The organism is Rhodococcus koreensis, from assembly GCF_017068375.1.
Classification (GTDB): Bacteria; Actinomycetota; Actinomycetes; order Mycobacteriales; family Mycobacteriaceae; genus Rhodococcus_F; species Rhodococcus_F koreensis.
Genome location: NZ_CP070609.1, coordinates 7,745,512 through 7,803,182, shown reverse-complemented (window position 1 = coordinate 7,803,182; position 57,671 = coordinate 7,745,512). Strand labels below are relative to the sequence as shown.

The 57,671-nt window shown below is 68.5% G+C and carries 52 protein-coding genes and 2 tRNA genes (2 of these 54 only partly in view); 18 read left to right on the top strand and 36 right to left on the bottom strand.

Annotated elements, in window-relative coordinates; all coding sequences use genetic code 11:
• The 3 genes from JWS14_RS35330 to JWS14_RS35320 all read right to left on the bottom strand — a co-directional run.
• On the bottom strand, positions 1-2,394 hold the 5' portion of the coding sequence (locus JWS14_RS35330) for a pyruvate carboxylase (RefSeq protein WP_072937774.1). The gene continues 1,011 nt to the left of window position 1, outside the view; only the first 2,394 of its 3,405 coding nucleotides appear in the window; the start codon lies at positions 2,392-2,394; its stop codon lies beyond the left edge, outside the window.
• Between the two features lie 134 nt (positions 2,395-2,528).
• On the bottom strand, positions 2,529-4,787 hold the full coding sequence (gene recG, locus JWS14_RS35325) for an ATP-dependent DNA helicase RecG (protein WP_206015268.1): 2,259 nt from the start codon (positions 4,785-4,787) through the stop codon (positions 2,529-2,531).
• 8 nt (positions 4,788-4,795) lie between these two features.
• Positions 4,796-6,481, bottom strand: a complete 1,686-nt coding sequence (locus tag JWS14_RS35320; RefSeq protein ID WP_206016251.1) for a DAK2 domain-containing protein — start codon at positions 6,479-6,481, stop codon at positions 4,796-4,798.
• 236 nt (positions 6,482-6,717) lie between these two features.
• Between JWS14_RS35320 and rpmB the strand changes: the two genes are divergently transcribed.
• Together rpmB and JWS14_RS35310 are read left to right on the top strand one after the other, a co-directional pair.
• Positions 6,718-6,909, top strand: a complete 192-nt coding sequence (gene rpmB / locus JWS14_RS35315) for a 50S ribosomal protein L28 (protein WP_005240429.1) — start codon at positions 6,718-6,720, stop codon at positions 6,907-6,909.
• Positions 6,910-7,057: 148 nt separating this feature from the next.
• The gene (locus JWS14_RS35310) at positions 7,058-7,846 is read left to right on the top strand and encodes an enoyl-CoA hydratase/isomerase family protein (protein WP_072937771.1); all 789 of its coding nucleotides are present in this window, start codon (positions 7,058-7,060) and stop codon (positions 7,844-7,846) included.
• An 87-nt stretch (positions 7,847-7,933) separates the two neighbouring features.
• On the opposite strand, the gene JWS14_RS35305 is transcribed toward JWS14_RS35310, so the two are convergent.
• Genes JWS14_RS35305 through JWS14_RS35295 form a run of 3 tightly spaced genes read right to left on the bottom strand, consistent with a single transcriptional unit; the run spans position 7,934 to position 10,116 of the window.
• Positions 7,934-8,611 (bottom strand): uracil-DNA glycosylase, encoded by a 678-nt coding sequence (locus JWS14_RS35305; RefSeq protein WP_206016250.1) that lies wholly within the window; start codon positions 8,609-8,611, stop codon positions 7,934-7,936.
• Entirely contained in the window at positions 8,608-9,129 is a 522-nt protein-coding gene (locus JWS14_RS35300; RefSeq protein WP_072937770.1) for a gamma carbonic anhydrase family protein, read from the bottom strand. Before JWS14_RS35300 ends, JWS14_RS35305 begins: the two co-directional genes overlap by 4 nt.
• Positions 9,130-9,138: 9 nt before the next feature.
• Positions 9,139-10,116 carry a thiamine-phosphate kinase gene (locus JWS14_RS35295; protein WP_206016249.1) on the bottom strand — a complete coding sequence of 326 codons (978 nt, stop codon included), beginning with the start codon at positions 10,114-10,116 and terminating at the stop codon, positions 9,139-9,141.
• Positions 10,117-10,308: 192 nt separating this feature from the next.
• On the opposite strand from JWS14_RS35295, the gene JWS14_RS35290 reads away from it, so the two are divergent.
• Entirely contained in the window at positions 10,309-10,542 is a 234-nt protein-coding gene (locus JWS14_RS35290; RefSeq protein ID WP_072937768.1) for an Lrp/AsnC ligand binding domain-containing protein, read from the top strand.
• A 2-nt stretch (positions 10,543-10,544) separates the two neighbouring features.
• A complete protein-coding gene (locus JWS14_RS35285) occupies positions 10,545-11,141 on the top strand; it encodes a DUF3515 domain-containing protein (protein WP_206015267.1) in 597 nt (198 codons plus the stop codon).
• Between the two features lie 19 nt (positions 11,142-11,160).
• On the opposite strand, the gene JWS14_RS35280 is transcribed toward JWS14_RS35285, so the two are convergent.
• From JWS14_RS35280 to JWS14_RS35270, 3 genes are all read right to left on the bottom strand, one after another.
• Complete coding sequence (locus JWS14_RS35280) at positions 11,161-12,267, bottom strand: D-alanine--D-alanine ligase family protein (RefSeq protein WP_095860784.1); 1,107 nt, start codon at positions 12,265-12,267, stop codon at positions 11,161-11,163.
• A gap of 95 nt (positions 12,268-12,362) precedes the next feature.
• Entirely contained in the window at positions 12,363-13,487 is a 1,125-nt protein-coding gene (locus JWS14_RS35275) for a cystathionine gamma-lyase (protein WP_095860785.1), read from the bottom strand.
• A 4-nt stretch (positions 13,488-13,491) separates the two neighbouring features.
• Entirely contained in the window at positions 13,492-14,490 is a 999-nt protein-coding gene (locus JWS14_RS35270) for an NAD(P)H-dependent glycerol-3-phosphate dehydrogenase (protein WP_072937764.1), read from the bottom strand.
• 170 nt (positions 14,491-14,660) lie between these two features.
• On the opposite strand from JWS14_RS35270, the gene cofC reads away from it, so the two are divergent.
• From cofC to JWS14_RS35255, 3 genes are all read left to right on the top strand, one after another.
• Complete coding sequence (gene cofC, locus JWS14_RS35265; RefSeq protein WP_306454235.1) at positions 14,661-15,362, top strand: 2-phospho-L-lactate guanylyltransferase; 702 nt, start codon at positions 14,661-14,663, stop codon at positions 15,360-15,362.
• A gap of 68 nt (positions 15,363-15,430) precedes the next feature.
• Complete coding sequence (locus JWS14_RS35260; protein ID WP_072937762.1) at positions 15,431-17,635, top strand: RNA degradosome polyphosphate kinase; 2,205 nt, start codon at positions 15,431-15,433, stop codon at positions 17,633-17,635.
• Positions 17,636-17,670: 35 nt separating this feature from the next.
• A complete protein-coding gene (locus tag JWS14_RS35255) occupies positions 17,671-18,606 on the top strand; it encodes an NUDIX hydrolase (protein ID WP_072937761.1) in 936 nt (311 codons plus the stop codon).
• A 103-nt stretch (positions 18,607-18,709) separates the two neighbouring features.
• Here the strand turns inward: JWS14_RS35255 and JWS14_RS35250 are convergent, their stop codons facing one another.
• From JWS14_RS35250 to leuC, 3 genes are all read right to left on the bottom strand, one after another.
• On the bottom strand, positions 18,710-19,408 hold the full coding sequence (locus tag JWS14_RS35250; protein WP_072937760.1) for an HU family DNA-binding protein: 699 nt from the start codon (positions 19,406-19,408) through the stop codon (positions 18,710-18,712).
• Between the two features lie 158 nt (positions 19,409-19,566).
• Positions 19,567-20,175, bottom strand: coding sequence for a 3-isopropylmalate dehydratase small subunit (gene leuD / locus JWS14_RS35245; protein WP_072937759.1), 609 nt, complete (start codon positions 20,173-20,175; stop codon positions 19,567-19,569).
• A 27-nt stretch (positions 20,176-20,202) separates the two neighbouring features.
• Positions 20,203-21,624, bottom strand: a complete 1,422-nt coding sequence (gene leuC / locus JWS14_RS35240) for a 3-isopropylmalate dehydratase large subunit (RefSeq protein WP_072937758.1) — start codon at positions 21,622-21,624, stop codon at positions 20,203-20,205.
• A 138-nt stretch (positions 21,625-21,762) separates the two neighbouring features.
• On the opposite strand from leuC, the gene JWS14_RS35235 reads away from it, so the two are divergent.
• From JWS14_RS35235 to JWS14_RS35225, 3 genes are all read left to right on the top strand, one after another.
• Positions 21,763-22,464, top strand: a complete 702-nt coding sequence (locus tag JWS14_RS35235; RefSeq protein ID WP_015890242.1) for an IclR family transcriptional regulator — start codon at positions 21,763-21,765, stop codon at positions 22,462-22,464.
• Positions 22,465-22,502: 38 nt separating this feature from the next.
• Positions 22,503-23,021 (top strand): pyridoxamine 5'-phosphate oxidase family protein, encoded by a 519-nt coding sequence (locus JWS14_RS35230; protein WP_072937757.1) that lies wholly within the window; start codon positions 22,503-22,505, stop codon positions 23,019-23,021.
• 86 nt (positions 23,022-23,107) lie between these two features.
• Positions 23,108-23,275: a DUF5302 domain-containing protein gene (locus tag JWS14_RS35225; RefSeq protein ID WP_015890240.1), complete on the top strand. Its 168-nt coding sequence runs from the start codon at positions 23,108-23,110 to the stop codon at positions 23,273-23,275.
• A 63-nt stretch (positions 23,276-23,338) separates the two neighbouring features.
• Here the strand turns inward: JWS14_RS35225 and JWS14_RS35220 are convergent.
• From JWS14_RS35220 to JWS14_RS35205, 4 genes are all read right to left on the bottom strand, one after another.
• Positions 23,339-23,411: transfer RNA gene (locus JWS14_RS35220), tRNA-Glu, on the bottom strand.
• Positions 23,412-23,487: 76 nt separating this feature from the next.
• Positions 23,488-23,559 (bottom strand) — tRNA-Gln (locus tag JWS14_RS35215).
• 143 nt (positions 23,560-23,702) lie between these two features.
• On the bottom strand, positions 23,703-25,178 hold the full coding sequence (gltX, locus tag JWS14_RS35210) for a glutamate--tRNA ligase (RefSeq protein ID WP_095860788.1): 1,476 nt from the start codon (positions 25,176-25,178) through the stop codon (positions 23,703-23,705).
• Between the two features lie 73 nt (positions 25,179-25,251).
• A complete protein-coding gene (locus JWS14_RS35205) occupies positions 25,252-26,025 on the bottom strand; it encodes a fumarylacetoacetate hydrolase family protein (protein WP_072937755.1) in 774 nt (257 codons plus the stop codon).
• Between the two features lie 115 nt (positions 26,026-26,140).
• Here JWS14_RS35205 and JWS14_RS35200 point away from each other — a divergent pair, with 115 nt between their 5' ends.
• A complete protein-coding gene (locus tag JWS14_RS35200; protein WP_072937754.1) occupies positions 26,141-27,385 on the top strand; it encodes an MFS transporter in 1,245 nt (414 codons plus the stop codon).
• Here JWS14_RS35200 and JWS14_RS35195 read toward each other — a convergent pair.
• The 5 genes from JWS14_RS35195 to JWS14_RS35175 all read right to left on the bottom strand — a co-directional run bounded on the left by JWS14_RS35195 (position 27,382) and on the right by JWS14_RS35175 (position 33,774).
• Entirely contained in the window at positions 27,382-28,392 is a 1,011-nt protein-coding gene (locus JWS14_RS35195) for a 3-isopropylmalate dehydrogenase (RefSeq protein ID WP_095860790.1), read from the bottom strand. The genes JWS14_RS35200 and JWS14_RS35195 overlap by 4 nt on opposite strands.
• 67 nt (positions 28,393-28,459) lie before the next feature.
• On the bottom strand, positions 28,460-30,055 hold the full coding sequence (serA, locus tag JWS14_RS35190; RefSeq protein ID WP_072937752.1) for a phosphoglycerate dehydrogenase: 1,596 nt from the start codon (positions 30,053-30,055) through the stop codon (positions 28,460-28,462).
• Positions 30,056-30,279: 224 nt separating this feature from the next.
• Entirely contained in the window at positions 30,280-31,281 is a 1,002-nt protein-coding gene (gene ilvC / locus JWS14_RS35185; RefSeq protein ID WP_174705454.1) for a ketol-acid reductoisomerase, read from the bottom strand.
• Positions 31,282-31,330: 49 nt separating this feature from the next.
• Positions 31,331-31,834, bottom strand: a complete 504-nt coding sequence (gene ilvN, locus JWS14_RS35180) for an acetolactate synthase small subunit (protein ID WP_005240383.1) — start codon at positions 31,832-31,834, stop codon at positions 31,331-31,333.
• Complete coding sequence (locus JWS14_RS35175) at positions 31,831-33,774, bottom strand: acetolactate synthase large subunit (protein ID WP_072937750.1); 1,944 nt, start codon at positions 33,772-33,774, stop codon at positions 31,831-31,833. Before JWS14_RS35175 ends, ilvN begins: the two co-directional genes overlap by 4 nt.
• Before the next feature lie 267 nt (positions 33,775-34,041).
• Here JWS14_RS35175 and JWS14_RS35170 point away from each other — a divergent pair, with 267 nt between their 5' ends.
• The 3 genes from JWS14_RS35170 to JWS14_RS35160 all read left to right on the top strand — a co-directional run bounded on the left by JWS14_RS35170 (position 34,042) and on the right by JWS14_RS35160 (position 38,300).
• Positions 34,042-34,539, top strand: a complete 498-nt coding sequence (locus tag JWS14_RS35170; protein WP_072937749.1) for a PH domain-containing protein — start codon at positions 34,042-34,044, stop codon at positions 34,537-34,539.
• A 52-nt stretch (positions 34,540-34,591) separates the two neighbouring features.
• Positions 34,592-36,436, top strand: a complete 1,845-nt coding sequence (gene ilvD, locus JWS14_RS35165) for a dihydroxy-acid dehydratase (protein ID WP_072937748.1) — start codon at positions 34,592-34,594, stop codon at positions 36,434-36,436.
• A 322-nt stretch (positions 36,437-36,758) separates the two neighbouring features.
• A complete protein-coding gene (locus JWS14_RS35160; RefSeq protein WP_072937747.1) occupies positions 36,759-38,300 on the top strand; it encodes an amino acid permease in 1,542 nt (513 codons plus the stop codon).
• Between the two features lie 84 nt (positions 38,301-38,384).
• On the opposite strand, the gene JWS14_RS35155 is transcribed toward JWS14_RS35160, so the two are convergent.
• Entirely contained in the window at positions 38,385-39,251 is an 867-nt protein-coding gene (locus JWS14_RS35155) for a DoxX family protein (protein ID WP_072937746.1), read from the bottom strand.
• 98 nt (positions 39,252-39,349) lie between these two features.
• On the opposite strand from JWS14_RS35155, the gene JWS14_RS35150 reads away from it, so the two are divergent.
• Entirely contained in the window at positions 39,350-40,498 is a 1,149-nt protein-coding gene (locus tag JWS14_RS35150; RefSeq protein WP_072937745.1) for a PQQ-dependent sugar dehydrogenase, read from the top strand.
• 91 nt (positions 40,499-40,589) lie between these two features.
• Here the strand turns inward: JWS14_RS35150 and gatB are convergent, their stop codons facing one another.
• The 4 genes from gatB to JWS14_RS35130 form a co-directional block, all read right to left on the bottom strand.
• Entirely contained in the window at positions 40,590-42,104 is a 1,515-nt protein-coding gene (gene gatB, locus JWS14_RS35145; protein WP_072937744.1) for an Asp-tRNA(Asn)/Glu-tRNA(Gln) amidotransferase subunit GatB, read from the bottom strand.
• A 42-nt stretch (positions 42,105-42,146) separates the two neighbouring features.
• Positions 42,147-43,178: an ATP-dependent 6-phosphofructokinase gene (locus JWS14_RS35140; RefSeq protein ID WP_072937743.1), complete on the bottom strand. Its 1,032-nt coding sequence runs from the start codon at positions 43,176-43,178 to the stop codon at positions 42,147-42,149.
• A 95-nt stretch (positions 43,179-43,273) separates the two neighbouring features.
• Positions 43,274-43,936 (bottom strand): response regulator, encoded by a 663-nt coding sequence (locus JWS14_RS35135; RefSeq protein ID WP_015890224.1) that lies wholly within the window; start codon positions 43,934-43,936, stop codon positions 43,274-43,276.
• Positions 43,937-43,945: 9 nt separating this feature from the next.
• On the bottom strand, positions 43,946-45,142 hold the full coding sequence (locus JWS14_RS35130; RefSeq protein WP_072937742.1) for a sensor histidine kinase: 1,197 nt from the start codon (positions 45,140-45,142) through the stop codon (positions 43,946-43,948).
• A 140-nt stretch (positions 45,143-45,282) separates the two neighbouring features.
• Between JWS14_RS35130 and JWS14_RS35125 the strand changes: the two genes are divergently transcribed.
• Positions 45,283-45,924 carry a hypothetical protein gene (locus JWS14_RS35125; protein WP_206015266.1) on the top strand — a complete coding sequence of 214 codons (642 nt, stop codon included), beginning with the start codon at positions 45,283-45,285 and terminating at the stop codon, positions 45,922-45,924.
• Positions 45,921-47,372 (top strand): alpha/beta-hydrolase family protein, encoded by a 1,452-nt coding sequence (locus JWS14_RS35120; protein WP_072937740.1) that lies wholly within the window; start codon positions 45,921-45,923, stop codon positions 47,370-47,372. The genes JWS14_RS35125 and JWS14_RS35120 overlap by 4 nt, the downstream gene beginning before the upstream one ends.
• Here the strand turns inward: JWS14_RS35120 and gatA are convergent.
• The 3 genes from gatA to JWS14_RS35105 form a co-directional block, all read right to left on the bottom strand.
• A complete protein-coding gene (gene gatA, locus JWS14_RS35115) occupies positions 47,369-48,850 on the bottom strand; it encodes an Asp-tRNA(Asn)/Glu-tRNA(Gln) amidotransferase subunit GatA (RefSeq protein ID WP_072937739.1) in 1,482 nt (493 codons plus the stop codon). The two genes, JWS14_RS35120 and gatA, sit on opposite strands and share 4 nt — an antisense overlap.
• Entirely contained in the window at positions 48,847-49,146 is a 300-nt protein-coding gene (gatC, locus tag JWS14_RS35110) for an Asp-tRNA(Asn)/Glu-tRNA(Gln) amidotransferase subunit GatC (protein WP_095860794.1), read from the bottom strand. Before gatC ends, gatA begins: the two co-directional genes overlap by 4 nt.
• A 75-nt stretch (positions 49,147-49,221) precedes the next feature.
• On the bottom strand, positions 49,222-49,779 hold the full coding sequence (locus JWS14_RS35105) for an antibiotic biosynthesis monooxygenase (RefSeq protein WP_072937737.1): 558 nt from the start codon (positions 49,777-49,779) through the stop codon (positions 49,222-49,224).
• Between the two features lie 204 nt (positions 49,780-49,983).
• Between JWS14_RS35105 and JWS14_RS35100 the strand changes: the two genes are divergently transcribed.
• Positions 49,984-50,634, top strand: coding sequence for an ACT domain-containing protein (locus JWS14_RS35100; RefSeq protein WP_025432327.1), 651 nt, complete (start codon positions 49,984-49,986; stop codon positions 50,632-50,634).
• 39 nt (positions 50,635-50,673) lie between these two features.
• Here the strand turns inward: JWS14_RS35100 and JWS14_RS35095 are convergent, their stop codons facing one another.
• The 7 genes in view from JWS14_RS35095 to JWS14_RS35065 are tightly spaced (at most 57 nt apart) and all read right to left on the bottom strand, a layout consistent with a single transcriptional unit that may run on beyond the window.
• Positions 50,674-51,162, bottom strand: a complete 489-nt coding sequence (locus tag JWS14_RS35095; RefSeq protein WP_072937736.1) for a GNAT family N-acetyltransferase — start codon at positions 51,160-51,162, stop codon at positions 50,674-50,676.
• Between the two features lie 57 nt (positions 51,163-51,219).
• The gene (gene ligA, locus JWS14_RS35090) at positions 51,220-53,310 is read right to left on the bottom strand and encodes an NAD-dependent DNA ligase LigA (protein ID WP_072937800.1); all 2,091 of its coding nucleotides are present in this window, start codon (positions 53,308-53,310) and stop codon (positions 51,220-51,222) included.
• A 41-nt stretch (positions 53,311-53,351) separates the two neighbouring features.
• Positions 53,352-54,374 carry a methionine synthase gene (locus JWS14_RS35085; RefSeq protein ID WP_072937735.1) on the bottom strand — a complete coding sequence of 341 codons (1,023 nt, stop codon included), beginning with the start codon at positions 54,372-54,374 and terminating at the stop codon, positions 53,352-53,354.
• Positions 54,371-55,465, bottom strand: a complete 1,095-nt coding sequence (gene mnmA / locus JWS14_RS35080) for a tRNA 2-thiouridine(34) synthase MnmA (protein ID WP_072937734.1) — start codon at positions 55,463-55,465, stop codon at positions 54,371-54,373. Before mnmA ends, JWS14_RS35085 begins: the two co-directional genes overlap by 4 nt.
• Entirely contained in the window at positions 55,465-56,685 is a 1,221-nt protein-coding gene (locus JWS14_RS35075; RefSeq protein WP_072937733.1) for a cysteine desulfurase family protein, read from the bottom strand. Before JWS14_RS35075 ends, mnmA begins: the two co-directional genes overlap by 1 nt.
• 17 nt (positions 56,686-56,702) lie before the next feature.
• Positions 56,703-57,626 (bottom strand): lysophospholipid acyltransferase family protein, encoded by a 924-nt coding sequence (locus JWS14_RS35070; protein ID WP_072937732.1) that lies wholly within the window; start codon positions 57,624-57,626, stop codon positions 56,703-56,705.
• Positions 57,623-57,671, bottom strand: the final stretch of a protein-coding gene (locus tag JWS14_RS35065) for a GNAT family N-acetyltransferase (protein WP_072937731.1). It continues 785 nt past the right edge of the window; 49 of the gene's 834 nt are visible here — the last part of the coding sequence; its start codon lies beyond the right edge, outside the window; it ends in the stop codon at positions 57,623-57,625. The genes JWS14_RS35070 and JWS14_RS35065 overlap by 4 nt, the downstream gene beginning before the upstream one ends.

Genomic DNA, 57,671 nt, shown 5'->3' with positions numbered 1-57,671 from the left:
GTACGGCTCGAGGTCGCACACGGCCTGCAGGTCCAGGCCGGTGTCGTGCTCCGAGTGCGCCGCCGCGGCCACGATGGCCGACAACGCCGGCTGGCTGGTGGTGCCCGCCAGTGCGGCCGACGCGCCGTCGACGGCGTCCGCGCCCGCCTGCCACGCGGCCAGGTACGTCGCGAGCTGTCCGCCCGGGGTGTCGTGGGTGTGCACGTGCACGGGCAGGTCGAAGTTCTTCCGCAGCGCGGTCACCAGCGTGGTGGCGGCCGGGGCGCGGAGCAGTCCGGCCATGTCCTTGATCGCGATGATGTGCGCACCGGCCTCGACGATCTCCTCCGCCAGGCGCAGGTAGTAGTCGAGGGTGTACAGCTTCTCGTTCGGGTTCGACAGGTCGCCGGTGTAGGACAGGGCGACCTCGGCGACCGAGGTGCCGGTCTCGCGGACGGCGTCGATGGCCGGCCGCATCTGGTCGACGTTGTTGAGGGCGTCGAAGATGCGGAAGATGTCGATGCCGCTGTTCGTGGCCTCCTCGACGAACGCCCGCGTCACCTTCTCCGGGTACGGGGTGTACCCGACGGTGTTCCGGCCGCGCAGCAGCATCTGCAGGCAGATGTTGGGCACGGCCTCACGCAGCGCCGACAGCCGGTACCAGGGGTCCTCGTGCAGGAACCGCAGCGCCACATCGTAGGTGGCACCGCCCCACGCCTCGATCGAGAGCAGTTCCGGGGTCATCCGGGCGACGTGCCCGGCGACGTCGAGCAGACCGCTGGTGCGCACACGGGTCGCGAGCAGCGACTGGTGGGCGTCGCGGAACGTGGTCTCGGTGACCGCGAGTGCCTTCTGCTCCCGCAGTGCCTTGGCGAATCCCTCCGGCCCGAGGGCGAGGAGCTTCTGGCGGCTGCCGTCCTGCGGCGGGGCGGACAGGTCGATCTGGGGCAGCTTGTCGCGCGGGTACACCGCCGACGGCCGCTCGCCGTGCGGCTTGTTGACCGTCACGTCGGCGAGGTAGGACAGGATCTTGGTGCCACGGTCGGCGGAGCTGCGCAGCGTGAGCAGCTCGGGGCGTTCCTCGATGAACGAGGTGGTGACCCGGCCCGCCTTGAAATCGGGGTCGTCGAGCACGGCCTGCAGGAACGGGATGTTCGTCGACACGCCGCGGATGCGGAACTCGGTGACCGCGCGGCGGGCCCGGGCGACCGCGGTTTCGAGGTCGCGGCCGCGGCAGGTGAGCTTGACGAGCATCGAGTCGAAGTACGCGCCCACCTCGGCGCCGAGGGTGGCACCGCCGTCGAGACGGATGCCGGCGCCGCCCGGTGTGCGGTACGCGGTGATCCGGCCGGTGTCCGGACGGAACCCGTTGGCCGGGTCCTCGGTGGTGATGCGGCACTGCAACGCCGCACCGCGCAGCGTGATCTTGTCCTGACTCAGGCCCAGATCGGCGAGGGTCTCCCCCGACGCGATCCGCAGCTGGGACTGCACGAGGTCGACGTCGGTGACCTCTTCGGTGACGGTGTGCTCGACCTGGATGCGCGGGTTCATTTCGATGAACACGTGGTTGCCGCGGGTGTCGAGGAGGAATTCGACGGTGCCCGCACAGGAGTAGTTGATCTCCTTCGCGAACGCGACGGCGTCGGCGCAGATCTTCGCCCGCAGCTCTTCCGGAAGGTTCGGGGCCGGCGCGAGTTCGATGACCTTCTGGTGCCTGCGCTGCAGCGAGCAGTCCCGCTCGAACAGGTGGATGACGTTGCCCTGACCGTCGGCCAGGATCTGGACCTCGATGTGCCGCGGGTCGACGACCGCCTGCTCGAGGAACACCGTCGGGTCACCGAACGCCGACTCGGCCTCGCGGGCGGCCGCCTCGATGGACTCCTTGAGCTGTGCCCGCTCGGCGACCCGGCGCATGCCGCGGCCACCGCCGCCTGCGACGGCCTTCACGAACAGCGGGAACTGCATGGTCTCGGCCGCGGCCAGCAACTCGTTCACATCGGCGGACGGCTCCGACGACGCCAGCACCGGCAGACCGGCCGCCTTCGCCGCGGCGATCGCGCGCGCCTTGTTTCCGGTGAGCTCGAGCACCTCGGCGGAGGGACCGACGAACGTGATGCCCGCCTCGGCGCACGCGGCGGCGAGATCCGGGTTCTCGGAAAGGAAGCCGTAGCCGGGGTAGATGGCATCGGCGCCTGCCTGCTTGGCCGCGGAGACGATCTCGTCGACGGAGAGGTACGCCCGAACCGGGTGTCCCTCCTCGCCGATCTGATAACTCTCGTCGGCCTTCAGACGGTGGATCGAGTTCCGATCCTCGTACGGGAACACCGCAACCGTTCCAGCACCTAGTTCGTAGGCGGCACGGAAAGCGCGGATCGCAATTTCGCCACGGTTGGCGACCAGGACTTTGGAGAACATTGGAGCAAACTACCCCGTCGAAGACGGCCGTGGAGAACAGGCATCCCACATTGCAAGATTCTCCACAAACTTCACAAAGACCCCCCTGACGTGTGCGAATTCTGCAACAGACCCGAAACAGACGTGCGAAGTTCTCACGTTTTCTCCAAATATTCGATGCGGTCGGCGTCGAGCGCCGACGTCACCATCGCCGACAGCCCCGGGTGATTCTCGAGCCGCGGATCGTCCGCGATCACCGACCGCGCGAACTCGGACGCCGCCGCGATGACGTCCTCGTGGCCGAGCAGCGACAACAGCCGCAGCGTCGACGTCGTGCCCGACTGCGCCGCACCGAGGATGTCGCCCTCGCGACGGGTGGCGAGGTCGAGCTGCGCGAGTTCGAAGCCGTCGTTGGTCGACGCCACGTTCGACAGTCGCTCGTAGGCGGGGCCGCCCGGGTTCATTTCCGTGACGAGAATGCACAGCCCCTGGTGTTTGCCACGGCCGACGCGTCCGCGCAGCTGGTGCAGCTGGCTGACGCCGAAACGGTCCGCGTCGACGATCACCATGATCGTCGCGTTCGGGACGTCGACTCCGACCTCGACCACCGTGGTGCACACGAGGACGTCGATGTCGCCGGCCGTGAAGTCGCGCATCACCGCGTCCTTCTCGTCCGCGGGCAGCCTGCCGTGCAGCAGTCCCACCCGCAGGTCGGGCATGATGTCGCCGCTCAGTTCCTCGAACACGTCGACGGCGGACTTCGTCTCGGGCGCCTTCTCGTCGAACGCGTCCTCGCCGTCGCCCTTCTCGCCGTCGCCGATCCGTGAACACACGACGTACGCCTGCCGCCCGTCGGCCACGTCCTCGCGGATCCGTTCCCACGCCCGCGCGACCCACTGCGGCTTCTGGGACGCGGGTACCACACTGCTCTTGATCGGGGAACGCCCCTTCGGCAGCTGGCGCAGCGTCGACACCTCCAGATCGCCGAGCACGGTCATCGCGATGGTGCGGGGAATCGGCGTCGCCGTCATCACCAGCAGGTGCGGGCTCAGGCCCTCCCGCGCCCTCGACCGCAGCCGGTCGCGCTGCTCGACACCGAACCGGTGCTGCTCGTCGACGACCACCATCCCGAGGTTGAAGAATTCGACGTTGTCCTGGATCAGGGCGTGCGTGCCGATGACGATTCCGGCGTCGCCGGTGATCGCCTCGTTCATGGCCGTTCGTTTGGCGGCGACGCCCATCGACCCCATCAGCAGCGCCACCCGTGTCGCCTTCTCGTGCGCGCCGAGTTCCCCGGCGGTCGCGAGGGTGCCGAGCATCGCCCGCAGCGACCGGGCGTGCTGCGTGGCGAGCACCTCGGTGGGCGCGAGCAGCGCGCACTGGTAGCCGGCGTCGACCACCTGGAGCATGGCGCGCAGGGCCACGATCGTCTTGCCCGAACCGACCTCACCCTGCAGCAGCCTGCTCATCGGGTGTGGTTGCGCCAGATCGGCGGAGATCTCGTCGGCGACCGAGTGCTGACCGTCGGTGAGCTGGAACGGGAGCATGCTCTCGAACACGTCCGCGATCCCGCCGGGCACGGGCGAGCACGCCGGTGCGACCCGCTCGGCGTTGTCGTGGCGGCGACAGGCGAGCACCAGTTGCAGCGCGGTCGCCTCGTCGAACCGCAACCGGTCGTGGGCGTTCTCGACGTCCTCGCGGGTGTCGGGCAGGTGGACCGACCGCAGCGCTTCGTCGAGTCCGATCAGGTCCCGTTCGGCCCGGACGTTCTCCGGCAGCGGGTCGTCGACGTGGTCGAGCTGGTCCAGGATCTGGCGGACGCATTTCATGATCGTCCAGCTCTCGACGTCCCGGGTGGCGGGGTAGAGCGGGATCAGCGCGCGGTCGAACACCGACATGTCGACCCCGGCTCCGGCTTCCTGCGACGCCCGGGCGATGCCCGCGAGGTCGCCGGCGCCGCGTATCCGGCCGACGTTGACGACGGGGTCCTCACTGCCCGCGCGGGGTTCGGGAAGGACGAGGTAGCTCGGGTGGGTGAGGCTCCACTTGCTGCGGAAGTACTTCACCGTTCCCGAGAACATCGCGCGCACGCCGGGCTTGATCACGTGCTTGACCTTCTGCGGACTGAAGAAGGTGACGTCCACGTTCTGGGTGTCGGTCGACAGGACCACCTTGAGCATGCTGCCCGGCCGGTTCTTCATCTTCACGACGGCCGCGGACGTGACCCGGGCGATGATCGTGATGTGCTCGCCCTCCGGCGGGTCCTTCTCGGCGAGCTCCCGGCCCTGCGAGGCGTACCGGTGCGGGTAGTGCCGCAGCAGGTCCTCGACCGTGCTGATGTCGAACGCCTCCTCGAGCGCGTCGGCGGTCTTCTTCCCCAGCAGATGATCGAGCCGGTCGGACAATGTGGCCATCGAATTCCTCATTCCACCCCGAGTTGCAACAGATCTCCAGGTTGTCCTCCGTGGTAGATCATCACCTCGACGCCGGGGTGCCGCTGCGAGATGTGATCGGCCAGTTCGGTGTCGAGCCCCTCCGGCGCTTCCGAGCCCATCAGGAGTGTCACCAGTTCTCCACCAGCGCCGAGGACGAGGTCGACGAGCCGGCGTCCGGCGGCGACCGCGTCCGGTTCGATGACGATCACCTCGTGACCCATCAGTCCGATGCCGTCTCCCGGCTCGCACGTGCCCACGTAGGTGAGGGCACGTTCGCGGGCGATCCGCAGCGACCCCCAGCGGGTGGCGGCGGCGGCCTCGGACATCGCGAACGCGTCGTCCACCGCCTCGCGCTCGGGATCGTGCACCGCCAGGGAGGCGAGTCCCTGCACCATCGCGGACGTCGCGAGCAACAGGACCTCGTGCCGGGCGTCGCGCGCCGCGGCGCTGACCGCGACGAGTTCCTGCGCCGTCAACGCGCCGTTGGGGAGGACGAGCACCTCTGTGCGTCCCATCTGCCGGATGACGCCGAGGAGCTGGGCGCGGGTGACGGGGGCGTCGTCGCAGCGCAGGATCGTCGCGCCCTCGCTCGCGAACAGTTCGGCGGCGCCGTCTCCGGCCACGACGGCGACGATTCCCCGCTCGCCCTGATCCGGCCGTGTCCGGACCGGCGGAACGAGCAGCCCCTGGTCCCGAGCGTCCACGAGGAAGCTGCTGACCCGGATTCCGTGGATGCGTCCCGCCGCGAGTCCGGCTTCCACGGCGGCGCCCGCGTCCGTGCAGTGCACGTGCACCGACCAGCCGCCGTCGCCGTCGCCGACGATCACGATCGAGTCCCCGAGGTCGTTCAGCGCGCCGCGCAGCCCGGCCATCCGGGCCTCGTCGGACTCCGCGACCAGGTACATCACCTCGAAGTCCTGGTCCGAGCCCTCGCCGCAGTCGGGTCCGGGTCCCGGATGCGCGTGCGCTGCCTGCACCTCGCCGACGGCGACGGGTTCGGCGCGGCGCGCGGACGGGGTGCGTCGCGGGACGTGGAGTGCGATCGGAGGGCGGTCCGGCGGCGCGCCCGTGACGGCGGTGACGAGCGCGTCGAGGATGACCACGAGTCCGAGTCCGCCCGCATCGACGACGCCTGCGGTGCCCAGCACCTCGAGTTGCGACGGCGTCCTGGTGAGCGCGGCCGCCGCCGCGTCGGCGGCCGCGCGGGCGGTGTCCGCGACCGGAGCCTCGTTCGGGAACTCCGCCGCCGCGTCGGCGGCACAGCGCAGCACGGTGACGATGGTGCCTTCCACCAGGTAGCTCACCGCGTCCGTCACCAGGTTGGTGGCCATCAGCAGTCCGGTCCGGACCGTCCGGGTGTCGACGGCGGACGCGACGGCCGCTTCCGCGACCCCCCGCAGCACCTGCGACAGGATCACCCCGGAGTTCCCGCGGGCGCCGGCGACCGCACCCCGCGCCAGGGCGATCGCCACCTGGCGGACGTCCTTGGTGCCGCCGTCGGCGCCCGCGTACTCGTCGATCGCACCCAGCGCCGCGCGCATCGTGAACAGCAGGTTGGTGCCGGTGTCCGAGTCCGGGATCGGAAAGACGTTGAGGCTGTTGATCTCCTCGCACCGCCGTTCCAGTCCCGCGACGGCGGTCCGCGCCCACAACTCGAGGACTCGACCGTCCATCGGGAGCTCAGGGGCCACAGTCGTCCTCTCCGGCCGGGGAATGGTGAAGGTGCCGCCAGACTAGTCGGGGGACGGTGATCGGGCCCGCGGTCCGAGCCGTTCGGGACCGGGTTTGGCCATTCCCCACTCGAGCGGCTACTCTTGCACGGTTGCCTCGTTACGGGCGCACTTGCTGTGCCCTGTTTCCACGAGGCCAGCAAATTTCACAGTTCACTATCTTGAAGGAGTTCGCGACTATGGCTGCCGTCTGCGACGTATGCGCCAAGGGGCCCGGCTTCGGTAAGTCGGTCTCGCACTCGCACCGGCGTACCAACCGTCGCTGGAACCCGAACATCCAGACTGTTCGTGCCGAGGTTGCCCCCGGAAACACCCGGAAGGTCAACGTCTGCACGTCCTGCCTGAAGGCTGGAAAGGTTGCTCGGGGCTGACCCGACGCTGCGTGCGATGTCACTGCGCCCCCGACACTTCGGTGTCGGGGGCGCAGTTCTTTTCTGTCGCGACTGCGGCCCGATTCGGCATCGTCGCAGCGCATCGGGGCACGACGGGCACCGGCAGGGGCCCACGTAGGGTGCAACGGTGACTTCTCTCGATGGATTCAGCAAAGTACAGCTCGAAGACGGCGTCCTGCGCGTCACGATCGCGACGGCGGAGAACGGCACCTCGCTGGACGGCGAGGGTTTGGTGCAGGGTGCCCGCGCGCTCGAAGCGGTCGGTGACCGGATCGGCAGCGTCCTCCTCGTCGGGGAGGGCCCGAACTTCTGCGCGGGCGGCAACGTCCGCGCCTTCGCGTCCGCACCGGTGCGCAGCGAGTGCGTCGCCGAGGTGGCGGGCGTCTTCCACGACTTCGTTCGGGCTCTCGACGCCGTGACCGTTCCGGTGATCGCCGGTGTCCACGGCTGGGCGGCGGGCGCCGGCATGAGCCTCGTCTGCCTCACGGACGTCGCGATCGGTGGCCCCGGCACCAAGCTGCGCCCCGCCTACCCGTCGATCGGCTACACGCCGGACGGCGGCATGTCCTGGACGCTGCCGCGCATCGTCGGCGACGCCCGTGCGCGTGAGATCCTGATCACCGACGCCGTTCTCAGCGGTGACGAGGCCGTTCGCCTCGGCATCCTCAGCCGCCTCGTCGGCGACGACGTCGTCCAGGACGAGGCGCTCCGGCTCGCCCGCACCCTCGCCGCCGGCCCGACGTCGTCGTACTCGGGGATCAAGACACTCGTGCGCGATTCGCGGTCGCGCACGCTCGCCGAGCAACTCGACGCGGAGGCCGAGTCGATCGCCGCCGCGGCCGACAGCCCGGTGGGACGCGAGGGCGTCGACGCGTTCGTGGAGAAGAGGCGTGCCGATTTCGCATCAGTGAAGTGAAGCGTCGTGCGGATTTCGCGTCGGTGAAGGACACGCAGGACTGACGGTCCCGTCCGCGCCGCCCTCGCCGTCCCGCGGGCGGGCGGCTTACGGCAGCTGCCAGTTCACCGGTTCCGAGCCCAGGCCGTCGAGGAGTTCGTTCGCGCGGCTGAACGGCCGCGAACCGAAGAATCCGCGTGACGCCGACAACGGTGAGGGGTGCGCCGACTCGATCGTCGGCACGTCGCCGAGCATCGGTTTCAGGGTGGACGCGTCCCGGCCCCACAGAATCGCGACGAGGGGTTCGGGGCGCGCCACGAGAGCGCGAATGGCCTGTTCGGTGACCGCCTCCCAGCCCTTCTTCCGGTGCGAGGCCGGGAGTCCGGGCTGCACGGTGAGAACCCTGTTCAGCAGGAGCACGCCCTGACGGGACCACGGGGTGAGGTCGCCGGTGGTCGGCGTCTGGTAACCGAGGTCCTTGCTGTACTCGGTGAAGATGTTGCCGAGACTGCGCGGCACCGGTTTCACCTCCGGAGCCACCGAGAAGCTGAGACCGACGGCGTGACCGGGTGTGGGGTACGGGTCCTGGCCCACGATCAGGACCTTGACCTCGGAGAACGGGTGGGTGAACGCCCTCAGGACGTTCTCCCCGGCGGGCAGGTACTCACGACCGTCGGCGATCTCCGCGCGCAGAAACGCGCCCATCTCCGTGATCCGCCCGGCCACCGGTTCGAGCGCCTCGGCCCATCCTGCCTCGACGAGGTCCGACAGCGGCGCCGCCATCAGTCGAGCCTGCGCAGCGACTCGCGGTAGTAGGCCGCGTTCGCGGCGTACATCTTCACGTTCCTGTCGAGGTGCCCCTCGGGGACCTCGTAGCCCTGCCGGATCTTCGCGGGGACACCGAGCGCCATGCTCCGCGGCGGAACCTCGAACTTGAACGGGACGACGGCACCTGCTCCGACGATCGACCCTGCGCCGATGACCGAACCGTTGAGCACGATCGAACCGGACGCGATCAGGCAGTGGTCGCCGATCGTCGACCCCTCGATGTGCGCCGCGTGGCCGACGACGCAGCCCGAGCCGATGACGGTGGGATCGAACACCGTGCAGTGGATCACGGTGCCGTCCTGGATGTTGGTGTCGGCGCCGACGGTGATGGTGCCGTAGTCGGCGCGAAGCACGGCCTGCGGCCACACCGAGGTTCCCGCCGCCAGGGTCACGTTTCCGATCACCACGGCGTCGGGGTGGACGTAGGCGTCCGGATGGATGTCGGGTTCGCGGTCCCCGAGCGCGTAGATAGCCATGCGTGCAACCTATACCGCGAAACTCTGCCAGCCGCCGGCCCCCGGCCAGGTCTCGCCGTCGACCGAGATGCCGGACCCGTCGTGGACGACACCGATCCGGGTCCACCCCGCCGGGAGCGGGACGTCGCCGGGGAAGGTGGCGGCGAAGCCGTGGTCCTCTCCCCCGGTGAGCACCCATTCCCAGTGGTCGGCGCCGAGACCCTTCGCCGCCGACACCAGTTCCGGCGACACGGTCACGTCGGATCGGCTGAGCGACATCCCGACTCCGGACTGTTCGCAGATGTGGCCGAGATCGGCGAGGAGCCCGTCGGAGATGTCGGTCATCGCGTGAACACCGCCGTCCGCGGCGGCCCACGCCGCGGCATACGGCGGGGTGGGGACCCGGTGCGCGGCGAGAAGGTCCGGGAAATCCGTGGATCCGCCGAGCAGCAACGCGAGACCGCCCGCCGATCGGCCGAGTTCCCCGGCCACCGCGACCACGTCACCCGGCCGCGCGCCCGACCGCCGGATCGGGCTCCTGCCGCCGAGATCACCGAGGACGGTGACGGAAATCACGACCTGGGCGGCCTGCACCAGATCCCCGCCCACCACACCGGCTCCGAGTTCCTCGGCGCTCTCCCCGATCGCCGCGGAGATGCCGTCCGCCACGTCGATCGGCGTGTCCGGCGGCAGGCCGAGGGACACCAGGAAAGCTGTCGGTCGCGCACCCATCGCCGCGACGTCGGCGGCGTTCTGGGCCACCGCCTTGCGACCGATGTCTCGCGGCGAAGACCAGTCGAGTCGAAAATGCCTGTCCTGCACCAGCATGTCGGCGGACACCGCCACCCGACCGTCGGCCGCCCGAACGAGAGCGGCGTCGTCTCCGGGGCCGATCAGGGTGGTCGGGGGCTGCACCCGGCCCTGCACCGCGCGGCCGATGACGGCGAATTCGCCGACGTCGGCGACGGTGCGGGGCGGAGTCGGGTCCGGGGAATCCGTCGGTGTGATGGTGTGCCTCCAGGCGCGCCGTAGTGTCGGGTGACCCGCGCGACGGCCGTGGGTCCGGTCGACGGAATGTGCGACTGCGGTACCTTCAAGCTGTTGCCGGGACTACTCGGCACGTGACCGATCAGCGCGCCGAAGCACCCGCGACTCTACCGAGATACCTGCGGGGCGGAGCAGGGAAGGGCCGGAGCGAGAGTGCAAGCGTTCATCCTGATCCAGACCGAAGTCGGCAAGGCTGCGGCGATCGCGACCGAGATCGCGAAGATCACCGGAGTGCGGACCGCCGAGGACGTGGTCGGACCGTACGACGTCATCGTGCGGGTGTCCGCCGACGACGTCGCTCCCGTCGTCAAGGAGATCCGTCAGGTCGCCGGCATCACCCGCACCCTCACCTGCGACGTCCCCGAAAAGTCTGCGAACAAGAACTGAGCATGTCCGATCTCGAACCCGAACAGAATGCATCCGACGGCACTCCCGGCCCGGCCCTCGCGGAGCGACGGAATCCGGCGCTCATCGCGACGGCCGTGGCACTGCCCGTTGCCCTGATCATCGGCATCGTCGTGGCCGCGGTCTTCGCCGGCCGCAACCCTGCCAAGGAACCCGTGTCGCTGGGGCCGGCGCCGGCGCCGGCGTCCGGGTCCGCGGAGTGCGCCGCCCTGATGGCGGGCCTCCCCGACGCGCTCGGCGACTACACCCGGGCGGAACTTACCGAACCCGCACCCGAGGCGACCGCCGCGTGGCAGCCGGCCGAGGGCGAACCCCTCGTGCTGCGGTGCGGCCTGGACCGTCCCGCGGAGTTCGATCAGGCGTCCGCGCTTCAGGTGATCGACGGGGTGCAGTGGTTCGAGATCTCCGGTGCGAGCGCCGGAATCGACGCGAGCAGCTATTTCGCCGTCGACCGCGGCGTGTACGTCGGACTCACCGTTCCCATCGGTGTGGGCCCGACTCCGCTCCAGGACATCTCCGGCGCGGTATCGCAGGCACTGCCGCAGAAGCCCCTCGATCCGGCGCCGGTCGCGAATCCCTGACCGCCGGACCGCCGTTTCGCTATCGAAGGCCGGTGCCGCGCGCGAGGGCGGTGTCGACCAGCGTCGAGACGAGGGTGCCGTAGTCGACGCCCACCGCGTCCCACATGCGCGGGTACATCGAGATAGACGTGAATCCCGGCATCGTGTTGATCTCGTTGATCACCGGGCCGTCCTCGGTGACGAAGAAGTCGACGCGTGCGAGTCCCTGGCAGTCGAGCGCGGAGAATGCGCGCACCGCGAGTTCGCGGATCTCGTCGCTGACCGAGTCCTCGAGTTTCGCGGGCACGTCGAACTCGCACACGTCGTCGAGGTATTTGCTGTCGAAGTCGTAGAACGCCTCGTCGTCGTCGGCGCCTTCCGGCATCCGGATCTCGGCGATGACGCTGGCCCGCACCTCGCCGTCCGGGAACTCGAGGACTCCGCACTCGACCTCGCGGCCGGCGATCCCCGATTCGACGATCACCTTGGGATCGTGCCGGCGGGCATGGGCGATGGCGTCGTCGAGTGCGGCCCACTCGGCCACCCGGGTGATGCCGATGGACGACCCGCCGCGGGCCGGTTTCACGAACACCGGGAGGTGGAGGCGCGACTTCTGTTCGTCGGTCAGCGTCGCAGTGCCGGGACGCAGGACGACCTGGAACCCGATCGGCAGGCCTTCCGCGGCGAGCAGCTTCTTCGTGAATTCCTTGTCCATGCCTGCCGCGCTCGCGAGCACGCCGGGACCGACGTACGGAAGTCCGGCGAGTTCGAGCAGGCCCTGGATGGTGCCGTCCTCACCGTAGGCGCCGTGCAGGACCGGGAAGACGACGTCGACGGACGCCAGGATCTTGCCCGCTTCGCCGTCGTCGAGGGCGACGAGGTCGCCGGATCGCGTCGGGTCGGCGGTGAGCGCCAGTGCGGACCCGTCGGCATCGACGCTGGGCAGCGCCCGGCCGCGGATGGACAGCGTCTCGGGGTCGGTGGAGCCGAGAACCCATGAACCCTCGGTGGTGATGCCGATCGGCACCACCTCGTACCGTTCCGGGTCGAGATTCTTCAGGACGCTTCCGGCCGACACACAGGACACGGAATGCTCGTTGCTGCGGCCACCGAAGATGACGGCTACCCGGGTACGCGGTTTACTCACGACACAAACCGTACCGTCGCCGTGACCGACTCACCGCACCCACCTCTCCTCACGTTTTCTTCGCCGACCTCAGGACACGACGGGCGGCACGCACGTCACAATGCGGACAGTGCACTCTCGAGATCGGCGACGAGGTCGTCGGTGTCCTCGATTCCGCACGAGAGCCGCACGAACCCGTCGGGCACGGGGTCGCCCCATCGGGCCCGGCGGTCGGCGCTGGTGTGGATACCGCCGAAACTCGTCGCCGGTACGAGGAGGTCGCTGCCAGCCACCAGCCGGTGGAACTGTTCGGCGGAGTCCACCTCGAACGTCACCAGCCCGCCGAACCGGCGCATCTGCCCGGCGGCGACGGCATGCGCGGGGTCACCGGGCAGCCCCGGGTACCGGACGTGGTGGGCCGCCGGGTGCGTCTCCAGCAGGGTCGCGAGCGCCAGGGCGTTGGCGCATTGCCGCTCGAATCGCAGCCCCGCCGTTCCGAGGCTCCGGTGGGCGAGCCACGTCTCGAAGGGGCCCAGCACCGTGCCCGACAGCGCCCTCTCCCGTTCCATGCCGGCCAGGAAGTCGGCGTCGGACGCGGCGATGTACCCCATGAGCAGATCGCTGTGACCGCTCAAAGTCTTTGTGCCGCTGGCGACTACCACGTCTGCACCCAGCTCGAGTGGTTGCTGGCCGAGCGGGGTGGCGGTCGTGTTGTCCACCACGAGAACGGCGCCCGCGTTCGCGCACTGCTCGGACACGGCCCGCAGATCCACCACGTCCAGGGACGGGTTGGCCGGGGTCTCGGCCACCACGACCGTCGTCCCCTCGGCGGAGGCCAGCAGTGCTGCGGCCGCCTCGCCGGCCATGTCGGCGGTCCGCAGTTCGTGCACGGTGATGCCCATCGGCTCCAGACGCTCCCGCGCGTACGCGCGCACCTGGTAGTAGCCGTCGGACGGTACGACGACGGTGTCGCCGGCGGTGAGCAGACTCCGCAGCACGACGGTGATCGCCGACATCCCGGAGCCGACGACGAGCGCGCCCGCGGCGCCCTCGAGCGCCGCCAGTGCCGACTCGAGGTCGCGCCAGCCCGGGTTGGAGGCCCGCGCGTAGGTGTCGGATTCACTCCCCTCGTCCGCGCTCAGCTGGTAGGGCGCCGCGAAGACCGGGCCCCTCTGCATCGGCGAACCAGGAATCTTTTCTGCTGCAACAGCTTTGACGCAGCGGGTCGAATCACCACTCACGTGTTCACTCCGGCTTCGTACGGCGGCCGAGCAACTGTCCGATCGCGTCCTGCACCACGAGACCCTCGTGGCACACTCGGTGCACGGCATCGGTCAGCGGCATCTCGACGTCGTAACTGGCGGCCAGAGCACGCACCGACGAGCACGATTTGACGCCCTCGGCGACCTGACCGTGGGTGGCCGCCTGAGCGCTCTCGATCGATCCGCCCTGACCGAGACGCTCCCCGAACGACCGATTCCGGGACAGGGGCGACGTGCACGTGGCGACCAGATCGCCCACCCCGGCGAGACCCGCGAGGGTGGCGGGTTTCGCGCCGAGCGCAACTCCGAGCCGGATGATCTCGGCGAGACCGCGAGTGATGATGCTCGCAATCGTGTTCTCTCCCAAACCGATTCCCGATGCCATACCGCAGGCGAGGGCGATGACGTTCTTGCAGGCGCCGCCGATCTCGCAGCCGATGACGTCCGAATTCGTGTACGGCCGGAAGTATCCGGTGGCCGAGGCCTTCTGCAATTCGAGCGCCCGCGTCGAATCCGTGCACGCGACGACCGTGGCCGCCGGCTGGCCGATCGCGATCTCCCGGGCCAGATTGGGCCCGGACAGCACGGCGACGCGCCCCGGATCCGCGCCGGTGACCTGAATGATCACCTGACTCATCCGCATGAGGGTGCCGGTCTCGATGCCCTTGGCGAGACTCAGCATGGTCGCGTTCGCGGGGATCATCGGACTCCAGACCTGCAAGTTGTCGCGCAGGGACTGCGACGGCACCGCGAGGACGACGATGTCGGCGCCGTCGAGCGCGGCCCGCGCGTCGTCGGTGGCGGTCAACGACGGAGGCAGGGCGATGCCCGGCAGGTAATCCTCGTTCTCGTGCCGCGACACGATCGATTCGGCGACCTCAGCGCGTCGCGCCCACATGGTGACATCGGTCCCGGCGTCGGCCAAGACCTTCGCAAATGCAGTCCCCCATGAACCCGCTCCCAGTACCGCAGCCTTGCTCACACAGCCCCCTCGTCGTTCGTTACCCGATGCGTCGCCCACAGTATTGCCGATGCCGAGGTCGGGCGCCGCTCCGCTACCGAACTCGTCCGCTGCTCAGCCGCGACCGGGCGTCCGGCGCACCACCCCGCGCGGGCTGGCAAGATATCCGCATGAGCACAGCGACCCGATCCGTGGCGCCGCGCGCGCACGTACTCGTCGCGGTGAAGGAACTCCACGCGGCCAAGACGCGACTGTCGGGTGTCTTCGACACGGACGACCGCACCGGACTGGTGCTGTCGATGCTGCGCGACACCCTGGCCGTCGTCAGCGACGTCGCGACGGTCGTCGGCGTCACCGTGGTCACGCCGGATCCCGCGGTGGCCCGGCTCGCCCGCAGCGTCGGCGCGAACGTCTACGCCGACCCCACCCCCGTCGACGCCGAAAATCTGCCGGACGAGGGCGGCACCGAGCACGGACTCAACGCGGCCCTGGCCGCCGCGGCCGAGCACGTCCGCCGCAACGAGAGCGGAGTCGACGTCGTCGCACTGCAGGCAGACCTTCCGTCACTGCGCGGAGGCGAATTCGGCGAAGCACTCGCCGCGGCGAGAACCGGCGGCAGGTCGGTGGTCGTCGATCATCACGGCACCGGAACGGCCGCACTGTTCTCCTGCGACCCGGCGATTCCCCTCGATCCCCGGTTCGGACCGGGATCGGCGAAGCGGCATCTCGACTCCGGGGCACGTCCCCTCGACGGCCACTGGCCGGGGCTGCGGACCGACGTCGACACCGCCGACGATCTCGATGCCGCGCAGGCGCTCGGCGTCGGACCTGCGACGCGAGCCGCACTCGACGCCCTCGAACACACCGCGCCCTCGCGCTGCGGAAACGAGTAGCCCGCGCACGCCGAGTGAATTTGCCCCATCAATTGTCCGCCGCCGAATTCTCGAGGGATGATCGTGGAGTGAGCAACCGAGAAGCACTCGATCACCCGACCGACGTCGACGGAAAGAACGGAACCCGCGACGGCATCGTGACGGCCAGCCCCACGAACGTTCCGATGGCTCCCCCCGCTGCGACGAGTGCCCTCACGAGCGCGCTGACGGACGGGCTCCCCGAAGATCGTTACCTCAACCGTGAACTCAGTTGGCTCGATTTCAATTCACGAGTACTTGCACTCGCCGAGGACACGTCGCTGCCGCTGCTCGAGCGCGCCAAATTCCTCGCCATCTTCGCCTCCAACCTGGACGAGTTCTTCATGGTCCGGGTCGCGGGACTCAAGCGCCGCGACGAGACCGGCCTGTCCGTGCGGTCAGCCGACGGCCTCTCCCCTCGCGAGCAACTCTCGCTGATCGCGACCCGTACCCAGGAGATCTCGGAGAAGGCCGCGCGGGTGTTCCTCGACTCGGTGCGTCCTGCGCTTGCCGCCGAAGGGATCTCCATCATCGGATGGGACGACCTCACCGACGACGACCGCGACCGCCTGTCGGTGCACTTCCAGGACCAGATCTTCCCCGTCCTCACCCCGCTCGCCGTCGACCATGCCCACCCGTTCCCCTACATCAGCGGCCTGAGTCTCAACCTCGCCGTGACAGTGAAAGACGCACTCACCGGTGGCGAACACTTTGCGAGGGTCAAGGTTCCGGACAACGTGGGCAGGTTCGTCCGCGTCCGCCGCGACGAGACACCGTCCTCCATCGACGCGTTCCTGCCCCTGGAAGATCTGATCTCCGCCCACCTCGACATGCTGTTCCCGGGCATGGAGATCGTCGAACACCACGCCTTCCGCATCACCCGCAACGCCGACTTCGAGGTCGAGGAAGACCGCGACGAGGACCTCCTGCAGGCCCTCGAGCGGGAACTCGCACGGCGACGCTTCGGCTCCCCCGTCCGGCTCGAGGTCGCCGACGACATGACCGAACACATGCTCGACCTCCTGCTGCGCGAACTCGACGTCGACCCCGGCGACGTCATCCAGGTGCCCGGACTGCTGGATCTGTCGTGCCTCTGGCAGGTGTACGCCGTCGACCGGCCCGCCCTCAAGGACGCACCGTTCGTGCCCGCAACGCATCCGGCGTTCGGCGAGCGGGAAACACCCAAGAGCGTCTTCTCCACCCTTCGCGACGGCGACGTCCTGGTCCACCACCCGTACGACTCGTTCTCCACCAGCGTGCAACGCTTCATCGAGCAGGCCGCCGCCGACCCCCAGGTTTTGGCGATCAAGCAGACGCTCTACCGCACGTCCGGCGACTCCCCCATCGTCGACGCCCTGATCACCGCCGCCGAGGCCGGCAAACAGGTTGTCGCACTGGTCGAGATCAAGGCGCGATTCGACGAGCAGGCGAACATCAAATGGGCCCGCAAGCTCGAACACGCGGGTGTGCACGTGGTGTACGGACTGGTCGGGCTCAAGACCCACTGCAAGACGTGCCTCGTCGTCCGCCGCGAGGGGTCCACCATCCGGCGTTACTGCCACATCGGCACCGGAAACTACAACCCGAAGACGGCCCGGCTGTACGAAGACATCGGTCTGCTCACCGCGGCACCGGAGATCGGCGCCGACCTCACCGACCTGTTCAACTCGCTCACCGGCTACTCGCGGAAAACCCAGTATCGCAACCTCCTCGTCGCGCCGTACGGTGTGCGCCGGGGCATCATCGAGCGGATCGACGGTGAGATTGCGCACAAATTGCGGGGCGAAGACGCCGGAATCCTCCTGAAGGCCAACGCCTTGGTCGACGAACAGGTGATCGACGCGCTCTATCGCGCGTCCAAGGCCGGCGTGCCCGTCGAGATCGTCGTCCGCGGCATCTGCGCCCTCAAGCCCGGAGTTCCCGGACTGAGCGAGAACATCCACGTCCGGTCGATCCTCGGCCGTTTCCTCGAGCATTCGCGAGTCTTCCACTTCCGCGGCGCCGACGAATTCTGGATCGGCAGCGCAGACATGATGCACCGCAACCTCGACCGACGCGTCGAGGTCATGGCGCAGGTGAAGGATCCTCGCCTCACCGCTCAGATCGGCGAGATCGTCGATTCGGCGCTCGATCCCGTCACGCGGTGCTGGGTGCTCGGACCCGACGGCCGGTGGGTTCCGTCCCCCGCGCACGGCGAGGAGGTCCGGGACCACCAGGAGGCCATGATGCGCAAACGAATGGGCACCGGATCCTGATCGCGGCGTACCCGCGGCAGTAGGGAAGGAACTCGGTGAGCAGCACACCCGGCAAACCGGTCAAAGCCAATATCTTCGCGGCGGGAGCAGTGCTGTGGCGAAAGTCTCCCGAGAATCCCGACGAGATCGAGATCGCGGTCATTCACCGGCCCAAGTATGAGGACTGGTCGTTTCCCAAGGGAAAACTCGACCCCGGCGAAACCGCGGTGGTGGCAGCACTGCGCGAGGTGGAAGAAGAGACGGGTATTCGCGGGCGTCTCGGGAGGCATCTCGGCGCGTTGACCTATCCGATTCCCGGGCACCGCCGATTGAAACGAGTCGAATACTGGGCGGCCGAGGCCCGCGCGGGCGAATTCGTCCCCAACAGCGAGGTGGACCTGATGCGGTGGCTTCCCGTATCCGACGTGGCCGATCAGCTGTCCTATCCCATGGATCGCAAGATGCTCCGCCGTTTCACGGCTCAACCGCCCGACACCGCGACCGTCCTCCTGGTCCGGCATGCCAAGGCGGGAAGCCGGAAACGGTACAGGGGCGACGACGCCACACGGCCCCTGGATGCGAACGGCATACTCCAGGCCGACGCCCTCGTAGCCCAGCTCGAGGCGTTCGGGGCCACCGACATCACGTCGGCCGACAGAACGCGGTGCACACAGACGGTCGAGCCGCTGGCCCGCGCGCTGGACACGACCGTCCGGTTGGATCCGCTGCTGTCCGAGGAGAGTTACACCGCCGACCCGGCGGCCACCCGTACCCGGGTCCGCAAGATCGCCGCACTCGGCGGGGTTCAGGTGATCTGCAGCCAGGGTGGCGTCATTCCCGATCTGCTCGACTGGTGGGCGGACATCGACGGCGTCGCACTCCCCCCGGCACGGAACAGAAAGGCGAGCACCTGGGTGCTCTCACTGTCCGGGGGCAAACTCATCGCCGCCGACCACCTCGACAGTCCCCTGCCTCCCACGCGCAAGGACTGAGAGCCGCCGGCCGGATTTCGTCCGGGAACGACAACGACACAGACAGGCGCCAACCCCCAGGGTCGGCGCCTGTCTGTGTTCGGGAAGACCCGTGTGCGCTGTCTTACTTGGCGCGCTTCGCGGGAGCCTTCTTTGCTGCGGTCTTCTTTGCAGCCGTCTTGGCCGGAGCCTTCTTGGCTGCAGTCTTCTTCGCGGCAACCGTCTTGGCCGGAGCGACCTTCTTCGCGACGGTCTTCTTCGCCGCCGCAGTCTTGGCCGGAGCCTTCTTGGCTGCAGTCTTCTTCGCGGCAACCGTCTTGGCCGGAGCGACCTTCTTCGCGACAGTCTTCTTCGCTGCCGCAGTCTTGGCGGGAGCGACCTTCTTCGCGACAGTCTTCTTCGCTGCAACCGTCTTGGCCGGTGCAGCCTTCTTGGCGGCGGTCTTCTTCGCGGCCGTCTTCTTGGCAGCAGCCTTCTTGGCGGCGGCCTTGGTGGCGGGCGCCGCTGCGCCGCGCTTGACTGCCGGACCGGTGGCCGGAAGCTTCTGGCCGCCAGCGATAACCGCCTTGAACTGAGCGCCCGGACGGAACGCCGGCACCGACGTCGGCTTGACCTTGACGGTCTCACCCGTGCGCGGGTTACGTGCGACACGTGCCGCGCGACGCCGCTGCTCGAAGACGCCGAAACCGGTGATGGTCACGCTGTCGCCGCGGTGCACTGCCCGGACGATCGTGTCCACGACATGCTCGACAGCTTCCGTTGCCGTGCGCCTGTCCGTGCCCAGTTTCTCGGTCAGAACATCGATGAGCTCTGCCTTATTCATTGAAATTCCTCCGCGAACTAATGGTCCATCATCGGACCGACTACGAACTACGGTAAACCTGAATACCGCAGGAGTCTATGTGCCACGCCAATTCTCAAACAACGCGGCACCATTCTCAGGAACTTATTATCTGGGAGACAGGGCTCCGATTCCAACTTTCAGTCGGCGGAAGTGGGCTCCGGAAGAGTCACAGGTTTCCAAGAAGGCCTTGCCTTTTCGAACTCGGAAATGGCTTCTACCTGCCGTAATGTCAATCCGATGTCGTCCAGACCTTCGAGCAGACGCCACCGTGTGTAGTCATCAATCGCAAAGGGCACCACGGTGGTTCCGGCGGTCACGGTCTTGTTCTCGAGGTCGACGATCAATTCGAGACCGGGCTGTTCGTCGAGCAACTTCCAGAGCAGTTCGACGTCCGACTGGGACACCTGGGCGGCCAGCAGACCGGCCTTGCCGGCGTTGCCCCGGAAGATGTCCGCGAACCGAGACGCGATGACGACCCGAAATCCGAAGTCGGATAGCGCCCACACGGCGTGCTCCCGGGAGGAGCCCGTGCCGAAGTCCGGTCCCGCGACCAGAACGCTGCCCTTGTCGTACGGGGCGACGTTGAGGACGAAGTTCGGATCGTTCCGCCACGCGGCGAACAGACCGTCCTCGAAACCGGTGCGGGTCACTCGTTTCAGGTAGACCGCCGGGATGATCTGGTCCGTGTCCACGTTGGATCGCCGCAGCGGAACGCCGATACCTTTGTGTGTGCTAAAGGATTCCATCGAAAAATCTCCTAAATTCCTTGGGTCCTAGGCCAGATCTGTCGGCGCGGACAGGGTTCCCCGGACTGCGGTCGCGGCGGCGACCAGCGGCGAAACCAGGTGAGTCCGCCCGCCCTTGCCTTGACGGCCTTCGAAATTGCGGTTGGACGTGGAGGCTGAACGCTCGCCGGGCGCGAGCTGATCCGGGTTCATGCCGAGGCACATGGAGCAGCCCGCCTGCCGCCATTCGGCGCCGGCGGCGGTGAAGATCTCGCCGAGACCCTCCTTTTCGGCCTGGGCGCGGACGCGCATCGAACCCGGCACGATCAGCATCCGGACCCCGTCGGCGACGTGCCTTCCGCGCAACACGTCGGCCACGGCCCGCAGATCCTCGATCCGGCCGTTGGTGCACGAACCCACGAAGACCGTGTCGATCGCCACGTCACGCAACGGAGTTCCGGCTTCGAGACCCATGTAGGTCAACGCCTTCTCCGCGGCGTGACGCTCGCTCTCGTCCACGATCTGCGCAGGATCCGGCACGGTCTCGCCGAGCGGCAGACCCTGCCCCGGGTTTGTGCCCCAGGTCACGAACGGCGTCAGCGAACTCGCGTCGATGTGGACCTCGTTGTCGAAAACCGCACCCTCGTCGGTCTTCAACTGCTCCCAGGCCTCCACCGCGGCGTCCCAGTCGGCGCCCTTCGGCGCGTGGGGGCGTCCCTTGATGAATTCGTAGGTGATCTCGTCGGGGGCGATCATGCCCGCCCGCGCGCCCGCCTCGATCGACATGTTGCAGATGGTCATCCGCGCTTCCATCGACATCTTCCGGATCGCTTCGCCGCGGTACTCCAGGACGTAGCCCTGGCCTCCGCCGGTTCCGATCTTCGCGATGACGGCCAGAATGAGATCTTTACTCGTCACGCCTTCGGGCAATTCGCCGTCGACGGTGATCGCCATCGTCCGGAACGGACGCAGCGACAACGTCTGCGTCGCCATGACGTGTTCGACCTCACTGGTGCCGATACCCATCGCGATCGCACCGAAGGCGCCGTGGGTGGACGTGTGACTGTCGCCGCACACCACGGTCATACCGGGCTGGGTGAGACCGAGTTGCGGGCCGACGACGTGGACGATGCCCTGGTCGATGTTTCCCATCGGGTGCAGCCGGACGCCGAATTCCTCACAGTTGCGCCGGAGCGTGTCCACCTGAGTCTTGGAGACGGGGTCCGCGATCGGCTTGTCGATGTCGACGGTGGGGACGTTGTGGTCCTCGGTGGCGATCGTCAGGTCGGGCCTGCGGAGCGGGCGCCCCGCCAGTCGAAGTCCGTCGAATGCCTGCGGACTCGTCACTTCGTGAACGAGATGCAGATCGATGTAGATGAGGTCGGGGTTGTCTCCCTCACCCCGGACCACGACGTGGTCGTCCCACACCTTCTCTGCCAGGGTGCGTGCTTTCTCGGCCATCTTCTCCACCTCTGTGTGTCCTCTCGCACCGCGGGCTTCGGACTGGTCCGCCGTGCGCTTGTTGTCGTTACCCTCTTCCCGGACACGCACTCGACGTGAGACGAAGGTGCGCTATGATCCCAGTATGCGAGAAAGTGGTATCGACCTATGAGACAGCATAGCGGCATCGGGGTCCTTGACAAAGCGGTGGGCGTACTCCACGCCGTGGCCGAGAAGCCCTGCAGCCTCACCGAACTGTGCTCGCGCACCGGACTCCCCCGCGCCACCGCCCACCGGCTGGCCGTCGGACTCGAGGTCCACCGCCTCCTGACGCGTGACTCCGACGGGCTGTGGTGCCCCGGTCCCGGCCTCGCCGAACTCGCTGCAACGGCTAACGATCCGCTCGTCTCGGCGGCGGCTCTCGTCCTTCCGCGTCTGCGCGAGATCACCGGCGAGAGCGTGCAGCTGTACCGCCGGGAAGGCACGCAACGCATCTGCGTGGCGGCGATGGAGCCACCCACCGGCCTCCGAGACACCGTTCTCGTCGGGGCACGCCTCCCGATGAGCGCCGGCTCGGGCGCCAAGGTCCTCCTCGCCTGGGCCGACCCGCAGACCCAGCGCACGGTTCTTCCCGACGCGGCGTTCGGCGAGCGCGTCCTGCTCGAGGTCCGCCGCCGCGGCTGGGCACAGAGCGCCGCCGAGCGTGAACCCGGCGTCGCCAGTGTCGCCGCACCCGTGCGGGACTCCGCGGGCGCTGTCATCGCGGCGATTTCGGTGTCCGGCCCCATCGACAGGATGGGCAGGCGCCCCGGCGCCCGGTGGGCGGCCGACCTCCTCGCCGCCGCGGAGGCGCTGCACAAGAGACTCTGACCTCTCACGACCGACACTCACCGCGACAGGAGAAGCCGATGGGGAAGAACCAACGATCGCAGATCACGATGACGGATTCGGAGATCGCCGAATTCGTGGACCGGAGCCGGATCGCCACCCTGGCAACGGTGGCAGCGGACGGCAGGGCCCATCTGGTCGCCATGTGGTACGCCGTGATCGACGGCGAGATCTGGTTCGAGACGAAGACGAAATCGCAGAAGGCGGTCAACCTGCGCCGCGACGACCGGGTCACTGTCCTGATCGAGGACGGCCAGACGTATGACACCCTGCGTGGAATTTCGGTCGAGGGCCGGGCGGAGATCGTGGAGGACCCCGATGCGATGTTCGCCGTCGGCGTCAGCGTGTGGGAGCGCTACACCGGGCCCTACACCGACGATCTGCGTCCCGCCATCGATCAGCTGCTGCACAAGCGGGTGGTCGTGCGGATCGTTCCCGAACGCATCAGGAGCTGGGACCACGCCAAGCTCGGCCTTCCCGCGATGCCGGTGGGCGGAACCACCGCGGCGTACCTGGAGACGGCCGACCGTCGCTCCTGACACCGGGCAGGGCGGAAAAACAGGAGAATTCTCGGTGCCCTCGGCGTAGCTTCACAGAGTGAACCGACTACCCGAGGGAGTTCACCGTGACTGACGCCGATAACGAGGACACGAAAAAGAAATTCCGCGAAGCACTCGAGCGGAAGAATCATCAGGCCGGTCTGTCCGCCGATCACAAGGACGCGCATTCCAAGGTGCACGAGGCCCACGGGCCTGCCGATCACAAACGCGAATTCCGCCGCAAGACCGGATAAACGACGGACCGTCCGTTTATATGAAGAAACACCCTCCGATTACTCGGAGGGTGTTTCTCTTTGTAGCCCCGACGGGATTCGAACCCGCGCTACCGCCTTGAGAGGGCGGCGTCCTAGGCCGCTAGACGACGGGGCCAGGAACTTTGTCTTGCTTTGGAAGCTCAGCAAGCATAGCTTCCAGAAGTTCGGAGTCAAAATCGGCCGAACTTCCGCTGGGGTACCAGGACTCGAACCTAGAATGGCGGTACCAGAAACCGCTGTGTTGCCAATTACACCATACCCCAATGGCCGTTCTCGAACCGCTGAGCTTCTGGGCTCTGCGGCCCGCCTCGGGCCGAAGAAGAGATTACCAGCCTACTGCCGGGATTTACCAAATCGTATGGTCAGAGGCTGTTTTTGCACCCTTTTCGGCCCGAGGGCGGCGGTGTCAGCCGGCGATGCCGGCCCGCGCGGAACGCAGCCGGGACAGCGACACGTCGCGACCGAGCAGTTCCATCGATTCGTACAGCGGCGGGCTGATGTGCGAGCCCGTGACGGCCACCCGCACCGGAGCGAACGCCTTACGTGGCTTGAGGCCCAGTTCGTCCACGAGAGCGGTCTTGAGGGCCTCCTCCAGCGACGCTGCGTCCCACGCACCGACTGCGTCCAGCGATGCGAGGGCGGCGTCGAGAACCGGCGCGGAGTCGGCCCCCAGGTTCTTCGCCGCGGCGGCCGGATCGATCGCGAAGTCGGCCTCCTCGACGAACAGGAACTTCAGCAGATCCCACGCGTCGGACAGGACCACGATGCGCGTCTGGACCAGATCGGCGGCGGTCGCGAAGACGGCCTCGTCCACCGTCTCCCCGAGGTGGCCGTGGAGCGTGAGGAACGCACGCAGGCGCGCGGCGAAATCGGCGGGCTCGAGCAGCCGGATGTGCTCGGCGTTGATCGCGTCGGCCTTTTTCTGATCGAACCGGGCCGGATTGGAATTGACCTTGGAGATATCGAAGGCCGCGACCATCTCGTCCAGCGAGAACACGTCGTGGTCGTCCGAAATACCCCAGCCCAGCAGCGCCAGGTAATTCAGCAATCCCTCGGGGACGAAACCGCGGTCGCGATGGATGAAGAGGTTCGACTCGGGATCGCGCTTGGACAGCTTCTTGTTGCCCTGCCCCATGACGAACGGCAGGTGCCCGAACTTCGGTGTGAAATCGGCCACGCCGATCCGCTGCATCGCCTCGTAGAGGGCGAGCTGCCGCGGCGTCGACGACAGCAGGTCCTCGCCGCGCAGGACGTGTGTGATCTTCATCAACGCGTCGTCGACGGGGTTGACCAACGTGTACAGCGGAATCCCGTTGCCGCGGGTCAGCGCGAAGTCGGGCACGGTGCCGGCCTTGAACGTCGTCTCACCGCGCACGAGGTCGTCCCACGTCAGGTCGTGGTCGGGCATCCGGAGCCGGACCACGGGCTTGCGGCCCTCGTCGAGGAACGCCTGCCGCTGCTCCGGCGTCAGGTCACGATCGAAGTTGTCGTAGCCGAGCTTGGGGTCGCGGCCGGCGGCCTTGTGCCGCTCCTCGACCTCCTCGGGCGTCGAGAACGACTCGTACGCCTCGCCCGCTGCGAGCAGTTTCGCGACGACGTCCAGGTGCAGGTCACGTCGCTGGGACTGGCGGTACGGCTCGTACGGTCCCCCGACCTCCGGGCCCTCGTCCCAGTTCAGTCCGAGCCAGCGCAGCGCGTCCAGGATCGCCTGGTACGACTCCTCACTGTCACGGGCAGCATCGGTGTCCTCGATGCGGAACACGAACGACCCGCCGTTGTGTCGGGCGAACGCCCAGTTGAACAGGGCGGTTCGGACGAGCCCCACGTGCGGGGTTCCGGTGGGCGACGGGCAGAAACGGACGCGAACTTCGCTTGTGGTCATGGCTCACTTGGGTCGACGCTGGGAAAACGGACTCCTACAGGCTAGTCCGCTCCCGATATCGACACGAGAGCCGTCAGCGCTTGGCGGTCACCGGGTTGGTGAGGGTGCCGATGCCGCCGATGGTCACGCTGACGCTCTGGCCGTCGACGATCGGACCGACTCCTTCCGGGGTACCCGTGAGGATGACGTCGCCCGGGAGCAGCGTCATCACGGCCGACACCCATTCGATGATCTTCGGAATGTCGTGCAGCAGAAGCGAAGTGTTGCTCCGCTGCTTCACCACCCCGTCGACCTCGGTGGTGATGTCGACGTCGGACGCGTCGAGCTGGGTCTCGATCCACGGCCCCAGCGGGCAGAACGTGTCATGGCCCTTCGCCCTCGTCCACTGACCGTCGTGGCGCTGATGGTCACGGGCCGACACGTCGTTGGCCGCCGTGTAGCCGAGCACCACGTCGAGGGCCTTGGCCGCGGGCACGTCCTTGCAGGGGCGCCCGATGACGACCGCGAGTTCCCCTTCGTAGTGAACTTCGTTGGAGGACTTCGGCAGGACGATCGCAGCGTCGGGGCCCACGATCGAGGTGTTGGGCTTGAGGAAGATCACAGGATCGGCCGGTGCCTCTCCCCCCATCTCGGCGGCGTGGGCGGCGTAGTTCTTTCCGATGGCGACGACCTTGCTGGCGAGGATCGGGGCCAGCAGTCGCACATCGGCGAGCGGCCAGCTCCGGCCGGTGAAAGTCGGGTTGCCGAACGGATGCTCGGCGATCTCCTTCGCGATCCGGGACTCCCCGTCTCCTTCGATACTGACGAACGCAACACCATCGGGACTTGCCACTCGACCAAGACGCATGGCGCCGAGTCTATCGGCCCGGGTTCACCGCCGTGCCGGGACGCCGGACGACGCGGGGTATAGACTCCGAACCAGCGCCACTATATGAGAATCGAATCCTAGATATTGAGATGACATGACTGCATCGATCGACACCGCGTCCGCCGTCGGAACTGCTCGCAGATGGTGGATGCTCGCCCTCGGGATGTTCGCCCAGGCCGCACAGGCGGTCTTCGTCAACGGCGTCGCCTTCCTCATCCCCGAACTCCAGGCGAACCACGGGCTCAGCCTCGCCCGCACCGGACTCGTCGTCGCCGCACCCACCCTCGGGGTCATGGTGACGCTGATCGCGTGGGGCGCACTGGCCGACCGCTACGGCGAACGCAGGGTGCTGGCCGCAGGCATGGCGACCACCGCGGCTGCGGGCGTGGGCGCGGCCCTCGCCGGATCGCTCACGGCCACCGCGGTCTTCCTGCTGCTCGGCGGCACGGCGGCGGCCTCGGCGAATGCCGCGAGCGGACGCGTCGTCGTCGGATGGTTCCCTCCCGAGCGCCGCGGCCTGGCCATGGGCATCCGGCAGATGTCACTGCCGCTCGGCATCGCCTGCGCTGCGCTGACGCTCCCCTCGGTCGCCCACGACCACGGCATCGGATGGGCGCTCGCGCTGCCCGCCGCCCTGTGCGCCGCCGCCGCGCTGGCCTGCGCACTCTGGGTGGTCGATCCGCCCCGGCCGAGTCGCAGCGACGCGGCGGATCTCGGCATGCTCACGAATCCGTACCGCAGCAGCGGCACACTGTGGCGCATCCACGCCGTCTCCGTGCTGCTCGTCGTGCCGCAGTACACGGTGTGGACGTACGCACTCGTGTGGCTGATCTCCGAAAGGCACTGGGAAGCAACGGCGGCGGGCCTGATCGTGACCCTCGCCCAGATCCTCGGCGCGTTCGGCCGGATGGGCGTCGGTTTCTGGTCCGACGTGGTGGGCAGCCGCATGCGTCCGCTCCGCTGGGTCGCGGCCGGCGGCGGACTGTCGATGGCGGCGCTCGCCGTGACGGACGCGATGGATTCGCCTCTCGCGATCGTGGCGCTGCTCGCGGCGTCCGTCGCGACGGTGGCACCGAACGGGCTCGCCTTCACCGCCGTCGCCGAGATCGCGGGCCCGTTCTGGGGTGGGCGCGCCCTCGGAGTCCAGAACACCGGACAGTTCGTCGCGGCCTCGATCGTTCCCCCGGTGTTCGGCGCACTGATCGGAATCGTCGGATTCCCGGTGACTTTCGCGATAGCCGCGGGATTCCCGGCCGCCTCGATACCACTGATCCCCGTGGCCCGGTCCGAAGACCGGGCCACGGGGATCGAGGGAGACAGGGCCGAAGCCCGGACCTAGAGGGCCGCGGCGATCCGGTCGCCGACCTCCGACGTGACGACCTTCGAGTCACCCCGGGACGCCAGATCGGCCTCGACCGCGGCTTCGATGCGCGCCGCGTCGCCCTCCCGGCCGAGGTGACGCAGCAGCAGTGCCGCGGACAGGATGGCCGCCGTGGGATCCGCGATCCCCTGGCCCGCGATGTCCGGGGCGCTGCCGTGCACCGGTTCGAACATCGACGGGTTCGTCCCCGAGGCGTCGATGTTCCCCGACGCCGCCAGGCCGATACCGCCCGTGACCGCACCCGCGAGGTCCGTGATGATGTCGCCGAACAGGTTGTCCGTGACGATCACGTCGAAGCGCGACGGGTCGGTGACCATGTAGATGGTGGCCGCGTCGATGTGGCAGTACGCCGTCTCCACGTCCGGATACTCGGCCGACACCGTCTCCACCGCACGCGTCCAGATCGCACCGGCGTTGGAGAGGACATTCGTCTTGTGGATCAGGGTGACGTGCTTGCGCCGGGTCTGTGCGAGGGCGAACGCGTACCGCACCACCCGCTCGGCGCCGAACCACGTGTTGATCGACACCTCGGTCGCGATCTCGTGCGGAGTGCCGACACGGATCGCGCCACCGTTACCGGTGTACGGGCCCTCGGTGCCCTCGCGCACCACCACGAAATCGATGTCCGGCTGCGCCGCGAGTGGCGACTTCGATCCCGGATACAGCTGCGACGGACGCAGATTCACGTGATGATCCAACGCGAACCGCATGTTCAGCAGCAGACCACGCTCGAGCACGCCCGGCGTGACCGACGGGTCGCCGATGGCGCCCAGCAGGATCGCGTCGTGCTCGCGGATCGCCGCGAGATCGGCGTCCGGGAGCAACTCCCCCGTGGCGTTGTATCGACGGGCACCGAGGTCGTACTCGGTGGTCTCGAGATCGGGGACAAGTTTCCGCAGCACCTTCAGCGCCTCGGCCGTGACCTCGACACCGATGCCGTCACCCGGAATGACCGCAAGCTTCATGAACGCCTCACTTCACATAGAGCCGTGCGCGTGCCACGACAGGGTCGTGGCACGCGCACAGTGGGGATTAGGCCAGGTTGACGAGCTCGATCTTGGTGGCGCCGACGGCGGTGGAGATCGCGTCCCGCACCTCGCTCGGCACCTCCTGGTCGACGCGGAGAAGGATGGTCGCACCCTCACCCTCGGCGTCCTGGCTGAGCTGCGCGGCCTGGATGTCGATGCCGGCATTGCCGAGCTGCGTGCCGATCTTGCCCAGTGCGCCGGGCTGATCGGTGTAGTTGACCAGCAAGTTGAGACCCTCGGCGCGCAGTTCGAAGTTGCGGCCGTTGATGTTGACGATCTTCTCGACCTGCTGCGGGCCGGTCAGCGTGCCCGAGACGTTGAGGACGCTGCCGTCGCCGAACACGGCGCGCAGGTCCACGACGCTGCGGTGATTGGGGCTTTCGGCCGCCTTGGTGACCTCTGCCGTGACACCGCGCTCCTCCGCGAGGGCGGGGGCGTTGACGAACGTGACCGCGTCCTCGATGACGGCGGAGAACACGCCGCGCAGAGCCGAGAGCGCGAGCACCTCGACGTCCTCGGATGCGAGCTCGCCGCGCACGTCGACGGACAGGCTGACGGGCAGTTCGCCCGACAGTGCGCCGAGAAGCACACCCTGCTTGCGGACGATTTCGAGCCACGGGGCAACTTCCTCGCCCACGGCGCCACCGGACACGTTGACGGCATCCGGGACGAAATCGCCTGCGAGAGCCAGCAGTACGGACTTCGCGACGTCCGTGCCCGCGCGGTCCTGGGCCTCGCTCGTCGACGCGCCGAGGTGCGGCGTCACGACGACCTCGGGCAGGTCGAACAACGGGCTGTCGGTGCACGGCTCGGTCTCGAACACGTCGAGGCCCGCGGCGCGCACGTGACCCGACTTGATGGCCTCGGCCAGCGCGGCCTCGTCGATCAGGCCGCCGCGGGCGGCGTTGACGATGACGACGCCCTTCTTGGTCTTCGCCAGGTTCTCCGTGCCGAGCAGCCCCTTGGTCTCGGGGGTCTTGGGGAGGTGCACGGAGATGAGGTCGGCGCGCTTCAGCAGTTCGTCGAGCGTGACGAGTTCGATGCCGAGCTGCGCGGCGCGCGCGGCCGACACGTAGGGGTCGTACGCGATGACGTGGGTCTCGAACGCGGCGAGGCGCTGCGCGAACAGCTGCCCGATCCGGCCGAGGCCGACGACGCCGACGGTCTTGCCGAAGATCTCGACGCCGTTGAACTTGCTGCGCTTCCACTCGCGGTCGCGCAGGGTGGCGTCCGCGGCGGGGATCTGGCGGGCGGTGGCGAGCATCAGCGCGACGGCGTGCTCGGCGGCCGTGTGAATGTTGGACGTCGGGGCGTTGACGACCATGACACCGCGCTCGGTGGCGGCAGGAACGTCGACGTTGTCGAGGCCGACGCCGGCGCGGGCGACGATCTTGAGCTTGGTACCGGCCGCCAGGACCTCGGCGTCGACGGTGGTGGCGGAACGGACGAGGATCGCGTCGGCCTCGGGCACCGCCGCGAGCAGGGCCGGGCGATCAGGTCCGTCGACCCATCGCACCTCCACACCGTCGCCCAATGCCTCGACGGTGGACGGCGCGAGCTTGTCGGCGATCAGAACTACAGGACGGCCTGGCTGGCTCACGTGCAAACTCCCTGAATAGGTGGGCGTGGGGGTGTTTTAACCACACACAGCTTAGTCCGCCCTCACAGGGAAACCGCATCCTGGTCTGCGATACCACATAGTGGACGCCTGCAACAACGGAAACGGGCACGAAACAACACCGGCCCGATGTCGCTGCGGAGACCTCCGACGAGGCCGACGCGACATCGGGCCGGTGTTGCGGTGGAGCTGTAAAGCGGTGAAACCTAGGCGGTTTCGGTGATCGGCCGGTCGACCCAGCTCATCAGGTCGCGCAGCTTCTTGCCGGTGACCTCGATGGGGTGCTCGGCGTTGGCCTTGCGCAGACCCTCGAGCTCGGTGTTGCCGTTCTCGACGTTGGCGACGAGACGGCGGGTGAACTCACCCGACTGGATGTCGGCGAGGATCGCCTTCATGCGCTCCTTGGTGCCGGCGTCGATGACGCGCGGGCCGGACAGGTAGCCACCAAACTCCGCGGTGTCGGACACCGAGTAGTTCATGCGGGCGATGCCACCCTCGTACATGAGGTCGACGATGAGCTTGAGCTCGTGCAGGACCTCGAAGTACGCCATCTCGGGCGCGTAGCCGGCCTCGACCATGACCTCGAAACCGGTCTTGACCAGTTCCTCGGTGCCACCGCACAGCACGGCCTGCTCGCCGAAGAGGTCCGTCTCGGTCTCTTCCTTGAACGTGGTCTTGATGACGCCGGCGCGGGCGCCACCGATGGCCTTGGCGTAGGACAGCGCGAGAGCCTGGCCCTCACCCTTCGGGTCCTGGTCGATCGCGATGAGCGCGGGGACACCCTTGCCGTCGACGAACTGACGACGCACCAGGTGGCCCGGGCCCTTGGGGGCGACCATGCCGACCGTGACGTTGGCCGGAGCCTCGATCAGCTTGAAGTGGATGTTGAGGCCGTGTCCGAAGAACAGCGCGTCGCCGTCCTTCAGGTTCGGCTCGATGTCCGCCTTGAAGATCGACGCCTGCGCGGTGTCGGGTGCGAGCACCATGATCACGTCGGCCCACTCGGAGACCTCGGCGGGGGTACCGACGGTCAGGCCCTGCTCCTCGGCCTTCGCGCGGGACTTCGAGCCTTCCTTGAGGCCGATACGCACATCGACGCCCGAGTCGCGCAGGCTCAGCGAGTGCGCGTGGCCCTGGCTTCCGTAACCGATCACAGCGACCTTACGGCCCTGGATGATCGACAGATCGGCATCGTCGTCGTAGAACATCTCGACTGCCACAGTTCAACCTCTTTCTTGGATTTGCGTATCTAAAGTACTAGCGAGTGGCCGTGATGGACTTAGGCCCCCGTCCCACGGCCACGACCCCGGACTGCACGATCTCCCGGATGCCGTACGGATCGAGCATCCGCAGCAGCGCATCCAGCTTGGATCGCGTTCCAGTCGCCTCGATCGTGACCGACTCCGGGGAGACGTCGATCACCTTGGCGCGGAACAGATTCACCGTCTCGATCACCTGCGTGCGCACGCTGGCGTCGGCTCGCACCTTGATGAGAACCAGCTCGCGGGCGACGGAGGCCTCACCGTCCTGCTCGACGATCTTGATGACGTTGATGAGCTTGTTGAGCTGCTTGGTCACCTGCTCGAGCGGGAACTCGTCGACGGTCACGACGATGGTCATGCGGGAGATCTCGGGAAGCTCGGTGCCACCGACGGCGAGCGACTCGATGTTGAACCCACGACGGGAGAACAGCGCGGCCACCCTGGCCAGCACGCCCGGCTTGTCCTCGACGAGAACACTGAGGGTGTGGCTGGTGCTCACTGATCTTCCTCCCCGGCCGTTGCGGCCGTGCCCGAACGCTGCTCGCGCTCCATGGCCTCGTGAATGACGGCCGGCTCGGCGGCCGCCTCGTCGTCGTCGAACAGCGGACGGATGCCCCGCGCCGCCATGATCTCGTCGTTGCTCGTGCCCGCCGCGACCATCGGCCACACCTGGGCGTCGGCGCCGACGATGAAGTCGATCACCACCGGCTTGTCGTTGATGGCCTGCGCCTCACGGATCGCCGCCTCGACGTCCTCTTCGCGCTCGACGCGAATGCCGTGGCAGCCCAACGCCTCCGCGAGCTTCACGAAGTCGGGGATGCGGACTGCGCCGTGCGTGCCGAGGTTCGTGTTGGAGTAACGCTCGTCGTAGAACAGCGTCTGCCACTGGCGCACCATGCCGAGGTTGCCGTTGTTGATGAGCGCAACCTTGATCGGGATGCCCTCGAGCGCACAGGTGGCGAGTTCCTGATTGGTCATCTGGAAGCAGCCGTCACCGTCGATGGCCCACACCTCGGTGTCGGGCATGCCCATCTTGGCGCCCATCGCGGCGGGCACGGCGTAACCCATCGTGCCGAGACCGCCGGAGTTCAGCCAGGTGCGCGGCTTCTCGTAGTTGACGAACTGCGCGGCCCACATCTGGTGCTGGCCGACACCGGCGCAGTAGATCGCGTCGGGACCGGCGAGCTTGCCGACCGACTGGATCACGTATTCCGGGGACAGCGCGCCGTCGGAGGGACGGTCGTAGCTGAGCGGGTACGTGCGGCGGATCCCGTCGAGGTACGCCCACCACTCGGTGAGGTCCAGCGTGGTTCCGGTGGCCAGGTCGGCCTTGATCGCCTCGATCAGCTCGACGATGACCTCTTTGCAGTCGCCCACGATCGGGACGTCCGCGTACCGGTTCTTGCCGATCTCCGCCGGATCGATGTCGGCGTGGATGACCTTGGCGTCGGGGGCGAACGAATCGAGCTGACCGGTGACGCGGTCGTCGAAGCGCGCGCCGAGCGTGATCATCAGGTCGCTGCGCTGCAGTGCCGCCACCGCCGCGACCGTGCCGTGCATACCGGGCATGCCGCAGTTCAGCGTGTGGCTGTCCGGGAACGCGCCGCGCGCCATGAGGGTGGTGACCACCGGAATGCCGGTGAGCTCGGCCAGTTCGAGCAGTTCCGGAGACGCCTCGGCCTTGACCACGCCGCCACCGACGTACAGCACCGGGTGCTTCGCGTCGGCGATCAGGCGAGCGGCCTCGCGGACCTGCTTGCCGTGCGGCTTCGTGACGGGACGGTATCCGGGCAGCCGCATCTCCGGCGGCCACGAGAACGTGGTCTGCGCCTGGAGGACGTCCTTCGGGATGTCGACGAGCACCGCGCCGGGACGACCGCTGGAGGCGAGGTAGAAGGCCTCCGCGATGATCCGGGGGATGTCGACGCCGTCGGTGATGAGGAAGTTGTGCTTCGTGATGGGCATCGTGATGCCGGAGATGTCGGCTTCCTGGAACGCATCCGTGCCGATGAGCCCGCGGCCGACCTGACCGGTGATGGCCACGACCGGAACGGAGTCCATCTGCGCGTCGGCGAGCGGCGTCACCAGGTTCGTCGCACCGGGACCGGACGTCGCCATGCAGACGCCGACCTTGCCGGTCGCCTGGGCGTACCCGGTGGCGGCGTGACCTGCACCCTGCTCGTGACGGACGAGCACGTGCCGGACCTTCTTCGAGTCGAAGAGCGGGTCGTAGACAGGCAGAACGGCACCACCCGGAATGCCGAATACCGTGTCGACCTCGAGCTCCTCGAGGGCTCGGACCACGGACTGGGCACCGCTGACCCGCTCGGGGGCGAGTTGGCGGCGGCTACCGGTCTGCGTCGCGGCGGCCGCGGTCGTCGGGCTTGCTGCCCCCGACTTGCGCGGCGTGGGTTGAGGCCGTGCGGTTGGTGCGCTCACTGGGAAATCCTCTGATTCTGGCTCCGGGCAACAAAAAACCCCCGTCAGCTGATGCTGTACGAGGGTGGCGCGTCGTTATCTGGCGAGTTGAAGAAATCGACTCAGGCGACGACGCGCCGGCCGATTACGAGCAACTCATTCTGTTTCACGCGCTCGACGGTAGGCGCGCTAATGGTGAACAGTCAACTTGGTGAGTCGGCCGTCCCAGAATATGAGATACGTCGGCTGCGGTGCGAAGATGTAGAGGTGTCAACTCCGCAGCAGCCCGTGCCACCAGAATCATCATCCCACACGACGAACCCGCCCAAGCAGGTCATCCGGATTTCTCCCCTCGCCTATCTGGGATGCGCCTTCCTCCTGTTCGCCGTCTCGTTCCCCGTCTTCGGCTGGCCCGCCGCCTTCGGCTGGCTCGTGATCGCCCCGATCGTCGCGGTGGCCTGGGTCGCGCGGGTGCGCACCACGGTCACGCCCGACGGACTCGAGGTGCGCCGGCTGTTCGGCGGACGGTCCCTCTCATGGTCCGAGATCGCCGGATTCCGCTTCCCCAAGCGCGGCTGGGCCCGGGCGACACTGGCCGACGGCGGCGAGGTCACCCTTCCCGTCGTCACGTTCGACCGGCTCCCCGACATCGCCGAGGCAAGCGGCGGCCGCATCACCGACCCCTACGCGGCAGCGGCCGCGGCGGAGGAAGCGGCCCAGTATGCCGACGCCGAATCGAACGGCGAGCAGCCGGCGAAGAACCGGCCGGACACAGACGGGGAATAGTGCGCGAGTAGCGTTTGTCAGTACTTCCGTACGCTGACTAAGGAATACGCTCATGCCCCCGCTGAGGTCCCGAACCACCACCGCAGGACGAAATGCCGCAGGCGCCCGCGCACTGTGGCGCGCCACCGGAATGACCGACTCCGACTTCGGGAAGCCGATCGTCGCGATCGCCAACTCGTACACGCAGTTCGTTCCCGGGCACGTCCACCTCAAGAACGTCGGCGACATCGTCGCCGACGCCGTCCGCGCCGCCGGTGGTGTACCTCGCGAATTCCACACGATCGCCGTCGACGACGGCATCGCGATGGGACACGGCGGCATGCTGTATTCCCTTCCCAGCCGGGAGATCATCGCCGACTCCGTCGAATACATGGTCAACGCGCACACCGCCGACGCACTCGTGTGCATCTCCAACTGCGACAAGATCACCCCCGGAATGCTCAATGCCGCACTGCGTTTGAACGTTCCCACCGTGTTCGTCTCGGGCGGGCCGATGGAGGCGGGCAAGGCGGTCGTGGTGAACGGTGTCGCCCAGGCACCGACCGACCTCATCACGGCGATCTCGGCGAGCGCCAACGACGAGGTCGACGAGGAGGGGCTGTCCGAGGTCGAGCGCAGCGCCTGCCCGACGTGCGGCTCGTGCTCGGGCATGTTCACCGCCAACTCGATGAACTGCCTCACCGAGGCGCTCGGTCTGGCGTTGCCGGGCAACGGTTCGACGCTCGCCACCCACGAAGCCCGGCGCGCACTGTTCACCCGCGCGGGCACCACCGTCGTCGAGTCCGCCCTGCGGTACTACCGGGACGAGGACGACTCCGTCCTCCCCCGCAACATCGCGACGCCTGCCGCGTTCCGCAACGCGATGGCGCTGGACGTCGCGATGGGAGGTTCCACCAACACGGTGCTGCACACCCTCGCGGCCGCGCAGGAGGGTGAGGTCTACGACTTCGACCTCGACAAGATCGACGAGATCAGCCGCAAGGTTCCGTGCCTGTCGAAGGTCTCGCCCAACTCGGACTACCACATGGAGGACGTGCACCGGGCGGGCGGAATCCCCGCGATCCTCGGCGAACTCCGCCGGGCGGGACTGCTCGAGAGCGACGTGTCGACCGTGCACACGAAGAGCTTCGACGAGTGGCTCGACACGTGGGACATCCGGTCCGGCAAGGCATCCGACGAGGCCGTCGAACTGTTCCACGCCGCTCCCGGCGGCGTCCGCACCACCGAGCCGTTCTCGACGAACAACCGCTGGTCGTCGCTCGACACGGACGCCGCGAACGGCTGCATCCGCGATTTCGAGCACAAGCACACGGTCGAGGGCGGCCTGGCCGTGCTGCGCGGCAACATCGCCGTCGACGGCGCGGTCATCAAGACGGCAGGCATCGACGAAGACCTGTTCCACTTCCAGGGACCCGCGCGTGTCGTGGAATCCCAGGAGGAGGCGGTGTCGGTGATCCTCGGCAAGAAGATCCAGCCCGGTGAGGTCCTCGTCGTGCGCTACGAGGGTCCCGCGGGCGGCCCGGGCATGCAGGAGATGCTGCACCCCACCGCATTTCTCAAGGGCTCCGGCCTCGGCAAGAAGTGCGCGCTGATCACCGACGGCCGCTTCTCCGGCGGGTCCTCGGGGCTGTCCATCGGCCACATCTCCCCGGAAGCCGCCAGCGGCGGCGCCATCGGCCTCGTGGAGGACGGCGACCAGATCCTCATCGACATCGCGACCCGCACCCTGAAACTCCTCGTCGACGACGCGGTGCTCGCCGAGCGTCGCGCGAAGATGGAGTCGTCCGAGCGTCCGTGGCAGCCGGTGAACCGCGAACGGACCGTCACCACGGCCCTGCGCGCGTACGCCGCACTGGCGACGTCCGCCGACAAGGGCGCGGTCCGCCAGGTTCCCTGACCGCACGCACCGACAGCACCGGGCACTCACGAAGCCGGGTGCCGCAGCAGGTTTCCTGCCGCGGCACCCGGCTTCCGTCGTCGGTGCGACCGCGAAATCCGCCTCGGGTGTGACGGCGCTCACGGGTGATCAACTCGCTCAAGCGGCGACACCCGTGAACAGGTTCTACTGATCGATTTGATCAGTTGAGCCCACGCTTCTTGCACACGGCGCTCAGTAGTGGTTCCCTCAGTTGGCCGTTGAGACCTACATCACAATCGGCAGCACTACCGGAACATCTCCGGCCCACGAGGCCATCGGGAACACAACCTAGGAGCGACACATGCCAGGAGTCGGCATATGGCGAACGAAATCCGTTGAGCAATCGATAGCGGACACCGACGAACCCGACACCCGGCTGCGGAGGGAACTCACCGCGAAGGACCTCACCGTCTTCGGTGTCGCCGTCGTGATCGGCGCCGGTATCTTCACGCTCACCGCCCGGACCGCAGGCAACGTTGCCGGGCCGTCCATTTCGCTCGCCTTCGTCCTCGCCGCCATCGCGTGCGGCCTGGCCGCCCTCTGCTACGCCGAGTTCGCCTCCACCGTGCCCGTCGCGGGCAGCGCGTACACGTTCTCCTACGCCACCTTCGGCGAGTTCGTCGCCTGGATCATCGGCTGGGACCTCATCCTCGAATTCGCCCTCGCGGCGGCCGTCGTCTCCAAGGGATGGTCGCTGTACCTGGGCAACGTCCTCGGATTCAGCGGATCCACCACCGCCCACCTCGGGCCCATCGACTTCGACTGGGGCTCGCTGATCATCGTCGGCGGCATCACCCTCGTGCTCGCGATCGGGACCAAGGTGTCCTCACGCGTGTCCGCCGTGATCACGGCCATCAAGATCGCCGTCGTCCTCCTCGTCATCACCGTCGGCGTCTTCTACATCAAGAAGGAGAACTACGCCCCGTACATCCCGCCGGCCGAGGGCAACGAGAGCGCCGCACACGGTATCCACCAGACCCTGTTCTCCTTCCTCTCCGGAGCGGACGGCAGCAGCTACGGCTGGTACGGCCTCCTCGCCGCCGCGAGCCTCGTGTTCTTCGCCTTCATCGGATTCGACGTCGTCGCCACCACCGCCGAGGAGACCAAGGACCCGCAGAAGGCGCTCCCCCGCGGCATTCTCGGCTCGCTCGCCATCGTCACCGTGCTCTACGTCGCGGTCACCCTCGTGCTCACCGGCATGGTGAAGTACACCGACCTCAAGACCGGCAGCCCGCTCGTCGGCGACAGCAGCGCCACCCTGGCGACCGCCTTCGAGGCACACGGCATCACCTGGGCGCAGACCGCCATCAACTTCGGCGGACTCGCAGGCCTGACCACCGTGGTGATGGTGATGATGCTCGGCCAGACCCGCGTCCTGTTCGCCATGTCCCGCGACGGACTCGTCCCCCGCGGTCTCGCCAAGACCGGCAAGAAGGGCACCCCGGTCCGCATCACCCTGTTCGTCGGCGCCGTGGTGGCACTCCTCGCCGCCTTCTTCCCGATGGGCACACTCGAGGAGATGGTGAACATCGGCACCCTCTTCGCGTTCGTCCTCGTCTGCATCGGCGTCGTCATCCTGCGCCGCACCCGCCCCGACCTGCCGCGCGGATTCCGCGTTCCGCTGGTCCCGCTCGTCCCCATCCTCGCCGTCCTGGCCTGCGGATGGCTCATGCTGAACCTGTCCGTCGAGACCTGGATCCGATTCCTCGTCTGGATGGCCCTCGGCGTCGTCGTCTACCTCGCCTACGGCCGCCGCAAGTCCGTCCTCGGACAGAAGCTCGCCGCACAGGCCCAGGCCACCCCGCCCGAGGAGGAGAACATCCCGGAACTCGTCCAGCGCTGACTCTCGGCCGGCACTGATCCGGCAGAAACGACTGCGCCGCACTCCCGATCGGGGGTGCGGCGCAGTCGTGGTTCAGGGAGACGATCAGATGAGCGGGTTGGCGCCGTTGAGGAAGATCCAGATGCACACACCGGCGGCGACGCCCAGGATCAGTGCCGCGAACGACCCGATGAACGGCCGCGTGGCCCAGCCGCGGCGGCCGTCGAGTGAGATCCGGCCCGGCCCGGTGAGAATGATCACCCCCGCGCACACACCCAGGAGTGTCTCGTACTCGGTGCCGGAGGGCGCGAAGTACTCCAGTCCCGGTTCCGCGATCTGCCGGAACGCCCACGCGTTGATCATCACGGCCAGCACCGAGGCGGCGGCAAGCGGCGTGACGAGGCCGAGGATCAGCAGCGCACCGCCCGCGACCTCACCGATGGCACCGAGCATCGCGAGCAGTTTCGCCTGCTGGAAGCCCGCGTTCACGAGCACCTCCTCGAAACCGTCGAGGCCCGGACCGTTCCACAGTCCGGTCAGCTTCTGCAGACCGTGCACCAGCGCCGTGCCGCCGACCGCGAGTCGCAGTGCCAGCAGGCCGAGGTCCAGGGTGCCGCGGCCGATCTTCACGTCCCCCTCGCCGAGCCGGTCGGTCGACGGATCACCCGCCGTGGATCCGAGGGACGCACCGGAGGTCGCGCCGATCACCTGCGTCGGCTGGTCCGGCATGTCGGACGCCGACTGCCGGTACGCGGGGATCTGTTCGGTGGGCAGACCGGCGCCGCGCGCATCGCCGTGATCGAGTTCGTCGTCGGTGTGCGGGAGACCCTGTCCCGCGGAACCGGATGTCGGCGTGGCCGACGGAAACCTCTCGGTGGGAAGGTCGTAAGGGCTCGAGACCCTGCCGTAGCCGGGTGAGGCGCCTTGCTGCGCGGCACCGTCGTCCGACGACTCGCTGGGGTCTTTCCGCATGTCAGTCACACCGTCAAGCCTAGGTCGATCCGCCGGACATCGCTGGTAGGCGGAACCGGCGTGGCGGCGACCTCGCACTCTTCCGTAACGTCTCCATCATGATGGTGGGTGGGCGGCGCCGCACGGTGTCCCGCAAGATGGCGATGTCCGCACTCTGCGTGACGGCGGTCCTCGCCGCCGGGTGCGCGAAATTCGACGACTCCGCGTCCTCCCCCTTCACACCCGAGCCGACGGGTGCGTCGGGCGCGGAAGTGGAACCCGAGAACCCGCCGCCGTCCACCACGACCACACCACCGCCGAGCGGCCCGCTGGGACCGTGCCAGGATCCGGATCCCAGTGTCATCGCGACCTGCCTCGACACCACCGGCGGACTCGTCGTCCTCCCCGACGGGGCGACCGCTCTGGTCGCGGAGCGCCGGACCGGCCGCATCCTGCAGGTCGCCCAGGGGCAGACCCCCAAGGAGATCGCGCACGTCGACGTCGACGGCAGCACGGACGGCGGCCTCCTCGACATCGCGTTGTCCCCGAGTTTCGTCGAGGACAACCTCATCTACGCCTACGTCACCACCCCGACCGACAACCGGGTGGTACGGATCGCACCGGGCGACTCCGCCAAGGAGGTTCTCGGCGGGATCCCGCGCGGCGACACGGGCAATGCGGGGTCGCTCGAATTCTCGGGCGACGAACTGATGGTCCTGACCGGGAACGCGAACAACGTGGCGGCGGCCGCCGATCCGGCGTCCCTGGCCGGGAAACTGCTGAAGGTCACCGCGCTGTCGCCCGCACCGACGCCGGCACAGCCCCGGCCGCAGGTGGTGCTGTCGGGCATCGGGACCGCGGGCGGGGTCTGCGTCGACCCGGGTGTGGCCGTGTGGGTCACCGACCGCACACCGCTGGAGGATCGGCTGGTGCGGGTCAGCGCGGACGGAGCGGTGTCGTCTCCGGTGTGGACGTGGCCGGAGCGGCCGGGCGTCGGCGGCTGCGTCGCCGCCGGTGACGTCGTGGCGGTGTCACTGAGCACCGCGAAGGCCATGTCGGCGCTCGCCGCCGACCCCGGCACGGGCGCCGTCACTACCGCACCGGGTGTCATCGTCCAGGACCGGTACGGCCAACTCGGCGGCGCTGCACTCGGTCCCGACGGGCTCATCTGGGTGAGCACCGTCAACAAGACCGCCGGTCAGCCCGGACCCAACGACGACCGCGTCATCAAGATGCCCCTGCCCTCCGGTGGCGGCGGATTCGACTGACGGGCCCTCCCCTGCTTCGCGTCCCCCTCGCAACGAACGGGACGCTCGTTCGGTTGATCCGAACGAGCGTCCCGTTGGTGCAGAGAGGGGGTCAGCCGCCGCAGGCCTCGATGACCAGCTCCTTGACGCGGGCCGGATCGGCCTGACCGCGCGTGGCCTTCATCACGTCGCCGACGATCTTGCCCGCGGCCGCGACCTTGCCGCCGCGAATCTTCTCGGCGATGTCGGGGTTCGCGGCGAGCGCCTCGTCGACGGCCGCCTTCAGCTTCGTGTCGTCGCGTTCGACGACGAGCTCGGGATGATCCGCGACGACCTGATCGGGGTCGCCCTCACCGGCGAGAACGTGGTCGACCACCTGGCGGGCCACCTTGTTGTTCAGCTTCCCGCTGTCGATCAGCGCGACCACCTGCGCGACCTGGGCCGGCGTGATCGGCAATTCACCGAGTTCCACCCCGCGGGTGTTCGCCTGCTGCGCCAGGTACGACACCCACCAGGACCGTGCGGCCTCCGGCGAGGCGCCGGCCTCGACGGTCGCGATGACGAGGTCGAGGGCGTTCGCGTTGACCAGGTCACGCATGACCTCGTCGGAGACACCCCAGTCGGCCTGGATCCGGGCGCGGCGGACCCACGGCAGCTCGGGCAGGGTGCCCCGCAGTTCCTCGACCCACTCGGCGCTGGGCGCGACCGGCTCGAGGTCGGGCTCCGGGAAGTAGCGGTAGTCCTCGGCGGTCTCCTTGCGGCGGCCCGGCGACGTGGTGCCGTCCGCTTCCTGGAAGTGCCGGGTCTCCTGGATCACCTCGCCGCCGGCCTCGAGCACCGCTGCCTGGCGGCGCATCTCGTACCGGACCGCAACCTCGACGCTCTTGAGGGAGTTGACGTTCTTCGTCTCGGTGCGGGTACCGAGTTCGGTCGCCCCGATCGGCATCAGCGACGCGTTGGCGTCGCACCGCATCGAACCCTGGTCCATGCGGACGTCCGACACGTTCAGCGACTTCAGCAGGTCGCGCAGCGCGGTGACGTACGCGCGGGCCACCTCGGGGGCGCGGGCACCGGCGCCGCTGATCGTCTTGGTGACGATCTCGACCAGCGGGACCCCGGCGCGGTTGTAGTCGAGCAGCGAGTGGCTGGCACCGTGGATGCGACCGGTCGCGCCGCCGACGTGCAGCGACTTTCCGGTGTCCTCCTCCATGTGCGCGCGTTCGATCTCGACGCGCCACGTGGTGCCGTCGTCGAGGACGACGTCGAGGTAGCCGTCGGTCGCGATCGGCTCGTCGTACTGCGAGATCTGGTAGTTCTTCGGCTGGTCCGGGTAGAAGTAGTTCTTCCGCGCGAACCGGCCCCACGGCGTGATGGAACAGTTCAGTGCGAGTCCGATCCGGATCGCGGACTCGACCGCCGCCTCGTTCACGACGGGCAACGAGCCGGGCAGACCGAGGCACACCGGGCAGACCTGCGTGTTCGGCTCGGCGCCGAACTCGGTGGGGCACGGGCAGAACATCTTCGTGTCGGTGCCGAGCTCTACGTGCACCTCCATGCCGAGAACAGGCTCGTACTTGGCGAGCACGTCGTCGTAGTCGAGGAGGTCCGGAGTGTCGACAGCAGTCATGCCACAGAGTTTATGCGTCCTGCGGTTCGCCGGAAAACGCGGTCAGCCGAAAAATGCGGCCGCCTCGTCGTACCGCTCCCTCGGCACCGTCTTGAGACGCCGGGTCGCCTCCTGGAGGGGCACGAGGTCGATCGACGTGCCGTGCAGCGCCACCATGTTGCCGAAGTCGCCGCGGTGGACGGCGTCGGTGGCGTGCACCCCGAAGCGGGTGGCGAGCACCCGGTCGTACGGCGTCGGGGTTCCGCCCCGCTGCACGTGCCCGAGCACCGTTGTCCGCACCTCCTTGCCGATGCGGCGGACGATCTCGTCGCCGAGCTGCTGTGCGACGCCGGTGAACCGTTTGTGACCGAACTCGTCGATACCGCCTTCGCGCAGACTCATCGACTCCGGGGTGGGAGTGGCGCCCTCGGCGACGACGCAGATGAAATGCGAATCGCCGCGCTGGAATCGCTTCTTCACGAGAGAACAGACTTCGCCGACGTCGAACGGGACCTCGGGAACGAGGGTGAGATGCGCACCGGTCGCGAGCCCGGAGTGCAACGCGATCCAGCCCGCATGCCGTCCCATCACCTCGACGAGCATCACCCGCTGGTGGGATTCGGCGGTGGTGTGCAGGCGGTCGATCGCATCGGTCGCGATGGACAGCGCGGTGTCGAAACCGAACGTGACGTCGGTGCAGTCGATGTCGTTGTCGATCGTCTTCGGAACCCCGATCACGGGCACCCCACTCTCGGCGAGCCAGCTCGCGGCCGTGAGCGTGCCCTCCCCGCCGATCGGGATCAGCGCGTCGATCCCGTTGTCGTCGAGAGTCTGCCGGATCTGGTCGAGGCCGGCCTTCAACTTGTCGGGGTTGACCCGCGCGGTGCCGAGGATGGTGCCGCCGCGGGTGAGGATGCGATCGATCCGGTCGTCGTTGGACAGCACGACCTTGCGATCCTCGAGCAGTCCGCGCCAGCCGTCACGGAATCCCACCACCGAGCTGCCGTATCGGCCGGCGGCGGTCCGAACCACCGCCCTGATCACCGCATTCAGTCCGGGGCAGTCGCCGCCTCCGGTGAGCATTCCGATCCGCATCCAAGCACCCCTCGTCGTCTCGTGTGGTGATGGTGGTTCTCATACACATCTTGCCGCTCGAACCGTGTTCGAGCACCTCGGATCGGTGTGTTCACTCAGCCGGGTGTGACGAGACCGCTCTCGTACGCCAGGACCACTGCCTGTGCGCGGTCGCGCAGATCCAGTTTGGACAGCACCTTTCCGACGTGCGTCTTGACGGTCTGCTCGGCGACGAACAGGCGCTCCGCGATCTCGGTGTTGGACATACCCCGGGCGATGAGTTCGAGCACCTCGCGCTCGCGGGGCGTCAGCGCCGACAGCGCGGCCGGTTTACGGCGCGCCGTGCTGCGGCGGCTGGTCACGTCGGCGATGAGACGCCGGGTGACGGTCGGCGCGAGCAGCGCCTCGCCGTCCGCGACCACCCGCACCGCACGGATGAGTTCCTCCGCGGGCGCGTCCTTGAGCATGAAGCCGCTGGCCCCGATGCTCAGCGCCTCGTACACGTAGTCGTCCACGTCGAACGTCGTGAGCATGAGCACCCGCACCGGCGGATCGAACCCCGCAGACAGGATGACGCGGGCGGCGTCGAGTCCGTTCATCTCCGGCATGCGGACGTCCATCAGCACCACGTCGGGTCGCAGGCGCTTCACCTCGCTCACCGCCACCGCGCCGTCCGGGGCGTCACCGATGACGCTGATGTCGGGCTGGGAGGCGAGCAGGGCTCCGAAACCCTGCCGGACCATAGCCTGGTCGTCGGCGATGAATACGGTGATGGCCACGCCGCCAGCCTAGGCGGAGGCGACCGGGAACTCGGCGTGGACCTCGAATCCGCCGTTGTCGTGCAGGTGCGTGGTGAGTACGCCGCCGACCGCCTGCGCACGCTCGCGCATCCCGATGATGCCGTTGCCGCCTGTCGACTCGTGCCTGGTCAGGGCCGAGACGAGGCTCCGTCGCGGCGGGCCGTTGACGATCGACACGGACGCGATCGGCGTCTCGTACGCGATCGTCACCTCGACCGCGGCGCCCGCTGCGTGCCGGGCCGTGTTGGCGAGGGATTCCTGCAGGATGCGGTACATCACCAGCCCGACCGACTCCGACACGTGCCGCGGGTCGCCGTCGGTGTGCCAGGAGACGGGAATGCCGGCCCTGCGGCTGCCCTCGAGCAGCTCGCTGATCTGCTGGACCCCGGGCTGCGGCGCATGCTCGGCGACCTGGCCGTCGCTGCGCAGCACACCGAGGAGTCCGCGCACCTCGTTCAGCGCGGCGCGGCCTGCGGCTCCGATCGATTCGAACTCGGCCCGCGTCTCGTCCGACATGCCCGCGATGCGGTACGGCGCACTCTGTGCCTGAACCACGACCATCGACATGTGGTGCGCGACGACGTCGTGCAGGTCCCGGGCGATGCGGGCCTTCTCCTCAAGGATCGTCCGGCGCGTGCGTTCGAGTTCGCTCAGCTCCTCCTGCTGCGCGAGTTGCCGCCGGGACAGCACCAGCCACCGGATCAGCAGACCGAACACGACGATGGCGGTCAGTCCCACGGCCCACCCGCGACCGTTGGTGCCCGGGGTGTCGGCGAGGAACAGCAGGACGGTGGAGATCCATGCCACACCCACGACCGGGATCGCGGCCCGCATGCTGACCGCGGCCAGCAGGGCGAGCATCACGAGGATGTGGACCACCTGCCAGGGGTAGTCGTAGCCGTCCTGCAGGGCGAAGACGCGCGGAATCACCAGCGCCGAGATCGCGGAGACGGCCCAGGCCAGCGCCGGGTTCGACCGGATGAGCAGGAACGGGAACGTCGCGAGCGCCGCCACGAACGGTTGAATCGGGGGACTGACCTGGTGGGTCAGCTGCAGGGTCGGCCACGCCACGGCGAACAGGATCGCCGTGACCACGACGATTGCCACGTTCAGCCACTGACCTTCGGCGGCTCTCCGGATGCGCGTCTTCGTCTTCACACCCTCGACACTAGAAACACAGGTCACGGCCTGTCCTCATACCCCGGACTCACGTCGACGTAGTACCGGAGTATGAGATCGGAGTCCCCTCCCCCCCACGAGGCCAGTGACCGAACCGGACCCGGGAGTGATGTGGCTGCGCAACACGAATTCATAACGTTCTCGTCATGCGAACGACGGGGACACGGAGAACGACTTGGGCCGCGGTGGCGTGCGCCGCCACCGCACTGCTGACCACCACAGGATTCGCCGGTACCGGCGCGGCGAGCACGCCCCGCCACGAGAACGTCGCCGCCTCCGCCGCGGTGCACACGCTCACCGCACCGGAAGCGCTCACCGAGGACTCCATTCCCGAGGACTTCGCATCGGTGATGGGGTACACACCGGTGCGGATCGACGGCATGCTCGCCAACCCCGGCGGAGACTGCTCCTCCCCGGTGCCGCTGCCGCTCGAGTTCGACACCGCATGCAAGGCCCACGACCTCGGCTACGACCTCCTGCGGTACGCATCGCGGTCCGGCGAGGATCTCGGACCCTGGGCGCGGCAGTCCCTCGACGCGCAGCTGGATCAGCGGATCCACACCGCGTGCGACAGCCGTCTCGACGAGCAGGCACGGGCGCAGTGCTTCGTGATGGCGAACGTCGCGGCCACCTTCGTCACCGGAAACAGCTGGCGTCAAGGCTATTCGACGCCGATCACCGAATCCGGGCTCCCGTACGCGCTGGCCGGCACCGCCGGCGCCGCACTGCTCGCAGGCGCGGCCTGGTCGATCCGCCGCCGCCCGCGTCCGGTCGGGGCGATCGCATGACCACCGCGGCTCTGTCCGGTCCGGGACGGAGCCCGGCGCACTCTCGCTCGCGTACCGAGCCGAATGCCCTGCGCCGCACACTGACCACGACGATTCCGATCTCGGCGCTCCCCCGCACCTCCTCCACGATCGCCGTCACCACCGCGACACTCGCGTCGCTCGCCCCCTCCCTGCTCCCCCGGAGCGCCCTGACGCAGGCGCTGTTCACCGGGTTCCTCGCCGCGGTCGGCTTCGGGATCGTCGTCCTCGTCCGCCTGCTGCGGCGATTCGTCACGCGTACGCACCCGCATCACCCTCCGCGGGACTCGGTGCGTCTGCTGGTCCTGATCGGCGCCATGATCGTGGTGACGTGGGCGATCGTCCTCGCCGACCACTGGCAGGATTCGCTGCGCGCCGCCATGGGCATGCCGGGCATCGGGCCGGACCACTGGATGCAGGCGATCATCGGGGCGGCGCTGACGTTCCTGCTGTTCGCCGGTATCGGCAGCGTCGTCGCCGCGGTCGCCCGCCGTCTCGGCTGGATCGGCAGCGCCACCACCGCCGTCGTACTCGCGACCGGGCTGCAGCTGGTCGCCGGACCCGCGTTGTGGGGGATGATGTCCCGTTCCTACAGCGACTCCAACGCGCTCGTCGACGTGTCCCTGCACCGGCCGGTGTCGGCCGAATCGTCCGGCAGTCCGGAGTCCGCGATCAGCTGGGAGTCGCTCGGGCGCCAGGGACGGCGGTTCGTGGCTGCGGGCGAGCAGTCGGCCGCCATCCGCACCTACGTGGGAATGGATTCGGCTCCCGACGTCGAATCACGTGCGGCACTGGCGGTCTCGGAGCTGGAGCGGGCGGGCGGGTTCACCCGGTCCGCCATCGTCGTCACGGTACCCACCGGCTCGGGATGGATCGACGAGAACGCGGCCGAAGGATTCGAGGAGCGCTTCGCCGACGACGTCGCGATCGTCGGCATGCAGTACTCGTATCTGCCGAGCTGGATCACGTTCGTGTTCGGACGTTCCGCTGCAGACGACTCGGCGGCAGCATTGTTCGATGCCGTCGCCGAGCGGATCGCCGACCTACCCGACGTCCTTCGCCCGGCACTCTACGTCTACGGCCAGAGTCTCGGATCCGTCGGCGGCAGTGCGATTTTCACCGGCGCCGATCAACTCCGGGAACGCGCCTGCGGCGCATTGTGGTCGGGCCCGCCCGCCGGTTCCGTGCTGACGGACGGCGCGACGGTGCTGGCGAACACGTCCGACCCGGTGGTGTGGTGGTCGCCCGACCTGATCCTGCGCCGGCCCGACCTCTCGCTCGCGGTACGCGATGCGCCGGTCCCCCGATGGATTCCGGGCATCACGTTCCTGCAGACGAGTGTCGACCTGGTGTCCGCGCTGAACTTCGCGTCCGGGCACGGACACCGGTACGGCAACGAGCAGGGCACCGCCCTGCCCGACTGCTCCTAGCTCGGCGAGCCGATCGGACCGCGCGCGGCCTCGTAGGCGGCCCCGACCCGGTACAGCCGCTCGTCGGCGAGCGCGGGGGCCATGATCTGCAGTCCCACCGGCAGACCGTCGTCCGCGGACAGCCCCGACGGAACAGACATCGCGCAGTGCCCGGCCAGGTTGGTGGGCAGCGTGCACAGGTCCGACAGGTACATCGCGAGCGGGTCGCCGACCTTCTCGCCCAGCTTCCACGGCGTGAACGGACTGGTGGGCGACACCAGGACGTCCACCTTCTCGTAGGCCTTGTCGAAGTCCCGGGCGATGAGCGTCCGCACCTTGAGCGCCTGACCGTAGTAGGCGTCGTAGTAGCCGGACGACAGCGCGTAGGTGCCGATCATGATGCGACGCTTGACCTCCGGGCCGAAGCCGGCGGCACGCGTCGCGGCCATCACCTGGTCGGCGCTCATGTCGCCCTGGTCGATGCGCAGCCCGTACCGCATGGCGTCGAAGCGAGCGAGGTTCGACGACACCTCGCTCGGCAGGATGAGGTAGTACGACGCGAGCGCGTACTCGAAGTTGGGGCACGACACCTCGACGACCTCGGCACCGAGTTCGGTGAGTTGCGCGACGGCGGCATCGAACGAGGAGATGACCCCGGGCTGGTAGCTGTCGGAGTGCAGTTCCTTGACCACACCGACCTTCACGCCCTTCAGGTTGCCGCCTGCGCCCTCGCGCGCAGCCGCCACCACGGGACGCACGGGCGCGTCGATCGACGTGGAGTCGCGCGGGTCGTGCCCGGCGATGACCTCGTGCAGCAGTGCGGTGTCGAGCACCGTGCGACCGCACGGACCACCCTGGTCGAGCGAGGACGCGCAGGCGACGAGACCGAACCGGGACACCGTGCCGTACGTCGGCTTGGTACCGACCGTCGCCGTGACGGCGGCGGGCTGGCGGATCGAGCCACCGGTGTCGGTGCCGATCGCGAGCGGGGCCTGCCGGGACGCGAGGGCCGCGGCGCTGCCGCCGCCGGAGCCGCCCGGGATGCGGGTCGTGTCCCACGGGTTGCGGGTGGGGCCGTACGCGGAGTTCTCGGTGGACGAGCCCATCGCGAACTCGTCGAGGTTGGTCTTTCCCAGGATCGGGATGCCTGCGTCGCGCAGCTTCTTCGTCAGCGTCGCGTCGTACGGCGCGATCCAGCCTTCGAGGATCTTCGACGCACACGTGGTGGGCATGTCGGTGGTGGTGAAGATGTCCTTGAGCGCCAACGGAACTCCCGCCAACGGGGAGGCGGGAGCATCACCTGCGGCGAGGCTGCTGTCCACCTCCTTCGCCGACACGAGGGCCTGCTCGCCCGCCACGTGCAGGAAGGCGTTCAGCTCTCCGTCGACCGCGGCGATGCGGTCCAGATGCGCCTGGGTGACCTCGACGGAGGACACCTCACGGCTGTGGATCTTCGACGCGAGGTCTGCGGCGTCGAGAGTGGTCAGTTCGGCGCTCATTCGCCCTCTCCAAGAATCTGCGGGACGGCGAAACGATCCTGCTCGACGGACGGCGCGCCGGACAGCGCCTGCTCGGGCGTCAGGCCGGGAACGATCACGTCGGGACGGGTCACGTTGGTGACGGCGTTCGGGTTCGCCATCGGCGGAACATCCTCGGCGGGCACCTCGGTGACCACCTTCACGTGGCTGAGAATCGAGTCCAGCTGACCGGCGAACTCGTCGAGCTCGGCATCGGTCAGGGCGAGTCGAGACAGCCGCGCGAGGTGCGCGACCTCGTCACGGGAGATGGCAGGCACCGCGGGGCCCCTTTCGGTTCGGACGTACACATTCGGACGTACACAAGTGGGTCCCAGCCTAGAGCAGTGCCCGGATCAGCCGTGCAGCCAGCGCCGCAACCTGGCCGTCAGGAACGGCAGAACCACGAACACCATCACCGGAGTCGTGAGCACCGTCGCCACCACGGTGCGGGTCACCACGTCCAGGGGCGCCAGCCGGGGAGTGACGAACACCGCGACGAGCAGCGAGATCGGGAAGAAGCCGAGCCAGATGGTGACCGCCTGCTTCCACCGCGGCGGTGGGACGCTGACCCGCACGGCGTGGGTGAGCGTCGACTGCGGTTCGAACCAGCCCTCCACCCCGGTCAGCCGGTGCGTCACCGTGTCCTGCGCCAGACCCGTCCCCCGCCCCACCCACACCTTCCGCGCGGGCGAGGTGGTCCACGCGGCGAGCGTGTGCTCGTCCGCGAACCGGTACACCACGTGGTACTGCTCGGGGTCGGACGCCGCGCGCAGCCAGCCCCCGCCGAGGAACCCCGGGAACGTGCCCGCCATCGCCATCCCGGCGTCCGTCCAGCGCAGGAATTCCTGCTCCCGGCCCGCCGCCACCCGCCTCGAGACGGACGTCGTCACTCCCGTTGCCGTGGTGTTCATGCACCCATGTTTGGGCCGTCGTGTTTCGCGCACGAGGCGAATCCGTATCGGCGATGTCACGAATCGAACGCGACCTGCGAATCCCCGTCCCGCCCCGGGCGAAGCCGCAGGGGGGACCGCATACTCGGGAACGAAAGTGCAAGGATGGTGAGCGACGGGGGTCGCAGGTACTCCCGCGTCTATCTCGTGGTGAAAGGGACGCACGTGTCGTATCTGCTTCGCGTCCAGCTCCCCGACCGTCCCGGTAGCCTCGGCTCTCTCGCCGTCGCCCTGGGCTCGGTGGGTGCTGACATTCTGTCGCTCGACGTGGTGGAACGGGGTGCCGGATTCGCCATCGACGACCTCGTCGTCGATGTCGAGCCGGGATCGCTCCCCGACACCCTCATCACGGCCGCCGAGAACCTGCCCGGCGTCACCGTCGACTCCATCCGGCCGTACGCCGGAATACTCGACACCCACCGCGAGCTCGAGCTCATCGACCAGGTCGCCACCGCCGCGGACGATCGACTGCAGGTCCTCGTCGACGGCGCCCCGCGGGTGCTCCGGGTCGGCTGGTCCGTGGTCGCAGACCTCGGCCCGCACGGCGCATACCGGGTGGTCGGCAGCTCGGGAGCGCCCGAGACGCACGCCACCGAGATCCCGTGGATGCCGCTGGAGAAGCCCACCGCGCTCGACGGCGAGGGCGACTGGGTGCCGCAGGTGTGGCGCGACATGAACACCACACTCGCCGCGGCTCCCCTCGGGACCACCGGCCGGGTGCTGATGCTCGGCCGCCCCGGCGGCCCGGAGTTCCGTCCGTCCGAGATCGCCCGGCTGGGCTACCTCGCCGGCATCATCGCGACCGTGCTGAGCTGACCTCCGCCCCGGGCCGGAAGGTCCGGGGCCGTGGTCGCCTCAGACGAGTTCGCGGACCAGGACGGTGAGCTCGACACCGGGGACGGGCGCCCAATTGCGGTCGGGCACAGGCACGAACCCGTTGCGGTCGTAGATGCGGCGGGCGTCTTCCATGTCGGACTGGGTCGACATCACGACCGCGCGGTCGCCGCGGTCGTAGGCCGTGTCGAGCACGTGCCGCACGAGCGCCGACCCGACGCCGGAACCGCGGGCGTCGGGTGACACGGCGAGCATCCGGAATTCGAGTTCCCCCGGCTGCGCGACGTCGGCGTACGGGGACGCCGGTTCCGCGATCGTGACGGAACCCACGACCCGGCCCTCCAACACCGCCACCCGGACCTCCGCCTTGTCCGCTCGTTCAGCGGTGTCGCGCAACCGGTTCGTGTACGGATCGTGTGCCTCGACGTGTCCGCCGCCCACGTAGGCGATCACCGTGAGGTCGCTGACGGCCTCGTACTCGTCCGGTGTCGCATTCCGAATCTCGATCATGTCCAGAACTATGACAGGACAGCTCACGCCGCCCAAAACTCGAGTGTGAGGTTCCCGTCACACTCCGGAATCCGCGACCGCGTCCGGTCCCCCCTCCAGCAGTCGACGGAACCCGTCCTCGTCGAGGACCGGCACACCGAGTTCGACGGCCTTGTCGTGCTTCGACCCCGGGGATTCGCCGGCCACCACGAACGCCGTCTTCTTCGACACCGAACCCGCGGCCTTGCCGCCCCGGACGAGGATCGCCTCCTTCGCCTGGTCGCGGGAGAACGTCTCGAGCGAACCCGTGACGACGATCGACAGGCCCTCGAGGTTGCGCGGAATCGATTCGTCGCGTTCGTCTTCCATGCGCACACCGGCCGCCGACCACTTGTCGACGATCTGCCGGTGCCAGTCGACGCCGAACCATTCGACGACGGCCGCGGCGATGGTGCCGCCGACCCCGTCGACCGCCGCGAGTTCCTCGACGGAGCTCTCCCGGATCCGGTCGAGCGACCCGAACTCGCCCGCGAGCGCCCGCGCCGCCGTCGGACCGACGTGGCGGATCGACAGGGCGACCAGCACCCGCCACAGCGGCTTGTCCTTGGCGGTATCGAGATTGTCGAGCAGCCTGCGGCCGTTGGCCGACAACCCGCCGGCCTTGGTCCGGAAGAGCGTCGTCTTCAGCAGATCGTCCTCGGTGAGCGAGAACAGGTCGCCTTCGTCGCCGATCGCCTTCGCTTCGAGCAGGCTCGTCGCGGCCTCGTAGCCGAGCACCTCGATGTCGAACGCACCGCGGCCCGCGACGTGGAACACACGTTCCCGGAGTTGCGCGGGGCAGTACTGCTGATTGGGGCAGCGAATATCCGCGTCGCCCTCCTTGGCGGGAGCGAGCGGCGTGTCGCACTCCGGGCAGTTCGCCGGCATCACGAACTCGTATTCGTCGCCGGTCCTGGCGTCGACCACGGGCCCGAGGACCTCGGGAATCACGTCGCCGGCCTTGCGCAGCACCACCGTGTCGCCGATCAGCACGCCCTTGCGTTTGACCTCGGAGCCGTTGTGCAGGGTGGCGAGGGAGACGGTGGATCCGGCGACGGTGACCGGCTCCATGTAGGCGAACGGAGTGACCCGGCCGGTGCGGCCGACGTTGACCCGGATGTCGAGGAGCTTGGTGGTGGCCTCCTCCGGCGGGTACTTGTACGCGATCGCCCAGCGCGGCGCCCGCGACGTGGACCCCAGCCGGCGTTGCAGCGACGTCTCGTCGACCTTGACCACCAGACCGTCGATCTCGTGCTCCACGTCGTGCCGGTGCTCGCCCCAGTACTGCACCCTGTCCACGACGGCGTCCGCGCCCGTGACGCGGACGGTGTGGGTCGACACGGGCAGGCCCCACGCCGCCAGCGCCGTGTACGCGTCGTACTGGGAGGCCGGCTCGAATCCTTCGCTCCGGCCGAGGCCGTGGCAGATCATCCCGAGGCGCCTGCGGGCCGTGACGGCCGGATTCTTCTGCCGCAGTGACCCGGCCGCGGAGTTCCGGGGATTCGCGAACGGCGCCTTGCCCTCCTCGACGAGCGCCGCGTTGAGTGCCGCGAAGTCCTCGAGCCGGAAGAACACCTCGCCGCGCACCTCGAGGAGCGCCGGAACCGGGTATTCGTCTGTGCCGGTGAGTTTTTCCGGGATATCGTCGATGGTCCGGGCGTTGAGCGTCACTTCCTCACCGGTCCGGCCGTCGCCGCGGGTGGCGGCGCGGACGAGTCTGCCGTTCTCGTACACCAGGTTCAGCGCGACGCCGTCGATCTTCACCTCGCACAGGTAGTGCAGGTCGGGGCCGGTCTCCTGCTCCACCCGGCTGATCCAGGTGCGCAGTTCATCGGTCGCGAAGACGTTGTCGAGGCTCAGCATCCGCTCGAGGTGGTCGGCGGAGGCGAAGTCGGTGGCGAATCCGCCGCCGACGAGCTGAGTCGGCGAATCCGGCGTCCGCAGGTCGGGGTACTGGTTCTCGAGGTCGTTCAGCTCGCCCAACAGCACGTCGAACTCTCCGTCGGAGATGATGGGCGCGTCGCGGACGTAGTAGCGGAACTGGTGCTGCCGCACTTCCTCGGCCAGCTCGTTCCAGTGCTCCCGGACGTGTCCGGGGGCCGGTGTCGGGGCTTCGGTCGATTCACTCACCATCGAAGATTAACCGGTCCGGCCGACACCGAACGCCGTACTCAGAGTGATTCGGGGTCGTCGGTGAACGCGCTGCTCACCTCGGCGCAGAACTTCAGCGCGTCGCGGCTCCAGGAGCCGTCGGCGCCCGCGAGTCCGCAGGCCGGTGTCACGGCGACCTGGGTCCGCAGCGTCGTGCGCGGAAATCCGAGCCGGTCGATCAGCGTCACCGCAGGTCGGGCGAGGTCGCGCCAGGTGGCGGGCACGGCGGGAGCGGTGGTCGGGATCAGCCCCAGCGCCAGCTCCTTGCCCGCGTCGAGCAACTCGCCGATGCCGTCCAGGTCCGAAGGCGCCAGCTGCGACACGTCCAGACCGACCGCGCGCGCACTGCTGCGCCGCAGCAGGTCCGTGGGCAGGTCCGCGGAGCAGCAGTGCACCATGGTCACTCCGCCGGACCCGGCGAGGGCGGCCTCGAGCACGGCGAGAGCCTCCGGCTCCGGCATCGCCCGCACGGTCTCGAGCCTCGACCGACCGGACAGCGTGCCCGCCAGCACAGCTGGCAGTCGTGGCTCGTCGAACTGGATCAGCACCTGCGCACCGAGACGCCGAGTGACCTCCGCGGCATGCCGCGCGAGTCCTTCCCCCAGCGATTCGGCGAAATCGCGCACCGCACCGGGGTCGGTGAGCACGCGCCTTCCGGTGCCGAGTTCCACCTCGGCCGCCAGCGTGAGAGGACCGACCGACTGCACCTTCACCACGTGATCGGCCCCGACGAGGCCCGCACTCTCCCACGCTTCCTCGAGCGCGTCGAGGTCCTGGTTCAGGAAGTCGGTCGCCCGCTTGGCCACCGAGCCGCGACGCTGCACCACGCGGTAGGCGGACGTGGACACGTCCAGTTGCAGATCCACGAGCAGGGCGCTGGCGCGGCCGATCATGTCGGCGCCGAGCCCGCGGGCGGGCAGCTCCACCAGGTGCGGGAGCCTGCCGAGCTCGCCGAGGACGACGGTGGCGGCTTCACGCGGGTCCGCTCCGGGCCACGAGCCGACGCCGGTGACGCCACCGGCCAATGAAATATCCTGCGTCACTGCGTGTTCGGATGCGCGTCGGTGCCCGAGATGGTTCCGCTGCCCAGCACGATGTCGCCCGCCGGGTCGGTCCGATACAGAACGACGGCCTGCCCCTTCGCCACACCGGTGAGCGGTTCGCGCAGCGAGATGCGAATACCTCCGTCGACGGCTTCCGCCACCGCCTCGGCGAGTCCGCCGTGCGCGCGCACCTGGACGGTGCATTCGACCGGTCCGGCCGGCGCGCTCCCGGACGTCCACACGGCGCGGTCCGCGCTGATCGCGTGCACTTCGAGGTTGCGTGCCGAACCGACACGGACGGTGCCGGTTTCGGGTTCGATCGACGTCACGTACCGCGGCTGCCCGTCGGCCGCGGGGCCCTGGACGCCGAGGCCCTTCCGCTGTCCGATCGTGAACCCGTGCACGCCTTCGTGTTCCGCGAGCACCTCACCCGAATCGGCGTCGACCACACTGCCCGGACGGACACCGATGTGGGCGCCGAGGAATGCCCGGGTGTCACCGGACGGGATGAAGCAGATGTCGTGGCTGTCGGGCTTGTTCGCCACGGCGAGACCGCGTTCGGCGGCCTCTTCCCGGATCCGGTCCTTCGGGGTGTCGCCGACGGGGAACATCGCCCGCGACAGCTGCTCGGCCGTCAGAACACCGAGCACGTACGACTGGTCCTTGTCCGCGTCGACGGCCCGGCGCAGCACACCGTTGTCGAGCTGCGCGTAGTGACCGGTGGCCACCGCGTCGAACCCTAGGGCGATCGCGCGGTCCGCGAGCGCAGCGAACTTGATCTTCTCGTTGCACCGCAGGCACGGGTTGGGGGTCTCCCCCGCCGCGTAGGACGCCACGAAGTCGTCGATCACGTCTTCCTTGAAGCGGTCGGCGAAATCCCAGACGTAGAACGGGATTCCGAGCACGTCCGCGGCACGCCGGGCGTCACCGGCATCTTCCTTGGAGCAGCAGCCCCGGGAACCGGTGCGCAGCGTGCCCGGCTCGGCGGAGAGTGCGAGATGCACACCCACCACGTCGTGTCCGGCAGCGACTGCCCGTGCCGCCGCCACGGCGGAATCGACGCCGCCGCTCATGGCCGCCAGTACTCGCATCAACGATTCCCTCCACGCGCTCCGACACCGGCGAGCCCGGCGGCGCGGGCCCGCTCCACAACTTGCGGCAGTGCCGCGATGACTGCATCCACGTCCGCGACCGTCGACGTGTGCCCGAAGGAGAAGCGCAACGATCCGCGCGCGGTCGCGGCCTCCACGCCCATCGCGGTCAGGACGTGGCTGGGGCGGGCGACACCGGCGGTACACGCCGAACCGGTCGAACACTCGATCCCGGCGGCGTCGAGCAGCATCAGCAGCGAATCGCCCTCGCAACCGGGGAACGTGAAGTGGGCGTTGCCCGGCAGTCGCGCGCTGCCCACCGGACCGTTCAGCACGGCGTCCGGGACGATCTCCCCGACGCGCTCGATGAGGCGGTCGCGCAGGACGGACAGGTCCGCGGCGCGGGAGTCGAGGTTCGTGGTCGCGTCGCGCAGCGCCGCCGCCATGCCGACGACACCGGCGGTGTCCGGGGTGCCCGAACGCAGGTCGCGTTCGTGTCCCCCGCCGTGCAGCAACGGCACACACGGCACCTGCCGTCCCAGCAGGAGTGCACCGACACCCTGCGGTCCGCCGACCTTGTGCGCGGCGATGCTCAGCGCGGACAGCCCGCTGGCAGCAAAGTCCACGGGGATGTGCGTGACGGCCTGGACGGCGTCGCTGTGCATGGGCACACCGAACTCGGCCGCCACCGCGGCGAGTTCGGTGATCGGCATGATCGTGCCGATCTCGTTGTTGGCCCACATGATCGTCACCAGGGCGGTTTCGTCCGCATGGACGGCGAGTTCGTCGCGCAGCGCCTGCGGCGACACCCGGCCCAGTTCGTCGACGGGCAGCCACGTGACCTGTGCGCCCTCGTGCTTCTCGAGCCACTCCACCGCGTCGAGCACCGCATGATGCTCGACGGCACTGGCCAAAATCCGCACCCGTCCGGGGTCGGCGTCACGCCGCGCCCAGAAGATGCCCTTGACCGCGAGGTTGTCGCTCTCGGTGCCACCGGAGGTGAAGATGACCTCGGACGGCCTGGCGCCGAGGTCGGCGGCGATGGACTCGCGGGCCTCCTCGATGCGACGGCGGGCGGCGCGCCCGGAACCGTGCAGCGAGGACGCATTGCCCACGGTACTGAAGATGTCGGTCATCGCCCGGACGGCCGCCGGCACCATGGGAGTGGTGGCTGCGTGGTCCAGGTAGACGGGGTGATCGGCACTGCGGGCAGAGGTCATGACGTGACCAGGATAGCTCAGGCGACGAGACGCTCCGCCGCCTCGATGTCCGCAGCCGCCGCCCCGACCGCACTCTGCAGCGGATCGACGATGTCGTGCGCTGCGAGATCGATGCGTTCGTCGCCTCGGGCGGCGCGTTCGCATCGGGCCGCCAGATCGCGGCGGCACTCCCCCGGATACTCGATCGGCGCCAGCCGGACCTCGGCGTTGACGCCCTTCTGACGGATGATGCGCCGGATCGACCGGCCGATCGTCTCCTCGCCCACGAAGCACGGCCCGGTCGTCAGTTCCCCGCCCCGTCCGGTGTATCGCAGCGAGATCGGCTGAACCGGGCACTCCGCGTCGATCGCCGCCTGGAACAGCGCGGGCCGGAATCCGCCGTACGCCCGTCCACACCATGTGGTGCCCTCGGGGAACGCCACGACTCGTTCGCCGTCGCGCAGCCTGCCCGCCGTCGTCGCCACCGTGCCCGGGAGCGCCCGCAGGCTCTGCCGTTCGATCGGGACGACCCGCATCCGCCGGGCGAGCGAACCCAGCACCGGCCAGTCCAGCAGATCGCCGCGGGCGACGAAGTTCGCCGGTGCGAGCGCGCTGAGCACCAGCACGTCGGTCCAGGACACGTGGCCGGCCACCACCAGAAGCCCGCCGTCGTGCCGACGCTTTCCTCGGTGATCGACCACGACGAGGCGAATTCCCACGCAGCGCAACAGCATCGCCGCGTACCGACGCTGCAGACCGGTCCGCCACGACCGCGGCAGCAACCATCCTGCGGTCAGGAGCGGCGCCGTCGCCAGCGCCGACACCACGAGGCACCACCGCACGACCACGGTCGGGATCGACACGGCGTTCGCCTCCGCGGGCAGGCATCCCGCGCCGCACGGACTCGACGGCATCCACGAATGCACGGGCACTGCGGCCGTCTCCGGCACCGCGGCGCTCATGCCTGCGCCCCCGCCTCGAAAGTGGCCGAAGCCGAACGCAGGCGG

What these genes read in the sequence shown, in the direction of transcription:
- recG (WP_206015268.1), bottom strand. Translation starts at nt 4,787, where the DNA reads ATGGCCACATTGTCCGACCGGCTCGATCATCTGCTGGGGAAGAAGACC.
- JWS14_RS35320 (WP_206016251.1), bottom strand. Translation starts at nt 6,481, where the DNA reads ATGGACGGTCGAGTCCTCGAGTTGTGGGCGCGGACCGCCGTCGCGGGA.
- rpmB (WP_005240429.1), top strand. Translation starts at nt 6,718, where the DNA reads ATGGCTGCCGTCTGCGACGTATGCGCCAAGGGGCCCGGCTTCGGTAAG.
- JWS14_RS35300 (WP_072937770.1), bottom strand. Translation starts at nt 9,129, where the DNA reads ATGGCTATCTACGCGCTCGGGGACCGCGAACCCGACATCCATCCGGAC.
- JWS14_RS35285 (WP_206015267.1), top strand. Translation starts at nt 10,545, where the DNA reads ATGTCCGATCTCGAACCCGAACAGAATGCATCCGACGGCACTCCCGGC.
- JWS14_RS35250 (WP_072937760.1), bottom strand. Translation starts at nt 19,408, where the DNA reads ATGAATAAGGCAGAGCTCATCGATGTTCTGACCGAGAAACTGGGCACG.
- leuD (WP_072937759.1), bottom strand. Translation starts at nt 20,175, where the DNA reads ATGGAATCCTTTAGCACACACAAAGGTATCGGCGTTCCGCTGCGGCGA.
- JWS14_RS35235 (WP_015890242.1), top strand. Translation starts at nt 21,763, where the DNA reads ATGAGACAGCATAGCGGCATCGGGGTCCTTGACAAAGCGGTGGGCGTA.
- JWS14_RS35230 (WP_072937757.1), top strand. Translation starts at nt 22,503, where the DNA reads ATGGGGAAGAACCAACGATCGCAGATCACGATGACGGATTCGGAGATC.
- gltX (WP_095860788.1), bottom strand. Translation starts at nt 25,178, where the DNA reads ATGACCACAAGCGAAGTTCGCGTCCGTTTCTGCCCGTCGCCCACCGGA.
- JWS14_RS35205 (WP_072937755.1), bottom strand. Translation starts at nt 26,025, where the DNA reads ATGCGTCTTGGTCGAGTGGCAAGTCCCGATGGTGTTGCGTTCGTCAGT.
- JWS14_RS35200 (WP_072937754.1), top strand. Translation starts at nt 26,141, where the DNA reads ATGACTGCATCGATCGACACCGCGTCCGCCGTCGGAACTGCTCGCAGA.
- JWS14_RS35195 (WP_095860790.1), bottom strand. Translation starts at nt 28,392, where the DNA reads ATGAAGCTTGCGGTCATTCCGGGTGACGGCATCGGTGTCGAGGTCACG.
- ilvC (WP_174705454.1), bottom strand. Translation starts at nt 31,281, where the DNA reads ATGTTCTACGACGACGATGCCGATCTGTCGATCATCCAGGGCCGTAAG.
- ilvD (WP_072937748.1), top strand. Translation starts at nt 34,592, where the DNA reads ATGCCCCCGCTGAGGTCCCGAACCACCACCGCAGGACGAAATGCCGCA.
- JWS14_RS35160 (WP_072937747.1), top strand. Translation starts at nt 36,759, where the DNA reads ATGCCAGGAGTCGGCATATGGCGAACGAAATCCGTTGAGCAATCGATA.
- JWS14_RS35155 (WP_072937746.1), bottom strand. Translation starts at nt 39,251, where the DNA reads ATGCGGAAAGACCCCAGCGAGTCGTCGGACGACGGTGCCGCGCAGCAA.
- JWS14_RS35150 (WP_072937745.1), top strand. Translation starts at nt 39,350, where the DNA reads ATGATGGTGGGTGGGCGGCGCCGCACGGTGTCCCGCAAGATGGCGATG.
- gatB (WP_072937744.1), bottom strand. Translation starts at nt 42,104, where the DNA reads ATGACTGCTGTCGACACTCCGGACCTCCTCGACTACGACGACGTGCTC.
- JWS14_RS35140 (WP_072937743.1), bottom strand. Translation starts at nt 43,178, where the DNA reads ATGCGGATCGGAATGCTCACCGGAGGCGGCGACTGCCCCGGACTGAAT.
- JWS14_RS35125 (WP_206015266.1), top strand. Translation starts at nt 45,283, where the DNA reads ATGCGAACGACGGGGACACGGAGAACGACTTGGGCCGCGGTGGCGTGC.
- JWS14_RS35120 (WP_072937740.1), top strand. Translation starts at nt 45,921, where the DNA reads ATGACCACCGCGGCTCTGTCCGGTCCGGGACGGAGCCCGGCGCACTCT.
- gatA (WP_072937739.1), bottom strand. Translation starts at nt 48,850, where the DNA reads ATGAGCGCCGAACTGACCACTCTCGACGCCGCAGACCTCGCGTCGAAG.
- JWS14_RS35105 (WP_072937737.1), bottom strand. Translation starts at nt 49,779, where the DNA reads ATGAACACCACGGCAACGGGAGTGACGACGTCCGTCTCGAGGCGGGTG.
- JWS14_RS35095 (WP_072937736.1), bottom strand. Translation starts at nt 51,162, where the DNA reads ATGATCGAGATTCGGAATGCGACACCGGACGAGTACGAGGCCGTCAGC.
- mnmA (WP_072937734.1), bottom strand. Translation starts at nt 55,465, where the DNA reads ATGCGAGTACTGGCGGCCATGAGCGGCGGCGTCGATTCCGCCGTGGCG.
- JWS14_RS35075 (WP_072937733.1), bottom strand. Translation starts at nt 56,685, where the DNA reads ATGACCTCTGCCCGCAGTGCCGATCACCCCGTCTACCTGGACCACGCA.
- JWS14_RS35070 (WP_072937732.1), bottom strand. Translation starts at nt 57,626, where the DNA reads ATGAGCGCCGCGGTGCCGGAGACGGCCGCAGTGCCCGTGCATTCGTGG.